The 57295-nt window shown below is 64.5% G+C and carries 49 protein-coding genes, 1 rRNA gene and 2 pseudogenes (1 of these 52 cut by a window edge); 18 read left to right on the top strand and 34 right to left on the bottom strand.

Annotated elements, in window-relative coordinates; genetic code table 11:
- Positions 1-669 carry the 5' portion of a 5-dehydro-4-deoxyglucarate dehydratase gene (kdgD, locus tag R2676_RS23805; RefSeq protein ID WP_206274372.1) on the bottom strand. Its footprint begins 270 nt before the window's first position, so 669 of the gene's 939 nt are visible here — the first part of the coding sequence; it begins with the start codon at positions 667-669; its stop codon lies off the left edge, out of view.
- A 307-nt stretch (positions 670-976) separates the two neighbouring features.
- On the opposite strand from kdgD, the gene R2676_RS23800 reads away from it, so the two are divergent.
- Complete coding sequence (locus tag R2676_RS23800) at positions 977-1873, top strand: LysR family transcriptional regulator (protein WP_206274371.1); 897 nt, start codon at positions 977-979, stop codon at positions 1871-1873.
- A gap of 55 nt (positions 1874-1928) precedes the next feature.
- Positions 1929-2294 carry a hypothetical protein gene (locus R2676_RS23795; protein WP_206274370.1) on the top strand — a complete coding sequence of 122 codons (366 nt, stop codon included), beginning with the start codon at positions 1929-1931 and terminating at the stop codon, positions 2292-2294.
- Here R2676_RS23795 and R2676_RS23790 read toward each other — a convergent pair.
- Genes R2676_RS23790 through R2676_RS23760 form a run of 7 tightly spaced genes read right to left on the bottom strand, consistent with a single transcriptional unit; the run spans position 2291 to position 9311 of the window.
- A complete protein-coding gene (locus tag R2676_RS23790; protein WP_206274369.1) occupies positions 2291-3232 on the bottom strand; it encodes an ABC transporter substrate-binding protein in 942 nt (313 codons plus the stop codon). The genes R2676_RS23795 and R2676_RS23790 overlap by 4 nt on opposite strands.
- Positions 3233-3257: 25 nt before the next feature.
- A complete protein-coding gene (locus R2676_RS23785; RefSeq protein WP_206274368.1) occupies positions 3258-4424 on the bottom strand; it encodes a c-type cytochrome in 1167 nt (388 codons plus the stop codon).
- A gap of 14 nt (positions 4425-4438) precedes the next feature.
- Positions 4439-5239: an ABC transporter ATP-binding protein gene (locus R2676_RS23780; protein ID WP_206274367.1), complete on the bottom strand. Its 801-nt coding sequence runs from the start codon at positions 5237-5239 to the stop codon at positions 4439-4441.
- Positions 5233-6270, bottom strand: a complete 1038-nt coding sequence (locus R2676_RS23775) for an ABC transporter permease (protein WP_206274366.1) — start codon at positions 6268-6270, stop codon at positions 5233-5235. The genes R2676_RS23780 and R2676_RS23775 overlap by 7 nt, the downstream gene beginning before the upstream one ends.
- Positions 6271-6313: 43 nt before the next feature.
- Positions 6314-7321, bottom strand: a complete 1008-nt coding sequence (locus tag R2676_RS23770) for an ABC transporter substrate-binding protein (protein WP_206274365.1) — start codon at positions 7319-7321, stop codon at positions 6314-6316.
- Between the two features lie 49 nt (positions 7322-7370).
- On the bottom strand, positions 7371-8210 hold the full coding sequence (locus R2676_RS23765) for a class II aldolase/adducin family protein (RefSeq protein WP_206274364.1): 840 nt from the start codon (positions 8208-8210) through the stop codon (positions 7371-7373).
- Positions 8211-8219: 9 nt separating this feature from the next.
- Positions 8220-9311, bottom strand: coding sequence for an LLM class flavin-dependent oxidoreductase (locus tag R2676_RS23760; protein ID WP_102067707.1), 1092 nt, complete (start codon positions 9309-9311; stop codon positions 8220-8222).
- Between the two features lie 197 nt (positions 9312-9508).
- On the opposite strand from R2676_RS23760, the gene R2676_RS23755 reads away from it, so the two are divergent.
- The 4 genes from R2676_RS23755 to R2676_RS23740 all read left to right on the top strand — a co-directional run bounded on the left by R2676_RS23755 (position 9509) and on the right by R2676_RS23740 (position 14366).
- The gene (locus R2676_RS23755) at positions 9509-10717 is read left to right on the top strand and encodes an acyl-CoA dehydrogenase family protein (RefSeq protein WP_206274363.1); all 1209 of its coding nucleotides are present in this window, start codon (positions 9509-9511) and stop codon (positions 10715-10717) included.
- A 60-nt stretch (positions 10718-10777) separates the two neighbouring features.
- Positions 10778-11446, top strand: a complete 669-nt coding sequence (locus R2676_RS23750; RefSeq protein ID WP_316857622.1) for a cysteine dioxygenase family protein — start codon at positions 10778-10780, stop codon at positions 11444-11446.
- Positions 11443-13083 (top strand): rhodanese-related sulfurtransferase, encoded by a 1641-nt coding sequence (locus tag R2676_RS23745; RefSeq protein WP_206274362.1) that lies wholly within the window; start codon positions 11443-11445, stop codon positions 13081-13083. The genes R2676_RS23750 and R2676_RS23745 overlap by 4 nt, the downstream gene beginning before the upstream one ends.
- Positions 13084-13478: 395 nt before the next feature.
- Entirely contained in the window at positions 13479-14366 is an 888-nt protein-coding gene (locus R2676_RS23740) for an EamA family transporter (protein ID WP_206274361.1), read from the top strand.
- 63 nt (positions 14367-14429) lie between these two features.
- Here the strand turns inward: R2676_RS23740 and R2676_RS23735 are convergent, their stop codons facing one another.
- The 6 genes from R2676_RS23735 to R2676_RS23710 form a co-directional block, all read right to left on the bottom strand.
- Positions 14430-14831, bottom strand: a complete 402-nt coding sequence (locus R2676_RS23735; protein ID WP_027678894.1) for a type II TA system antitoxin MqsA family protein — start codon at positions 14829-14831, stop codon at positions 14430-14432.
- A 2-nt stretch (positions 14832-14833) separates the two neighbouring features.
- Positions 14834-15133, bottom strand: coding sequence for a type II toxin-antitoxin system MqsR family toxin (locus R2676_RS23730; RefSeq protein WP_206274360.1), 300 nt, complete (start codon positions 15131-15133; stop codon positions 14834-14836).
- 70 nt (positions 15134-15203) lie between these two features.
- Positions 15204-17216 (bottom strand): putative bifunctional diguanylate cyclase/phosphodiesterase, encoded by a 2013-nt coding sequence (locus R2676_RS23725; RefSeq protein ID WP_206274359.1) that lies wholly within the window; start codon positions 17214-17216, stop codon positions 15204-15206.
- Positions 17213-17785, bottom strand: a complete 573-nt coding sequence (locus R2676_RS23720; protein ID WP_206274358.1) for a YfiR family protein — start codon at positions 17783-17785, stop codon at positions 17213-17215. Before R2676_RS23720 ends, R2676_RS23725 begins: the two co-directional genes overlap by 4 nt.
- The gene (locus R2676_RS23715; RefSeq protein ID WP_206274505.1) at positions 17782-19752 is read right to left on the bottom strand and encodes a TonB-dependent receptor plug domain-containing protein; all 1971 of its coding nucleotides are present in this window, start codon (positions 19750-19752) and stop codon (positions 17782-17784) included. The genes R2676_RS23720 and R2676_RS23715 overlap by 4 nt, the downstream gene beginning before the upstream one ends.
- Positions 19753-20021: 269 nt before the next feature.
- Positions 20022-20441: a F0F1 ATP synthase subunit epsilon gene (locus R2676_RS23710; RefSeq protein WP_027678890.1), complete on the bottom strand. Its 420-nt coding sequence runs from the start codon at positions 20439-20441 to the stop codon at positions 20022-20024.
- 238 nt (positions 20442-20679) lie between these two features.
- Here R2676_RS23710 and R2676_RS23705 point away from each other — a divergent pair, with 238 nt between their 5' ends.
- Positions 20680-21615 (top strand): LysR substrate-binding domain-containing protein, encoded by a 936-nt coding sequence (locus R2676_RS23705; RefSeq protein WP_206274357.1) that lies wholly within the window; start codon positions 20680-20682, stop codon positions 21613-21615.
- A 45-nt stretch (positions 21616-21660) separates the two neighbouring features.
- Positions 21661-22344, top strand: coding sequence for an HAD family hydrolase (locus R2676_RS23700; RefSeq protein ID WP_206274356.1), 684 nt, complete (start codon positions 21661-21663; stop codon positions 22342-22344).
- Positions 22345-22404: 60 nt separating this feature from the next.
- Here the strand turns inward: R2676_RS23700 and R2676_RS23695 are convergent, their stop codons facing one another.
- The 6 genes from R2676_RS23695 to R2676_RS23670 form a co-directional block, all read right to left on the bottom strand.
- Entirely contained in the window at positions 22405-23625 is a 1221-nt protein-coding gene (locus R2676_RS23695; RefSeq protein WP_206274355.1) for a TIGR03364 family FAD-dependent oxidoreductase, read from the bottom strand.
- A 3-nt stretch (positions 23626-23628) separates the two neighbouring features.
- On the bottom strand, positions 23629-24654 hold the full coding sequence (locus tag R2676_RS23690; protein ID WP_102067717.1) for a putative 2-aminoethylphosphonate ABC transporter substrate-binding protein: 1026 nt from the start codon (positions 24652-24654) through the stop codon (positions 23629-23631).
- Positions 24655-24709: 55 nt separating this feature from the next.
- Positions 24710-25588 carry a phosphonoacetaldehyde hydrolase gene (phnX, locus tag R2676_RS23685; protein ID WP_206274354.1) on the bottom strand — a complete coding sequence of 293 codons (879 nt, stop codon included), beginning with the start codon at positions 25586-25588 and terminating at the stop codon, positions 24710-24712.
- Between the two features lie 56 nt (positions 25589-25644).
- On the bottom strand, positions 25645-27408 hold the full coding sequence (locus R2676_RS23680; protein WP_027678884.1) for a putative 2-aminoethylphosphonate ABC transporter permease subunit: 1764 nt from the start codon (positions 27406-27408) through the stop codon (positions 25645-25647).
- 7 nt (positions 27409-27415) lie between these two features.
- Positions 27416-28525 carry a putative 2-aminoethylphosphonate ABC transporter ATP-binding protein gene (locus R2676_RS23675; protein WP_316857621.1) on the bottom strand — a complete coding sequence of 370 codons (1110 nt, stop codon included), beginning with the start codon at positions 28523-28525 and terminating at the stop codon, positions 27416-27418.
- A 111-nt stretch (positions 28526-28636) separates the two neighbouring features.
- A complete protein-coding gene (locus R2676_RS23670) occupies positions 28637-29503 on the bottom strand; it encodes a LysR family transcriptional regulator (protein ID WP_206274352.1) in 867 nt (288 codons plus the stop codon).
- A gap of 323 nt (positions 29504-29826) precedes the next feature.
- On the opposite strand from R2676_RS23670, the gene R2676_RS23665 reads away from it, so the two are divergent.
- Positions 29827-31530 (top strand): M30 family zinc metallopeptidase, encoded by a 1704-nt coding sequence (locus R2676_RS23665; RefSeq protein WP_206274351.1) that lies wholly within the window; start codon positions 29827-29829, stop codon positions 31528-31530.
- Between the two features lie 167 nt (positions 31531-31697).
- Here R2676_RS23665 and acnB read toward each other — a convergent pair whose 3' ends face one another.
- Positions 31698-34283, bottom strand: coding sequence for a bifunctional aconitate hydratase 2/2-methylisocitrate dehydratase (gene acnB / locus R2676_RS23660; protein ID WP_102067722.1), 2586 nt, complete (start codon positions 34281-34283; stop codon positions 31698-31700).
- 217 nt (positions 34284-34500) lie between these two features.
- Here acnB and R2676_RS23655 point away from each other — a divergent pair, with 217 nt between their 5' ends.
- On the top strand, positions 34501-35055 hold the full coding sequence (locus R2676_RS23655) for an isochorismatase family protein (protein WP_206274350.1): 555 nt from the start codon (positions 34501-34503) through the stop codon (positions 35053-35055).
- A 289-nt stretch (positions 35056-35344) separates the two neighbouring features.
- Positions 35345-35821 (top strand): GtrA family protein, encoded by a 477-nt coding sequence (locus tag R2676_RS23650; protein WP_206274349.1) that lies wholly within the window; start codon positions 35345-35347, stop codon positions 35819-35821.
- A 255-nt stretch (positions 35822-36076) separates the two neighbouring features.
- On the opposite strand, the pseudogene R2676_RS23645 reads toward R2676_RS23650, so the two are convergent.
- Positions 36077-36722, bottom strand: a pseudogene (locus tag R2676_RS23645) (RraA family protein).
- Between the two features lie 163 nt (positions 36723-36885).
- On the opposite strand from R2676_RS23645, the gene R2676_RS23640 reads away from it, so the two are divergent.
- Entirely contained in the window at positions 36886-37020 is a 135-nt protein-coding gene (locus R2676_RS23640; RefSeq protein ID WP_206274348.1) for a type II toxin-antitoxin system HicA family toxin, read from the top strand.
- Positions 37021-37123: 103 nt separating this feature from the next.
- Positions 37124-37582 (top strand): annotated as a pseudogene (locus R2676_RS23635) (type II toxin-antitoxin system HicB family antitoxin); the annotation flags it as partial.
- Here R2676_RS23635 and R2676_RS23630 read toward each other — a convergent pair.
- The 4 genes from R2676_RS23630 to dapF all read right to left on the bottom strand — a co-directional run bounded on the left by R2676_RS23630 (position 37507) and on the right by dapF (position 41676).
- Positions 37507-38496 (bottom strand): alpha/beta hydrolase, encoded by a 990-nt coding sequence (locus R2676_RS23630; RefSeq protein WP_206274347.1) that lies wholly within the window; start codon positions 38494-38496, stop codon positions 37507-37509. The pseudogene R2676_RS23635 and the gene R2676_RS23630 overlap by 76 nt on opposite strands.
- Before the next feature lie 366 nt (positions 38497-38862).
- A complete protein-coding gene (locus R2676_RS23625) occupies positions 38863-40017 on the bottom strand; it encodes a serine hydrolase domain-containing protein (RefSeq protein WP_206274346.1) in 1155 nt (384 codons plus the stop codon).
- 241 nt (positions 40018-40258) lie between these two features.
- Entirely contained in the window at positions 40259-40726 is a 468-nt protein-coding gene (locus tag R2676_RS23620) for a RidA family protein (protein WP_206274345.1), read from the bottom strand.
- 149 nt (positions 40727-40875) lie between these two features.
- Positions 40876-41676 (bottom strand): diaminopimelate epimerase, encoded by an 801-nt coding sequence (gene dapF, locus R2676_RS23615; RefSeq protein WP_206274344.1) that lies wholly within the window; start codon positions 41674-41676, stop codon positions 40876-40878.
- A gap of 335 nt (positions 41677-42011) precedes the next feature.
- Between dapF and fdxA the strand changes: the two genes are divergently transcribed.
- Both fdxA and R2676_RS23605 read left to right on the top strand, forming a co-directional pair.
- Positions 42012-42350: a ferredoxin FdxA gene (gene fdxA, locus R2676_RS23610; RefSeq protein WP_206274343.1), complete on the top strand. Its 339-nt coding sequence runs from the start codon at positions 42012-42014 to the stop codon at positions 42348-42350.
- A 32-nt stretch (positions 42351-42382) separates the two neighbouring features.
- On the top strand, positions 42383-43204 hold the full coding sequence (locus tag R2676_RS23605) for a crotonase/enoyl-CoA hydratase family protein (protein WP_206274342.1): 822 nt from the start codon (positions 42383-42385) through the stop codon (positions 43202-43204).
- A 28-nt stretch (positions 43205-43232) separates the two neighbouring features.
- Here the strand turns inward: R2676_RS23605 and R2676_RS23600 are convergent, their stop codons facing one another.
- Complete coding sequence (locus R2676_RS23600) at positions 43233-43766, bottom strand: Mpo1 family 2-hydroxy fatty acid dioxygenase (protein ID WP_206274341.1); 534 nt, start codon at positions 43764-43766, stop codon at positions 43233-43235.
- Between the two features lie 146 nt (positions 43767-43912).
- Here R2676_RS23600 and R2676_RS23595 point away from each other — a divergent pair, with 146 nt between their 5' ends.
- Both R2676_RS23595 and fusA read left to right on the top strand, forming a co-directional pair.
- Positions 43913-44644 (top strand): Crp/Fnr family transcriptional regulator, encoded by a 732-nt coding sequence (locus tag R2676_RS23595; RefSeq protein WP_206274340.1) that lies wholly within the window; start codon positions 43913-43915, stop codon positions 44642-44644.
- A gap of 128 nt (positions 44645-44772) precedes the next feature.
- The gene (gene fusA, locus R2676_RS23590) at positions 44773-46875 is read left to right on the top strand and encodes an elongation factor G (RefSeq protein WP_027678874.1); all 2103 of its coding nucleotides are present in this window, start codon (positions 44773-44775) and stop codon (positions 46873-46875) included.
- Between the two features lie 55 nt (positions 46876-46930).
- Here fusA and R2676_RS23585 read toward each other — a convergent pair whose 3' ends face one another.
- A complete protein-coding gene (locus R2676_RS23585; RefSeq protein WP_206274339.1) occupies positions 46931-47836 on the bottom strand; it encodes a LysR family transcriptional regulator in 906 nt (301 codons plus the stop codon).
- A 130-nt stretch (positions 47837-47966) separates the two neighbouring features.
- Here R2676_RS23585 and R2676_RS23580 point away from each other — a divergent pair, with 130 nt between their 5' ends.
- The gene (locus tag R2676_RS23580) at positions 47967-48800 is read left to right on the top strand and encodes an aldo/keto reductase (protein ID WP_206274338.1); all 834 of its coding nucleotides are present in this window, start codon (positions 47967-47969) and stop codon (positions 48798-48800) included.
- On the opposite strand, the gene R2676_RS23575 is transcribed toward R2676_RS23580, so the two are convergent.
- The 6 genes from R2676_RS23575 to rrf form a co-directional block, all read right to left on the bottom strand.
- Positions 48797-49954, bottom strand: coding sequence for an SLC13 family permease (locus tag R2676_RS23575; RefSeq protein WP_206274337.1), 1158 nt, complete (start codon positions 49952-49954; stop codon positions 48797-48799). The genes R2676_RS23580 and R2676_RS23575 overlap by 4 nt on opposite strands.
- Positions 49955-50100: 146 nt before the next feature.
- Positions 50101-50634 (bottom strand): helix-turn-helix domain-containing protein, encoded by a 534-nt coding sequence (locus R2676_RS23570; protein ID WP_206274336.1) that lies wholly within the window; start codon positions 50632-50634, stop codon positions 50101-50103.
- Positions 50635-51158: 524 nt separating this feature from the next.
- Positions 51159-54398: an error-prone DNA polymerase gene (locus R2676_RS23565; protein WP_206274335.1), complete on the bottom strand. Its 3240-nt coding sequence runs from the start codon at positions 54396-54398 to the stop codon at positions 51159-51161.
- Positions 54399-54404: 6 nt separating this feature from the next.
- Entirely contained in the window at positions 54405-55988 is a 1584-nt protein-coding gene (locus R2676_RS23560) for a Y-family DNA polymerase (protein WP_206274334.1), read from the bottom strand.
- Positions 55921-56877, bottom strand: coding sequence for a translesion DNA synthesis-associated protein ImuA (gene imuA / locus R2676_RS23555; RefSeq protein ID WP_206274333.1), 957 nt, complete (start codon positions 56875-56877; stop codon positions 55921-55923). Before imuA ends, R2676_RS23560 begins: the two co-directional genes overlap by 68 nt.
- Positions 56878-57208: 331 nt before the next feature.
- Positions 57209-57295: ribosomal RNA gene (rrf, locus tag R2676_RS26260) — 5S ribosomal RNA — on the bottom strand; the annotation flags it as partial.

The raw sequence follows: 57295 nt of genomic DNA, 5'->3' as shown, positions 1-57295 counted from the left end.
CACGAAGTTGAAGATGGCCGACGAATACGTCGTCACGCCCATCGTCAGGTACGGCAGTGCAAAGGTCTCGGCCGTCGGCAGGCCACCGACGTAGGTGAAGCGGTCGCCCAGGCGGGCGTAAATGCGGGTCATCAGTTCCAGGTCGCCCACGCCATCCTTGAAGCCGACGAGGTTCGGGCAGCGGTCGGCCAGGCGCTCGAGGTGGTTCTCGTCGAGGACCTGGTTGGCGCGGTTGTAGACGATCACGCCCAGCTTGGTGGATTTGCAGACCTGCTCCACGTGGGCGGCCACGCCGTCCGCCGACGCTTCGGTCAGGTACGGCGGCAGCAGCAGGATGCCGTCTGCGCCGGCAGCTTCAGCGGCCTTGCAGTATTCGACCGATTCGGCCGTACCGCGGCCCGCCGGGGCGATCACCGGAATCTTGCCGCCGGTTTCCGCCACGGCCGCGCGCACCACGCGATCGGTCTCGGCTGCCGTGAGCGAGAAGAACTCACCCGTGCCGCCCGCTGCAAACAGGCCAGCGGCATCGTGGCTGAACAGCCAGATCAGGTTGGCGCGATACGCTGCCTCGTCGAACGACAGGTCCGACGCCTTGAAATGCGTGATCGGGAAGGACAGCAGACCGGAGCCGATCTGTTGGGCAAATTCTTTAGGGCTGTATCGGGACATGTCTCGCTCGTGATGAATGCGTGTTGTTGGTGAGCGAATTCTTGCACCGGGATCGATTCAAGTCCAAGCCAACTACTAACTCGATCAATACAGAACTTGTATTGATACAGGGTCTTCCCTAGGTCGACGATGCCGATGCTGCGGGCGCACGTGACGGTGCGTCCGCGCCTGCTTAGCGCCGTGTCACCCGGTACCTTCGGCCTGCACGTAAACGGCATACGGAAGTGCGAACTCGGGCCGAGCCTTGCACCGGCGATCTTTCCGCTTCAAGATAAGCGCGCGCCCAATCCATACAGGTTTTGAATCGATGTTTGAACTCAGCCAACTCCGCTGCTTTGTCGCCGTGGCCGAAGAACTGCACTTTGGGCGGGCAGCAGAACGCCTGCACATGACGCAGCCGCCGCTGTCGCGCCAGGTGCGCCTGCTCGAACATCAGGTCGGCACCGAACTGCTGGAGCGCAACAGCCGCTCGGTCAAGCTGACGGCGGCTGGGCGCAGTTTTCTGCCCGACGCCTCGCGCATCCTGCGCCTGGCGGACGAGGCGGCGGCCACGGCCCGGCGTGTGGCGACGGGCGCGGCCGGACAGTTGGCGATCGGCTTTACCGCATCGGTCGGCTACGGGAAATTGCCTTCGCTCGTGAGCGCGGTGCGAGCGGCTTCACCGGGCGTGCGGCTGACGCTGAAGGAGATGGTGAGCGGCGCGCAGCTCGCGGCGCTGGATGCGCGTGAAATCGACGTCGGCCTGCTGCGCCCGCCCGTGGAGCATGGCGAGCTGATCGCCGTGCCGTGCTCGCAGGAAGCGCTTGTGATCGCCCTGCCGGAAGCGGTGGCCGACAGTTGGCCGCAACGCCCCAGCCTGCGCGACTGCGAGGGCCAGCCACTGCTGATGTATTCGCCATACGAGGCGCGCTATTTCCACCAGATGGTCAGCAGCCTGCTGGAGCGTGCGGAGGTGCTGCCCGACATCGTCGAATACGTCAGCCAGATCCACTCGATGCTGGCGCTGGTGCGTGCAGGCATCGGCGTGGCGCTTATCCCCGCAGCAGCGGCCATGCTGCACTTCGAGGGCGTGGTCTATCGCTCGGTGCGCACGACGCCGGCCAAGCCGGTGGAACTGTGGATGGCCTATCGCAAGGACAACGACAACCCCGTCTTCAACGTGCTCAAGACGGTGCTGCACAACGCGCTTGCCGAGCGGCGCTGAACTCACACGGCACCGCATTTGCTGCAGCCATGGCGATCCCGCCCCGGAGACCGCCATGCCGCAAACATCCCAGACCATTCCACGCACCGCCATCTGGCTCGCCGCGGCCGCCATCGGCCTGACCACGGTTGCCTTGCCGCATCCCGCTCACGGCAAACTGCCGCCGCCGACGCCGGTTGAGCAGGCCGCCGCCGCCCAGCAGGCCGAGACGGAGCGCGCCCAGAAAGCGCAGGAGCAGGCCCAACTGACCGAAGTGCAGGACCGTCTGGCGGCGCGCTTTGGCAAGGGCGGCAACAACGCGCCAGCCGCTGTCACGCCGGCCACCAACCTGCCCAAGAACGTCGCAGAAGCGCCGGGTACGGCGGGCCCGCATGGCGGCTCGCGGCCCAGTGCGGAATCCCATTCGGGCAACGCCCGCTAGGCGATCAGTGGAAACCCCGTGTCAAACGTGGTGGCCACCTCCAGCCGCTGTTTGAGCAGGCCCACCTTCACGTAGAAATCGGCCGTGCGCTGCTGCTCCGCAATGACCTGCGGATCGATGGCGCGCCACACCGTCTGTCGACGTGCGAACTGCAGCCGCGCAGCCTCCGGCGCGATGCCGATGATGCGGGCCAGCGTGGCCGAAAAGCTGTCGACATGCTGGTATGACCACACCTGCGCACGCACCACGCGCTGCAAAAAGTCGCGCAGTGCATCGCGCTTGGCCGCCAGCGCAGCGTCGGTGGCTGCCAGGTAGCTGAGGCCCGACCACAACCCGCGCCCGCTGACGAGCACGCGCGCATGCTTTGCCGTTTCGGCCATCGCCGTGTAGGGCTCCCACGTTGACCACGCATCGATCGACCCGTTGACCAGCGCAAGCTTGGCATCCGCCGGCGGCAGGAAGCGGAAGTTGGCATCGTCCGGACCCAGCCCCGCCGACTCCAACGCCTTGAGCGCCACGAAATGCCCGATCGACCCACGGTTGGTACCGATGGACTTGCCCTTCAGATCTGCCGCGGTCTTCAACGGAGAATCGGGCCGCACCAGCACCGCCGTGCCGTACGGGTCCGATCGGTTGGCGCCGATCAGCTTGATGCGCGTACCCGCCGCCAAGGCAAAGATGGCTGGCGCATCGCCAATCGGGCCCAGGTCGACGGCACCCGCGTTGAGCGCTTCGGCCAGCGGAGCAGCCGCCGGAAACTCGGTCCATTGGATGTCGTACTGCACGCCCTTGAGCGCATCGGCCGCTTCCAGCAGCGCGCGCAGGCCCCCCTTCTGGTCGCCCGCCTTGAGCACGAGGCGGGGTTGCGCGATGGACAAGGCAGGCGCGGCAGCGAGCACCAGCGTGGATTGCAGAAAACGTCGTCGATGTTGCGGCATGATGATGGAGCGATGCGATCGAGGGTCAGTGGATGAAGCCGCCTTTCACATAGCGCACCGGTTCGGCGTCCATGCGGGCGATCAAGGAATCGAGGCCGCTTGTGCTGCGGGCGGTTCCGCGTGCGGCCGAAGTGCACAGGAAATCGGCATCGGACCACGTCGTGCCCGGAGCGCCGCGTGCGCGCAACCAGCCGTTGCGATCGGCCAGCAACTGCGTGCCGGAGAATGCTTGCGGCGCAGCACCGGCGATGGCGGCGAAGACGCTCCAGGCGTCGGCGCCTGTCGCCACGCAACGCGCCTGGAACGCGCGCGTTGGCGGTGGCAACGTGCCATCCGGCGTAATGAGCAACGTCTGGAAACGCGGATCTTCCAGCGGGATGTCGGTGCTCGATGCCGCATCCACCGCCACCACCCGCACGCGTTGGCCATTGCGCCATGTCGCCAGGGATTGCGGCAGCGCGTCGCCGCAGCGCACGGACAACGCAGGCAGCGCCACCGGCAGCGGCCAGCCGCCGGCGCGCACGCCGCCACGCGCGGCCAGCACCTTCATGGCGTCGAGTACCGCCCAGACATCGGCATCGCTCAGTCGACCGGCAAATGCGGGCATGGTCGACGCACCTTGCGTGTCCTGCATGCCGTGGGCGATGTGCCAGAACAGCTCGCCATCGGCATGACGGCCAAGCAATGGGCCGACCACCGTGGGCGGCCAGCGCGTGAGCGTGGCGGCCAGCGGGCCTTCGCCCCGGCCGTCTGCGCCGTGGCAGCTTGCGCAGGCGGCGTTGTAGACGCGCGTGCCCTGCGTGATGGACGCCACCGAAAACGCCGTTGGGCTCACATGGAAACTCGTCGGCACGGCAGGCGCCACCACAACCGCCGACGGCCACGGCGCCACCACAAGCAGGCCCGCCGCGACGCCGGATGACACCGGCCGCCACCGCCGCACGAGCACGGCGATCACGACGGCCAGCAACGCCAGCATCAAGGCAATCAGCGTCAGGCCAAGCTGCCGCGCTTGCCCGAGATCGATCAACAGGGTTTCGCCCGCGATGCGCACGTCCCACGGCCATGCCGGCTGCCCGTGAGACTCGCCGGTCAGCCCAAGCGTGTGCAGCAGCACCAGCACGCTGTGCTGCGCCCATTGCAGAAAGCCAAGCAACGCGTTGAGCCAGACCGTCGCTTCCGGTCCGCTCATGATGGTGCCGCCATCTACCAGGTCTCGCCGAGGCCGAGATGACCGAGCGCCTCGTGCCGCAACGCGCTCAAGCGCGGGTCGCCGCGATGGCGCGGGTAAGGCAGATCCACCGTCAGTTCCGCCGTGATGCGCGCCGGGCGCGGGCTGAAGATGACCACCCGCTGCGCCAGGAACAGCGCCTCCTCCACATCGTGCGTCACCAGCACGGTTGAGAAGCGCGCGCGTTGCCACAGCGTCACCAGCTCGCTCTGCATGGCCAGCCGCGTGAGTGAATCCAGCTTGCCCAGGGGCTCGTCCAGCACCAGCAATTGCGGATCGTTGACCAGCGCACGCGCCAGCGCCACACGTTGCGCCATGCCGCCCGACAGCTCATGCGGAAACGCCCGATGAAAGCCGCCCAGGCCCACGCGTTCCAGCGCGTCGTCCACGCGGTCACGCTCTGCGTTGAGCACGCCGCGCGCTTGCAGGCCCAGCGCGACGTTGTCCCACACGCGCCGCCATGGGTAGAGCGTCGGATCCTGAAAGACCACCACACGCGACGGGTCCGGCGCGTTGATGGGGGCATCGTCCTGCAGGATACGGCCGCGCGTGGGCGGCTCCAGCCCCGCAATCAGGCGCAGCAGCGTGGACTTGCCGCAACCACTTGGGCCAAGCAGCGCAACGAACTCGCCCGGCTGGATGGTCAGGCTCACACCGTCGAGCACCTGCAGCGGATTGGCGCGGCTGCCAAACCAGTGGCTGACGCCCTGCACGTCGATACGCGCCCCGGCTGTGGCCGCAGATGGCGGTGCCTCGCGTTCCAGCACGGCTACCATTTCAGCGTCCCCTTCTGCCAGACCAGCGCGCGGTCACGCACCTTGAAGAGCAGCGTGATGATGCTGGAGAACAGCAGCGCCATGACAATCAGCGCGGCATACATGTTGACGTACGATGCCCAGCCTTGCGCCCAGGTCAGGTACCAGCCGAGGCCCGACTTCACGCCCATCATCTCCGCCGTCACCAGCACCGTGAACGATGCGCCCAGCCCCATGAACAGACCCACGAACACCTGGGGCAGCGCTGCAGGAATCGCCACACGCAGCACCAGGAATGCGTTGGATGCGCCCAGCGTGCGCGCAACGTCGTAGTAGCTTTTGCTTACGCCCGCCACGCCGGACCACGTGAGTACCGCCACCGGAAAACCGGCCGCCAGGGCGATCAGGAAAGCCGCCGCCGAATAGCTCGACGGGAAGAAGTAGAACGTGATCGGCAACAGCGCCGTCGCCGGCAACGGCCCGAGAATGCGCAGCACCGGATGCACCCAGTAGCCCACCCCGCGCGACCAACCGATCGACACGCCCACCAGAAAGCCCGTCAACGCGCCGAGCAGATAACCGATGCCGAGCAGCTTGAGCGTATTCAACACGCTGTCGCCCAGACGCGGCCAGTCTTCCGAATAGACCTCGATCAACGCCTGCGGCGGCGCAAAGAACGGTGTGGGCAATGCGCCGGACTTGGCCGTCAGCACCTCCCACAACGCCAGCACCGCAGGCACGGCGATCAGCCATGGCCCGGCCGGTTGCAGCGCTTCCTGCACGGGGCGCAACGGGGCCACATGGCCCGCCGCCAACGCCACCACGAACAGCGCAATGCCAACGATCAACGCGGCAACGCCCAGCTCCGCCGTGAACGCCCAGTCGCTGAAGCCGACCACGTGGTTGGGCCAGCGCCACGTCAGCAGCCCGAAGGCGGCCCAGGCCAATGCGGCCACAGCGCCGGTACGCCATGCCCCTCGGCGCTCTGCGGCATCGGCAAATGGGTTGGAGAGCGCGGCGGGCGCCTCCAGTGTTTGCGGGATGGTGCTCATGTCGATGTGTTCCTCATGTGCTCACGAGCTCACGCGCCGTGCGTCAGGCCAGCACATTCACGTATACGTGCTGCGCCAGGCGCTGCGGATCGGTGGTCTTCTTGATGACGCCGATGCGGCGGAAGTCTTCCGCGTAGAAGGCGATCTCGTCGCGCAGGTCGACGCCGGTCGGGTGATGCGTATACGTGAGCGTGGCGTAGAGCTTGCGCAAGTCGTCCAGCGCCACCTTGGGCGAATACTTGGCAAACACCTTGGCGGCCTCATTCGGGTTTTCGTTGACGAAATCCGTGGCCTGCACAATCGAACGCGCCAATGCCGATGCCGTCGGGCGGTCATTGCGGACCAGTTCGCCGCGTGCGCCGATCACGCAGCAGACCTTGCGCGCGTATTCACCGGAGAGGTTCGTGGCCAGTTCCACGTAGGCGCCGTTCGTGCGCTTCTCCAGCAGGTAGAGGTTCGGGTCGCCGTCGGCAATCGCCTGGATCTCGCCCTTGTCCACCGCCACGCCCAGCAGGTCAGCCGGGTACTGGCGCCAGGTGATGTCCTTGTCCGGGTCAATGCCGTTCTTGGCCAGCAAGATGGTGAAGAAGTGCTTGCCCGGCGCGGCAAGATCGCTCACGCCCACGGTCTTTCCCTTGAGCGCCGCCAGGTTCGTGACACCTGCCGCCTTGGAGCCGACAAGCCGCACACAGCCGCCATGCGAGCTGCCGATGATCTTCACATCGAAGCCCGCTTCCAGCGGCTTGAGCCAGCGGTGAATCATGCCGACTGCCGCATCGGCCTTGCCGGTGGCGATGGATTCGAGCAGTTGATCGGTCGAGCCGCTGTAGTTGATCAGGTCGACGTGCAGCCCGTTCTTTTCGAAGAAGCCGCGCTCCTGCGCCACCACGATGGGCGTCAGGCAAAACGAGTTATGGTTCCACGCAAATGTCAGCTTGCGCTGTTGCGAGTAGGCTTTGCGGCCCAGGATCAATGCCGGTGCGGCCAGCGCCGTGGCGGCCGCTGCGTGCAATATCTTGCGGCGCGAGATGCCCGCGGTCTCTTCGCTCATTGAATGCTCCCCGTGATGATGTGTTCGATGTGTTCTGTCAGGCGACGGCTTAATCGAGCACGTCCGGCTCGGCCGCGACCAGGCCGGCGTAAAGGCTCTCGAATGCGTGGAGCGCCCCCTCCTGCCCGCCCACCTGGCTGTGCGTGTGGCGCGCCGTGGCGGCATCGATGGGCTGCGGCGTGCCGGCGGCCTCGGCTAGCAATTGCGTGTGGGCAGCGTTGTCCAGCGCGATGTACCACCATGCCGCGGCTTCCACCGTCGGGCCGGCCGTGAGGATGCCGTGGCTCTTCAGGATCACGCCCTTGTGCGTGCCGCCGTCGGGCTTGGTGAGCGCATGCGCGATGCGCTCGCCCTCGCTGGAATCGACCACCATGCCGGTGAAGTCGTCGAACAGCGCATGGTCTTCATAGAACGAGCATGCATCCTGCGTGAGCGGATCCAGCGGCCGACCCAGCGTCGACCACGCCTTGCCGTAGGTCGAATGGGTGTGCGCCGCAGCCACGATGTGCGGATGCGCTTCGTGAATCGCCGCATGAATCGCAAACGCCGCCTTGTTGAGCGGCCGGTTGCCGATGACGGTCTCGCCACGCGCGTTCACGAGCAGGAGGTCCGACACCTTGATGCGCGAGAAATGCACCCCCAGCGGGTTGACCCAGAAGTGGTCCGTCAACTCCGGATCGCGTGCGGTGATGTGCCCCGCCAGCCCGAGGTCGAAGCCGTGCCGCGCAAACAGCCGGAACGCGCCCGCAAGGCGCTCCTGCCGATGGCGCCGCTCGGCCTCGAGCGTCGGCCGCGTGGCGGGCGGATCAAACCAGAACTTCTGCTGCGGCGTGCTGTTCAGCTTGAGCGTGGACGATGCCGGGCGCTCGATGGAAAGGACTGCGCTCATGCCCGTGCCTCACGCGGCCTTGCGCTGCGCATCACGCTGCGCGACCAGCTCGCGCACGCGCGGGATAAGCGTGCGACCGTAATCCACCACGTCTTCCAGCGGATCAAAACCGCGGATCAGGAAGGTGGTGACGCCCAGGTCGTAGTAGTCGAGCAGCGCATCGGCCACCTGCTCCGGCGTGCCGACCAGCGCGGTGGAATTGGAGCGTCCGCCGGTTTCCTTGGCGATGGCCGTCCACAAACGTTTGTCGACGCGCTCGCCTTGTTCGGCTGCCGCGAGCAGGCGGCGCGCACCCTCGCTCTGTTGCGGGCCGCCTCGGCTGTAGCCCTGCTGCACACGCAGCGCGCGCGTCCGCTCAAGGATGTTCTCTGCCCGTGCCCAGGCGGCGTCTTCCGTTTCCGCCAGGATCGGGCGGAACGACACAGAAAACCGGATGCTGCGCCCGTGCTTGGCGGCTTCGGCCCGCACGCGCGTCGTCAGATCGCGCACCTGGTCGAGCGATTCGCCCCACAGCGCATACACGTCGGCATGCTTGCCGGCCACCTCGACGGCCACATCCGAAGCACCACCGAAGTAGATCGGCACATGGGGCTTCTGCGCGGGCTTCACTTCAGAGAAACCTTGCTCGAAGCGATAGAACGTGCCCTCGTGGTCGAACGGCTTCGACTCTGTCCAGATGCGCCGCAGGATGCCCAGGTATTCGTCCGTGCGTGCATAGCGCTGGTCGTGGTCGAGGTAGTCGCCATCGCGACGCTGCTCGCTGTCGGAGCCGCCCGAGATGAAGTGCACGCCCAGGCGGCCACCGGTGAACTGATCCAGCGTGGCGATCTGGCGCGCGGCCAACGTCGGATTGGTAAACCCGGGCCGGTGCGCAAGCATGAAGTGGATGCGCTCCGTCAACGCGGCTGCATACGAAATCGTGAGCGTGGCCGACGGCCCCGTTGAATGGTGCGGCACGAGGATGCGATCAAAGCCGGCCTGCTCGTGCGCCTGTGCAAAGGCACGTACGTAATCGCGGTCGATCACGGGCCCGTTCGGATCGGGCGGGTGAATTTCCGACTGCTTCTGGCTTTGGATCATGCCGATGAAATCGACGCTCATGCTGGCTCCATTCCGCATATCGTTAGAAGACTGGCGAGGCAATGCGCCCCGCCATGAATGCGAATGAAGTTACGTCACCACCCGCATTGCACTAACGAATAATTTCAACGCTGCATATACGGCATAGGTCGTTCGCGGCGCGTGGCAACCCGGATACGCTGTGCGCCAATGTCACCTGCCTCGCACATTGCATCGCCATGTCGCCCGCTCCCTTGCATCGCCTGCCAACGCCGCCCGACCGGCTTGCCGAAGTGCTGGCCACCATTGCTCCGCAGCTGGCCGCGTCAGCCGCAGAGCATGATGTGCAGGGCAGCTTCCCGCACGACAACTTCGCGCTGCTGCACGCCTCGGGCCTGATTGCACAGGTCATCCCGCAAACGCATGGCGGTGGCGGCGCCGGCCTGCAGACGGCACGCCAGATCATTGCGTCCATCGCCCATGCCGATGCAGCCACCGCGTTGGTGCTGACCATGACATACCTGCAGCACCGCGCCATCGCGCGTGCCGATACACGCTGGCCGGCGCATGTCAGGCAACAGGTGTTTGCCACCGCCCTGAATGAAGGTGCGCTCATCAACGCGTTGCGCGTAGAGCCCGACCTGGGCACGCCCGCACGCGGTGGCTTGCCCGCCACCGTGGCAACGCGTGTGGGCAACAACTGGCGCATCCGGGGCCGCAAGCTCTACAGCACCGGAAGCCCTGCGCTGCGCTGGCTTGCCGTGTGGGGCCGCACCGATGAAGCCGAGCCGCGCGTGGGGATCTTTCTCGTGCCGCGCCCGTTGCCCGAAACACCTGGCATCCGCATTGAAGAAACCTGGAACCACCTCGGCCTGCGTGCCTCGGGCAGCCACGACGTCGTCCTGGAAGATGTGGAGATTCCGCTCGACCACGCCGTCGACATCCGCCCTGCTGCTGAATGGCCGGTACACGGTGCTGCACAAGCCGACACCAGCGCGCAGCTCGACCAGCAAGCCTGGATGAACGTGCTGCTCGGCAGCCTGTACGACGCCGTGGCCCAGGCCGCGCGCGACTGGCTTGTCGCGTTCCTGAACACGCGTGCGCCGGCCAACCTGGGCGGGCCGCTCGCCACGCTGCCGCGCATGCAGGAAGCCGTAGGCGAGATTGCGGCCGCGCTGCGCACTAACCGCGTCCTGCTCGATCACGCAGCCGAGGCCGCAGATGCAGGCTCGCCGCTTTCCATGACCGACAGCGGGCTGCTCAAGTACACCGTCACCAGCAACGCGATCCGCGCCGTGGAGCTGGCGCTGCAGCTGTCCGGCAACCATGGGCTGTCGCGCCACAACCCGCTCGAGCGCCACTATCGCGATGTGCTGTGCAGCCGCATCCACACGCCGCAGAACGATTCCATCCTGCTGGCAGCCGGCCGCACTGCGCTCGGGGTTTAGCTGGACGCCGCCCATCAAGTCCAGCAAGATGCATCGAAACCCCACATCAGGAACCCGCCGATGAGCACGCCCGCCCTCGCTGCCGCTTCCGCTGCTGTTTCCGCTGCCGCTTCCTCTGCGGCGCCCGCAACCCAGTCCATCGCACCGCTGCGTGATTTCGTGACCGCGCTGTCGCGCCTGCTGGATCAGCAACCGACCGAAGCCGAGATCCTCTCGCGTGCCGGCGCCCTGCTCGGCGCGCTTGTCGCCCGCGACGACTGGTTGCCCGCTGAATACGCGCAGCCGCACCCCGAGCACTTCCAGCAGTTCCTGCTGCATGCCGATTCGGGCGAGCGCTTTTCCATCGTCAGCTTTGTCTGGGGCCCCGGCCAGCGCACACCCATTCACGACCACACCACGTGGGGCCTGATCGGCATGCTGCGCGGCGCTGAATACTCGCAGCCGTTCAAGCTCGACGCGCAAGGCAAACCGCAACCCGACGGCCCGGCCATCCGCCTGGAGCCGGGCGCTGTAGAACACGTCTCACCGCGCGTGGGTGACATCCACCGCGTGCACAACGCCTTTGACGACCGCACGTCGATCAGCATCCACGTCTACGGCGGCAACATCGGCGGGATCCACCGCTCCGTCTATACGGAAGACGGCGAGCGCAAGCCTTTCGTCTCCGGCTATTCGAATACCCATCTGCCCAATCTCTGGGACCGTTCCAAGGACACGCCTGCATCATGAGCACCACCATCGACGCCATCGAATCGCCGGTCGCTGCACCGCTGGCCGAAACCCACGTCCCGACACTGGCGTATGCCGACGTGCGCGCCGCCCTGCTGGCCCGCAAAGAGATCGCGCTGGTCGACGTCCGCGAGGAAGACCCGTATGCCCAGGCGCATCCGCTGTGGGCAGCCAACCTCCCGCTCTCCCGGCTGGAGCTGGAAGCGTGGTCGCGCATTCCGCGCCGCGATACGTTGATCGTGCTGTACGGCGTGCACGATGGCGTGGACCTCGCCCCGCGCGCGGCGGCCAAGCTGGCTGAACTCGGCTATACGCGCGTGTACCTGCTCGAAGGCGGCCTCGATGGCTGGCGCGCAGCCGGCGGCGAAGTGTTCCAGGACGTGAACGTGCCGAGCAAGGCCTTTGGCGAATACGTGGAGGCGCAGCGCCACACGCCATCGCTCAGCGCGCAGGAGGTCAAGGCGCTGCTTGATGCCAAGCGCGACGTGGTGATCGTCGATTCGCGCCGCTATGAAGAGTTTCAGACCATGAGCATCCCCACGGCGACGAGCGTGCCGGGCGCCGAGCTGGTATTGCGCATTCGCGAGCTGGCGCCGGACCCGAGCACGCAGGTCATCGTCAATTGCGCAGGCCGCACGCGCAGCATCATCGGCACGCAATCGCTCGTGAATGCTGGCATCCCCAACCCGGTGGCGGCACTGCGCAACGGCACCATCGGCTGGCTGCTGGCCGATCAGGTGCTGGACCATGGCGCCAGCCGCCGTCACCCGCAGGACGTGTCTGCCGAAACGCGCGCGCAGGCCCAGGCCGATGCACGCGCCGTGGCCGAACGCGCCAACGTGCCGCGCATTGCGCTGGCTGAGGTTGCCAAACTCGAGACACCGGACCGCACGGTCTACAAGCTCGACGTACGCACGCCCGAGGAATATGCCGCCGGCCACCTGCCCGGCTTTGCCAGCGCGCCCGGCGGCCAGCTCGTGCAGGAAACCGACCACACGGCTGCCGTGCGCGGCGCCCGTATCGTCCTGGCCGATGACGACGGCGTGCGCGCCGACATGTCCGCCTCGTGGCTCGCACAGATGGGCTGGGAGGTCTATGTCGTAGACCCCGTCGACGCCAGCGAGCGCAGCGTCACCGGCACGTGGCAGACGCCCGCTCCACAACCTCCGGCCGTGCGCACGGTCGACGCCCGCGCCCTGGCCGGCTGGCTGGAAGCAGGCGACACCGCCGTCATCGACGTCACGCGCAGCGCCAACTACGTTGCGCGGCATATTCCGGGGGCGTGGTTTGCCGTGCGCTCGGACTTGCCCGCAGCGCTGGCGCGCATCCCGGCGGCCCGCCGCTACGTGCTCACATGCGGCTCCAGCCAGCTCGCCCGCTTTGCCGCCGCCGACCTTGCCAAGCTGACGCAGGCCGAGGTCTGGGTGCTCGACGGAGGCACCGCAGCATGGGTGGCCGCCGGCCTGCCCGTTGAAGCCGGCGAGACCCGCCTGGCCTCAGACCGCATCGACCGCTACCGCCGCCCGTATGAGGGCACGAGCGCGCCGCGCACCGCCATGCAGGCCTACCTCGACTGGGAGTTCGGTCTGGTGGAGCAGCTGCGGCGCGACGGAACGCACGGGTTCCGGGTCATCTGAGTGGCCGCCAAGGTTCGGAACGTCACGCTTGGCGTTCTGAACTCCACACTTGGGGTTCCAACACGCCACGCTTGAGGTTCCGGACGCCACGCTTGAGGTTCCGAACCCCACCGGTGGCGTTCGGAACGTGACCGGTGGCGTTCAGAACCTCGATATCTCGTAGTCCGAACGCCAGCATTGAGGTTCGGAACGCCATGCATGGGGTTCCAAACCCCGCACGCCGGGTCCATAACCCCAAACGTGAGGTCTGGAACCCCGTGATTGGGGTCTCAAACTCCACATACGCCTCCGCCTCACTTGCTTGCTAACGCCGCTCACAACGAGCGATAACAAAACTCGTTTTGCGCATAAGCCGGCGTTGAGTAGCATCGGGACTTCCTCGCAGAGGTTCCGTCATGTCCCCCTTCATTGCCCTGTGCCTGCTCATCACCTACGTGGTGTGGGGCACAACGTATCTCGCCATCCGCTTTGCGCTGACCGATCTGCCGCCCTTCCTGATGATGGGCTCGCGTTTTCTGGCTGCGGCGGTGCTGCTCGCCCCGCTCGTCATCCTGCGACAGCGCAAGCAGCCCGAAGAGCGGCCGAATGCGCGCCAAGTCCGCAACTGCGCATTGATCGGCGCGTTCATGCTGGTGGGCGGCATGGGCATGACGGCGGTGGCCGAGCAGACCATCTCGTCGGGTGCGACCACGGTGATGATCGCGTCGATGCCGCTGTTCTCCACGCTCTGGACGCTGCTGGCCGGCGGCCGCCTGCGTGCCTATGAGATTGGCGCCATCGCGCTGGGCAGCATCGGGATTGCGGTGCTGTTTCGTGGCGCAGAATTCCAGGCCAGCACGGTGGGCGTGCTGGCGCTGACTACCGCCATTGCGTCATGGTCGTTCGGCTCGCAGCTCTCCAAGCGCATCGACATGCCCAAGGGCATGACGGCGTTCGTCTTGGAGATGGCCTTTGGCGGCGTGGCACTCGTCGTGCTCAGCCTGCTCACCGGCGAAACGTGGCCCAGCCACATCGGCATGCATGCCGCGCTTGCGTGGGGCTACCTGGTGGTGTTCGGCTCGGCCATCGCATTCACGGCCTACATGGCGCTGGTGGAACGCGTGTCCACCGTCATGGCGACAAGCTACGTGTATGTGAACCCGCCCATCGCCCTGCTGATGGGCGCATGGCTGGCAGATGAAGTCGTCGCGCCGCAGACGCTGGGCGCAACGGGCATCATCCTCGCGGCCGTGGTGGTGCTGACGGCGGGGGCAACGCGCGCGGCGCGGCGGGCGGCTGCTTGAACGTGCCCGATGGTGGTCGAAAAAAAAGCCCGCACATTGGCGGGCTTTTTCTTTGGAGGGCGATCAAGCTGTCTTGATTTCAGCCAGCAGATCGGGGTGGTGGTCGAGAAGCTTCAAGAGTTTCACCAGCGCCAGAGACGGTTTCGTCTTCCCGGTCTCATAGCGCGAGAACGCATTGACGCCGCCGCCAAAAATCTCGGCGGCCTCGCGCTGGTCCAGATTCAGTTTGCGCCGCACCGCCGCAATGTAGGCCGGATCAACATAGCCGGCATTCACCTGGCGCTGAAACGCCGACACCAGTTCGCCATACCGGTCGCCCTGCCCGCGTTCGAGCACGATCTCGTCGCATGCAGGGCAGAACGCTCCAGTGACGGATGGGATGACAGTCGTCTCGCCTTTGTAGGCGTACGGCACATCGCGGGTGTCATGAACCAGCTCGGCGGCACCGCAGCTCGGGCATTTCATGGTCAAAGCTCCTTGAAGGAAACGATCAGCACGCCATCAACAACGGTCAGCTTCAGGTAGACGTCTTGGCCCTGCGCCTTGGCGTGATAGACGTCTTGCCACACGCGGTGGTCGGCATGGGTCGTCATGCTCTTGTAGAAGCAGTGCGGCGTCAGCGTCATGACGACTGCGCACATGCCCGCCAGATCCGTAATGCCGAGTTCGAGCGCCCCCTCGTATGCACTGCGTGTCGCCCGTACGCTGCCCGATCGGATCAGTTCACGAATAAGCGACAGCTTGGCGTGTGGCGTACGTTTTTCCATGCACGCCAAATTAACCTACTTGGTTAGTATACCAAATAGGTGAATTCTGAAAACGGTCTTTCGGGAGAAGTTATCCGGCCAACGACGACGGCAACGACGCGCGCGGCGCCGCTTCGCCGTCGGCAAACACGGCGCTGCCGTCGTCCTCTGGGCTGTCCAGCCGGTTGAGCCACGCCAGCAACGCGTCGGCTTGCTGCGGGCGCGAGAACAGGTAGCCCTGCCCCAGGTCGCAGCCGGCGTCGCGCAGCAACGCGAGCTGCTCGGGATCTTCCACGCCTTCGGCCACGACCTGCATGCGCAGGCTGTGGGCCATGGCGATCACCGCACCGGCAATGGCCTCGCCGTCGCCGGGCATGCGCTGCACGAAGCTGCGGTCGATCTTGAGCTTCTGGATCGGGAAACGCTGCAGATACGCGAGCGACGAATAGCCGGTGCCGAAATCGTCGATGGACAGGCTGATGCCGGCCGCGTGCAGGGATTCGAGCAGCGCGATGTTGGCCTCGATGTCTTCCATCAGCACGCTCTCGGTAATTTCGAGTTCCAACTGATGCGGCGGCAGGCCGGTTTCGCGCAGCACGTCCATGACGTTCTCGACGAGCGCCGGGTCGCGCGTCTGCCGGGCCGACAGGTTGACGGCCACCCGCAGCGTGATGCCGTCTTCGCGCATCCAGCGCACCGCCTGTTGGCACGCGGTACGCAGCACCCAGAGGCCAAGCGGCACGATCAGCCCGGTTTCTTCCGCCACGGCGATGAACTCGCCCGGGCCGATCAGCCCGATCTCCGGATGGCGCCAGCGCACGAGCGCTTCCACGCCGTAGACGTTCGCCTTCGAGATCGGTGCGTCGTGTGCGCCTTCGGTGCGCAGGCGCACCTGCGGCTGGTAGGCCAGCAGCAATTCTTCGCGGTCCAGCGCGCGCCTCAGGTCGGCTTCTACGCGCAGGCGGCGGCGCGCCTGCTGGTCCATCTCCGACGTGAAACTGGCGGCGGCATTCTTGCCGCGGTTCTTGGCGTGGTACATGGCCGTGTCGGCGTTGCGCGTCAGCACCTGCACGTCGCGCGCGTCATGCGGATACAGGCTCACGCCCACGCTGGCCGTCACGTAGATCTGGTGCAGGTCGAGTGCAAACGGCGCCGCCAGCGCAGCCAGAACGCGCTTGGCCAATCCCTCGGCCAGCGTTGCCGCTTCCGCCTCGGCAATCTGCGCGCGCCCCGACAGTTCTGCGATGACCGCAAACTCGTCCCCGCCGATGCGGCACAACACGGCACGCAGGTTGGCCTGGTCGATCACGTCGTTCAGCCGCCGCGCAACCTGGCGCAGCAGGCGGTCGCCGTTGTTGTGGCCCAGCGTGTCGTTGACGACCTTGAAGTTGTCCAGATCCAGCAGAAGCAGCCCCACCGCACCCGCCTGGCCTGCGCGCTTGAGCGAGACTTGCAGGCGTTCGTTGAAGGCGTGCCGGTTCGGCAGTTCCGTCACCGAATCGATGTGGGCGAGGTAGTCCAGATGCGCCTCCGCCTGCAGCACCGCGCGGCGCATGCGTGCGATCACCAGATACGCGAGGCCCATTGCGCCGATGCCCACCGATACGGTCAGCACCGCATAGCCGAGCAGTTGCATGTACAGCTCGCTGAGGCTCGAGCGCACCACGACATAGCCGATCACGCGGCGTTCCGACTCCACCGGCTCCACTACTTCCAGCGTGGTGAGCGTCGATACGTCCGACTCGCGCAGCATGGCGGCATCGGGGGCACGCACCGGTGCGGCGTCCCCATGCTGATACAGCGCCAACGGCTTGCGCAGTGCGCTGAAGATGCCGGCGGCACGCAGCGATGGCGATGCCTCCAGTGCGGCGAGTGTTTCCTCCGCCGCCCGGCGATCATTGAAGAGCAGCGCGGCCACGCTGTTGGCGCCAACGATGCGCGCCTGCACGTGCACGTCGCGCACCAGCGCCGCATGCAGCGCGATGAACTGGAACACGATCAGCAGGAAGCCGGCGATGGTCAGCGCCGCACCGGCACCGGCCATGTTGGCCCGCACCACGGAGTGGCCCAGCCGCGGCCGAGAGGTCGTGATGGACTCGCTCATTGCACGCTCCTCGCCAGGCGCAACAGCTGGGAGCTGAGCTGCAGACGCGCCTGCCGTGCGGCCACCGCATCAATGTCGAAGACCACGCGGTCTTCATGCAGCGCCAACGCGATCATCGGGTCGGGGTTGCCGGCGGCGTGCTGGCCTTTCGGGCTGTCGGATACCGTCAGCACGGGCGTGGCCGGATCGACGCGCACACCGTTCGAGGCGCGCGCGTCGAACACCAGGACATGGCAGCCGGCGACGGCGCCGTCGTTGATCTTTCGGATTTCCAGGCGGTGTCCGCGCACGGGTTTTCCTGTCAGTTTTTCCAAGGCCGCCTGCAACGGGTGCTGGGCGGTGACGCACACCACCATCGGGGCATCGGCCTGCATGACGTCGGCCGGCCAGTTGGTGAACAGCGCAAAGTTGTAGATGAACGCCGCCTTGACCTGCACTTCGCTGGCCTGCATCTGCGCCTGCGTGGCGCCCATGCATGCCACGCCCGCCAGCACGGCGCCGAGCACCGCGCAGAACCTGCGCGGGCCTGGTCTTCGTGCGCGTCGGACGCTGCCGTGCGGGGTGTTCATCGGAACGTGTAGGTGAATTTCAGGCGAAAGGCACGTCCATCCAGCTCGATGGCCGACTGCGGTTGCTCCGGTCCGGCCGGATCGGCGTAGCGTCGATCGAACAGGTTGTAGACGCTGGCCGACATCTCCAGATTCGGTGCCAGCCGCCCCGCCAGCAAGGTCAGGTTGGCGATCCAGTAGCCGCCGACCTGCCCAGTCGTCGTCAGCCGATTGCTGATGTACCGCGCCTCGACCCCGGCGCGCCAGTCGTCGCGCCAGACGGGGGCGGTGGCGTTGATCTTGAGCATGTGACGCGGCGAATTGGCCAGCGTCTGACCCGAGTCCATGTCTTCGGAACGCTGGAAGCTGTAGCTCGTGCGCAGGCGCGTGCCGCCCGGCCAGTTCTGCTCGTAGCCCAGTTCTGCGCCCCGCGTGCGCACGCGCGCCACGTTGCTGAAAAAGAGCAGCCCGGTGTTCGGGTCGTCGCTCTGGCTGATCAGGTTGGAAACGTTGTTCTGAAACACCGACAACGTGGCCTTGCCGCCCGCGGCAACTTGCTGTTCGACAACTGTTTCATACGTCCGGATGCGTTCGGCCGACAGCCCATGCGCAACCTGCTGGCCCCCGGGCGCCGTGGTCTGGTAGTTCAGTTCGTAATCGTTCGGCGCACGATAGGCCATGCCATAGATCGCCTTGACGGTGGTCGTGGGAGCGGCATGCCAGATCAGGCCCACGCGCGGGCTGAAGATGCCCGGCGTGAAGCTCGTGTGGTCGTAGCGCAGGCCCGTATCCAGCAGCCAATCCGGATGGAGCATGAATTGGTCCTGCACATACACGCCCACGCGATTGTTGGTGCGATGGTCGTCCAGGTAACTGACGTACGGCGCCGTATCGAAATTGCGCATTGCATCACGGTAGTCGCGCTGCAGCTCGGTGCCCATGACCAGCGTGTGGCGCTCGATGCGGCGCGTCACCAGCTTCAGTTCCGTGCCGTACCACGCGGTATCGAACACATCGCGGTTGATGCCGGCCGGGGGCGGGTTGTATGTGTAATCGCCCAGCGACGCATACCGCCCCCAGAACAGCCGGGCCGACACGTCGGTGGTGTCGTCCACGGCGTGTTGCCAAGTGCCGTTGAACATGTGCCGTGTATCGACGGCGCGCGAGCGCGGGTCGTTGAAGCTCTGGTCGTACGGGGCCGTCGGCACGCCCTTGGTGCGATCGACGTAGCCGAACGTCATCCCGAACTCGCCGAAGCTGCCCTTGGCGAACAGGCGCTTGGCGCGGTCGAAATCCATGCCGCGGGCCACACCGTCGCTCACGCCCGGCTGGTTGAACTCGGGAAAGTAGAGGTCACGGCCGGGGGCGTCGTTCACGCTGGCCGACAGCAGCCATTCGGCACCGTTCTCGGACCGCTTGCCCCACGTCACGCGGGCGTCGCGCGCATTGGCGCTGCCCGTCGATGCACTGGCCTGCACGCCGTCGATGTCACGGCCGCGCTTGGTGATGATGTTGATCACACCAAACAGCGCGTTCGATCCGTACACCGCCGAGCCCGCTCCCGGCACGTACTCGACGCGCTCGATCAGGTCGACGTTGAGGATGGCTTCGGTGCCGACGGCCGCCTGGTCGAAGATCGGGTCGTTGGTGCGATGGCCGTCGATCAGCAGCAGGAAGCGGGTGTCGTAGTCGCCCGCACGCAAAAAGCCGCGCGCCCCCAGCGTGTTGTAACTGCGATCGTAGTTGGTGTAGAGGCCCGGCAGGCTGCCGAGGATGTCGGCCAGGGTGCGCCAGCCATAGGCTTTGATGTCCGCCGCGGTGACGACCGAAACGTTGGCCGGCGCCTCATTGGCCGCCTGTGCGTACTTGGATGCGCTCGTGACGACCTGCACCTGCATGAGCTGCTCGATGGGCAACGCAGTGAGGTCGGCCACGTCCGTCTGTGCGAGCGCGCCCGTGGAAAGCAACGTACCCGCCACCGCAAACATTTGCGCGATTCGCTTCGACTCCGTCAGCGTGCGGGGCAAGTGCCTGGGCGACGCGCATGAGAGCTCGGCACTCGGGTGTCTCCGGCAGCCCGGCGCAAGCGCACGGGCAATCACAACAAAGGGCGGCATCAGCAGAACCGGCAGAACCGATCACGTCTCTGGGGACGCTCAGCGGGATTTCGATAGTTCTGCTTTAAAACGGAGGCGCGGCGCGGTTCTTTACCCCTCCGAGGACGGGACGACGCTCTAGCGCGGATGTGATGGCAAATTCAGCGGCGGCGCTTGCGCAATCGCTCGATGGCGGCCAGCTGCGCAACGGCTTCCGCCAGTTCGGCCTGGGCGCGGGCGTAGTCGAATTTGCTGCTGCTGTTTTGCATGTGCTCTTCTGCCGCCTTGCGGGCCTGCTCGGCTTTGGCCTCGTCCAGGTCGTGCGCGCGCACAGCGGTGTCGGCCAGGACGATCACCTGTTCGGGTTGCACGTCGACAAAGCCACCGGCCACAAACAGGATCACCTCTTCATCGTTTTCCTGCGTGACGCGCACGGTGCCGGGGCGCAAGCGCGTGAGCAGACGCTCATGGCCGGGCAGGATGCCCAGTTCACCCTCGGTGCCGGGGATCACCACGAACTTGGCGTTGCCTTCGTACAGCCGTTCTTCTGCTGTGACGACATCGACCTTCAGCACCGGCATGGCCTCTCCTCTGTTACGCGCATAGGTCAACACGGTAGCACGATGTGCGCCCGCGCCGTCCTCGCGCACGCCGCCTTTTCAATGCCGCCCGGGCCACGTCGACCTGCACGCGGCAGTGGCCGCCCGCCCGCGCATCGGCCCATGGCTGACCGTAAGGTTTCACCGCATGTAGCGTCACAAACGCTGCCTAGACTGAGCGGCCTGACGATCAAAAAAGACATATCAGGGAAACACAACCATGCTGGGCGATCTATTGATGTCATTCTTCGAGGTGGCGCGCCAGGGCAGCGTCACGTCTGCCGCCAAGCGCCTGCGCCTGTCGCAGCCCACCGTGACCGGGCGCATCCGCCAGCTCGAAGAGATGTACGGCGTGGAGCTGTTCCACCGCCGCGGCAGCCGGCTGGACCTGTCCGATCTGGGTGTGAGCCTCATGCCCATCGTCGAACGCCTCGCCCAGCAGGAAGGCGACGTCGATTTTCTCCTGCGCAATGCCGGCGATCTGCGCACCGGCAACCTGCGCGTGGGCGCCACGGGCCCTTACTACATCCTGCCCAGCGTGGCGGCATTTCGCACGCGCCATCCGACCATCGAAATCACCATCGAATTCGGCAACTCGCAGCAGATGCTGGAGGCGCTTTCGGAGGTGCGCATCGACCTGGCGGTGTCGTCTCACGCGGTGGACGACGAACGCCTGCATCGCATCACGCTGGCCGAGGACACGATGGTGCTGGTCGTGCCGTTGGACCACGCGCTCGGTCGGCGCCCGAGCATTACGCTGGGCGACATTACCGGCTGCCAGCTGCTGATGCGCGAGCCGGGTTCCGTCACGCGCCGCGTTACCGAAGACGCGTTCGCTGCGGCCGGCATCGAGCCCGCCAGCACGAGCATCATCGGCAGCCGCGAAGCCATTTACGAGGCGATCAGCCTGGGGCTGGGCTGCAGCATCGTGCCCGCCCGTGAAGCCCCGCGCCGGCCCGACGTGCGCGTGCTGCCGTTTGCCGACCACGCGCCGATCATCCACGAATACCTGTACTTTCTGAAGGAGCGCAAGGATGCACGGCTGGTGCGGGCGTTCCTCGACTGCCTGAACCCGCAGCTTGCGCAAACACCCAATAAAAAGGCCGATGCGTTCATCGCCAAAGTTATGGCGATGGACACAGCCGCGACGCGCTAGGGACGTAACCTCGCGGTTTTTCAACCGCCCCCGCCCGCCTGCTGTATGCAATCGCTTGCCCTGTTCGACCTGGACCACACCCTGCTGCCCATTGACAGCGAATACGAATGGGGCCGCTTTCTGGTCGCCCAGGGCGCGGTGGACCGAAGCGTCTTCGAGCAAGCCAACGAACGGTGGATGCGGGAATACCGCGACGGCACGCTGGACTTTGCGCGACACGCGCGTTTCTCGCTCGGCCTGCTGGCCCAGCATCCGCGCACGCGGCTCGACGCCTGGCGTGCCACGTTCCTGCGCGACATCATCACGCCGGCCATGCTGCCGCGCGCGCGGCAACTGGTCGACACACACCTGCGCGCCGGCGACCTGTGCTGCATCGTCACCGCCACGCACCGCTACCTGACCGAGCCGATCGCTGCGGCATTCAACGTGCCGCATCTGCTGGCGGTGGAGGGCGAGACCGTCAACGGCCACAGCGATGGCGCCTTCACGGGCAATCCGCTCGGCACGGCCACGTTTGGTGCCGGCAAGATCGTGCGCGTGACGGAGTGGCTCGCACAGCGCGGCCAGCGCATGACGGACTTCTCGCGCACCGTGTTCTACAGCGATTCGCGCAACGACCTGCCGTTGCTCGAGGCGGTTTCACACCCGGTGGCCGTGAGCCCCGACAACACCTTGCGTGCCGTGGCCGAATCGCGCGGCTGGCCGATCGTCGAACTCTTTGCCGCCTGAAAACAAAAACGCCCGCGCGGGGTGAACCGTGCGGGCGATCCTGCACTGAACGACGCTCCGTCAGGCAGCCATTGTTGCGGGCGTGCTGGCCGGCGGCGTCCACTGCGGCAGCGCGGTGTCGTCGACGAGCGCATCCATATGCCGATGCGCCAGCGCCGGTCCGACGCTCATGCCAATGCCGCTGTGCATCAGTGCGACCGTGGTGCGGTCGTCGACGCGGGTGATGGAGAATGCGCCGCTGCCCGGCACATGGCACTTGGCGCCATACACGCCCTGCCAACGCTCCACCACGCGCAGCTTGCTGCCGAAGGTGTCGCGAGCGAGATCCAGCATGAGGTTGTCGACCGACTCGGCATTGAACGGGCGGGCGTCCTGGCCGTAATCGTGCGAATCGCCAACGATCCAGTCGCCATATGGCGTGGGGCTCACCAGCAGGTGGATGCCGTGACGCGCCAGCTCGGGGCGCTGATGCTCGATCTGCATGGCCAGCGCGCGCGCGGTCGGCAGATCCGCAAATGCACCGTAGTGTGTGCATGACAGGCCGGTCAGCACAGCGTGCTCCAGGCGGAAGCCGTCTTCGGGCGTGACGCGCAGCATCTGAAGGCGGCACACCTGCGGTTGCAGAACACGAAGCTGATCGGCGCACAGCGTCTGGTAATCGTGACCGCTGCAGACGACGACGCGCTGGGCGTTGCATACGCCGGCGGTGGTCTCCAGCCGGCCGCCTTCCACATGGCGCACGAGCGTACCGAAATGGAAACGCACGCCTTGTGTGGCGAGCCACGAGGCCAACGCAGGAATCGCTTCCCGCGAATAGAGCTGCAAGTCGTCGAAGCCCTGGAGCGCCGCGCGGTGGCGCAGGAAGCGGCCATCGTAGAGGTTCGCCAGGTCTGCGCTGCGCAACAGCTTGACGTTGTAGCCGAAGCCCGGTGCGCGCGTTGCCATGAACTCGTCGAGCACGGCTTCTTCTGCGGCATTGCGGGCAAACAGCAACGCACCGTTCGCGCGCGCAAAGATGCCGGCCTTGTCGGCCCAATCGAGATAGAGGGCGCGGCTTTCGCGCGCAAGGTCCAGCATGATGCCGGGCGGCTGGCCGGTCACCAGCATCTGCCCAAAATTGCGGATGGACGCGCCGACGGCAATGTCGCTGCGCTCGAACACCGTCACGCGCAGGCCGCGTTTGACGGCCGCGGCTGCGTGCGCCAAGCCCAGAATGCCAGCCCCGACGATGGCGACGTCGGTGCTGGCATCCAGGCTCCCTTGAGATACGGGAGCTTGCATCGCTTACTTCTTCTCCGACTTGCCGTCGTAACGCTTCGTCCACTCGGCGAGGATGCGGTCACGGTTGGCGCTGGCCCATGCAAAGTCGTTCTTGATCAGGCGCTTTTCGTAGTCGGCCGGCAGCAGCGGATCCGGCTTGGAGAAACCGGGCGTGGCCACCACGGCAAAATTCTTCTCGTACAGCGCCATGGCAGCGGGGCTTGCCGAGAAGTCAGCCAGCTTCTTGGCCGCTTCCAGGTTCTTCGTGCCCTTCATGATGCCGGTCGCTTCCACGTCCCAGCCCAGGCCTTCCGACGGCAGCACGATATCGATCGGGGCGCCTTCCTTCTTCGACTTCACCGCGCGGTATTCGAACGCGATACCGATCGGGAATTCACCCGACGCCGCCATCTTGCAAGGCTTCGAACCCGAGTGCGTGTACTGGCCGATGTTCTGGTGCAGCGCGTCCATGTAGGCCCAGCCCTTCTGCTCGCCCATCGTCTGCAGCCAGGCGCTCACGTCGAGGTAGCCCGTGCCGGACGACGCCGGGTTCGGCATGACGATCTTGCCGGCATAGACGGGCTTCGTCAGGTCGGCCCACGACGTCGGCTTCGGCAGGTTCTGCTTCTGTGCTTCGACGGTGTTGAAGCAGATGGCGGCGCCCCAAGCGTCCATGCCGACCCAGGCCGGCGGGTTGGCCTTGTCGCGGTAGGTTGCACCGATCTTCGCCAGATCGGCCGGCGCGTACGGCGTCAGCATGCCTTCCTTGTCCAGGATGGCCAGACTCGATGCAGCCAGACCCCACACCACGTCGGCGCGCGGGTTGTTCTTCTCGGCCAGCAGCTTGGCGGTGACGACGCCGGTGGAGTCACGCACCCATTTGATTTCGATGTCCGGATTGGCCTTCTCGAAGGCATCCTGATACGCCTTCACTTGGTCGGCTTCCAGCGCCGTGTACACGGTCAGCGTGGTCTTGGCGAACGCCGACGTGGCAAACGCCATCGTTGCCGACGTGATTGCAGCGGCCAGCAGGGAAAGACGTGCGGTCATGGTTTCCTCGGTAGGGTGTGATGCAGCGGAAAAGACAACAAACAGAACAGCAAACTCAGATGCACTGCGGGCGCTCACCGCGCGCGAGGCGGCGGTTGATATCGGCCACGACTTCAGGCAGATCGGCAATCGTGTCGATCTCGTAGTGCGGTCGGCAGGCGGCAAAGCCGGCCGAGATGGCAACGCGATGCCGCGCGCGCTCATCCGCAGACAGCGCGGCGTATTGCGCGTACGGCAGACCCAGCGCGTTGCCCGACATCAGCAGCGCAACGGTCCACATGCCGGCGCGGCGGCCTTCTTCGATGCCGGGCACGGTGTCGTCGACCTTTACGCAGGCAGCCACATCGCCAATCGCAAGATCGACCACGCAACGCAGGGCCTGCGCGGGCCACGGGCGGGCGCGGGGCACTTCGTCGCAAGCGACCACGCAGTCGGGCGTGTAGCCGGCCTTGGCAGCCAGGTCGACCACGCGGTCCATCACCACGCGCGGGTAACCCGAGCACGTGCCGATCTTCAAACCCGCTTCGCGCAGTGCAGCGACGGTGTCCAGGGCGCCCGGAATCAGTGCGGAATGCGCGCCGACCTTTTCGATCTGCAGCGGCATGAAGCGGTTGTAGATGGCGGTGACATCGTCATCGGTCGGCATGCGGCCATGCGCGAGCGAGAAGCGCGCGGCAATTGCGCCGTCGTTGCACAGCGTGCGGATGTGGTCCCACTTGCCCAGGCCCATCGGGCCGCGCGCTTCGTCCAGCGTGATGGCAACGCCAAATTCCGCGAACGCTTCCACGAAGATCTGCGTGGGCGCAAACGAGCCAAAGTCGACCACGGTGCCGGCCCAGTCGAGCACCGCAGCTTCCAGCCGCAATGGCGTGCTGCCGGGATTGGGGCGGTCTGCGCCCGCCTGGCGCGCCGTGATTGGCGAGGAATCACCCATGTTCTTGCTTCCTTTCTGCTGTTGCGATGACGGACTACGAATGACGGACTGCGACCTCAATGCGCCGCCGTGCGCCAGGCCTGCGTGCGGCGCACGATGCCGCGCATGGCCAGCTCCAGCAGCAGCGATACGACGATCGACGTGACGAGAATGAGCGTGGACATGGCCGCAGCGGGGCCGATGTCGCCGGCGTCGTCCATGTTCAACACGGCCACGGACGCGAGCACGGTGTCCGGGCTGTAGAGGAAGATCACCGCCGACACGGTCGTCATGGCCGACACGAACAAGTAGCGCGCGCACGACAGGACGGCGGGCAGGCACATCGGCAGCGTTACGCGCCAGTACGTGCGCAGCGCCGACACCTTGAGCGAGGCCGACACCGCCTCGAACACCGGATCGAGCTGCCCGAGCGAGGCCACCGACGTAAGGTGCGCTGCCGTGGCGCAATGCATGATCGTGCAGAGCACCATCAGCGCCATGCCGCCATACAGGCCGTTGAGCGGATTGGCGGGATGGTTGAAGAAGAACACGTAGCCCAGACCCAGCACGAGGCCGGGCACCGCCATCGGCAACAACACCGCAAAGCGGATGGCCGAATGCAGCCACGATTGCAGCCACCCTGCGGCGCGCGTTTTTTCGACCAGCCATGCGCCGGTGAAGATCAGCGCGGTCCCGAACACGGTGGTGAGCGCGGCCAGCTTCAGGCTGTTGCGATATGCGAGCCAGCCGCCGCCGTCCATGTTGTCGAAGTCGTAGTTGCGCAGCGACAGCTCGAGGTTGTACGGCCAGAGTTTCACCAGCGACGCGCCAACGGCGGTAGCCAGCATCAGCAGAATCCCCCCAACCACCAACGCGCTCAGCAACAGGAAAAGCCCGTCACGCAGGCGATCCGGCTGTGGGTGATAGGGTTGTGCGCGGCTGGCCAGCGCGGCGTGCTGGCGACGCTGCACGAGGCGCTCTACCGCAAAGGTCAGCAGCGCAGGCAGCAGCAACATCAAGCCGATGACGGCGCCGCGCGCAAACTGCTGCTGCCCCACCACCGCCTTGTAGGCCTCAACGGCCAGCACCTGGTAGCTGCCACCCACCACGGTCGGCACGCCAAAGTCAGTCGCGACCAGCGTGAAGACCAGCGCAAAGGCACCGAACAAGCCGTAGCGCGCGCCGGGCAGCGTGACCGTGCGGAACGTGCGCCAAGGGCTTGCGCCCATGGCACGTGCGGCGTCATACAAGCGACCGTCTGCCAGCGTAAGCGTCGCCAGCAGCAGCATCAGTGCATACGGGAAGGTGTAGAACACCTCGCCCAGCACGATGCCCCAGAAGCCGTAGATGTTGCCGCCGTTCATCCACGCCTTGAACAGGCCCTGGTTGCCGAACAGGTAGACGAGCGCAATGCCGGGCAACAGCGACGGCGCAAACAGCGGCAGCATGGCCAGCGTGCGCATCGTGCCGCGCAACGGCATGCGCGTGCGTTGCACCGCATAGGCAAGGGCAAACGCCAGCGGCACCACAATCGCGGCCACGGCGCTCGATACGGCCAGCGTACGCCCCACCATGGCCAGGAAATTCGGCCCCTGCACCACGTGCGCGACCAGCGCGAAGCCATGCTCGTCCGTGCTCCGGGCACTGGCAACGAGGCCCGTGGCCTGCAAGAGCATCATCGCCGTGGGCAGCAGCAGACCGAGGGTCAGCAACAGCAACCAGCCGAGCTTCATGCCGGTCAGCACCGGCGCATCGGTACGCCAGAATGGCCGGCTCGCAGCGCGAACCGGTTCGGATTGCGTGGCCGCAACCACGTTGGTCTCGGGAGGCAGCATCGACATCGTGGCCTCAGGCATACACGCGCAGGCCGTCGCGCTCCAGCGCGATCCACAGCTTGCTGTCGCCCAGGCCGCTGCGGCCGGCTTGCAGCGCGCTCGATGCCACTTCGGCCACCAGCGGTGCATCAGCCAGGCCATCGATCGACAGCGTCACGCGCGTGCGGCTGCCCAGGTAGATCTGATCGACTACGCGGGCCAGATGGCGGTTAGGGGCGTCGTCGTCGGGATGCAGCGTGACGGCCTCGGGGCGGCAGAAGAGCCGGCCTGGCGTCGAAGCACTGTCTGCGAAAGCGGGATCGAGCAGCAGCGGTTGGCCGGCCAGCGTGGGGGTGCCGTCTTCGGCGCGCTCCAGCGGCAGCCAGTTGGCCTGGCCGACAAACCCGGCGACAAACCCGGTCGCGGGCCGCGAATAGATCTCCGCCGGCGAGCCGGTCTGCTCGATGCGGCCGTTGGACATGACCGCGATGCGGTCGGCCATCGCCATGGCCTCGTCCTGGTCGTGCGTGACCATCAGCGTGGTGACATTCAGCTTGCGTTGCAGACGGCGCAGCTCGATGCGCAAGTGTTCGCGCACCTGCGCGTCCAGCGCCGACATCGGCTCGTCCAGCAGCAACAGTGACGGCGCGGGCGCCAGCGCGCGGGCCAGTGCCACGCGCTGCTGCTGGCCGCCCGACAGCTGCGACGGATATTTCGCCTCGCTGCCGGCAAGGCCGACCAGCGCGAGCATCTCCGAGACACGCGTCTGCATGCGGGCACGGTTGCCGTTGCTGGTGTCCAGCCCGTAACCGACATTCTGCGCAACGGTCAGGTTGGGGAACAGCGCGTACGACTGGAAGACGATGCCGTAGTCACGCTCGCGCGGCGGCAGGTGGGAAATATCGCGGCCACCGGCGACGATCTGGCCGCCGTCGTGCGCCTCCAGCCCGGCAATGATGCGCAGCAAGGTCGTCTTGCCGCAGCCCGAGGGGCCCAGCAGGCAGACGAATTCGCCCTGCGCGACATCCAGCGATACACCATCGAGCGCCGTGAACGCGCCAAAGCGGCGCGAGACGTGTCGCACGGACAGGAACGGCGCGGCGGAACCCGAGGCGGGATTGGTAACAGGCTGAGGTAGGGGCACGGGGGCGCAGACAGTGGCAAAAACGGTCGCCACTGTAGCCAGCCGACATGTACCCCTTGTGGCAGTTACCCCAAAAACGCCAATGCGCGCATTTCCGGATTTTGGTTCGGTCTATGACGCGACGGGCCGGACTTCGCTCAGGAAGGCGGCAATCAATCGCGCATCGCGCCGATCCTGCAGGCAGTACAGGTATTCGCTCAGCTCCGGCGCGCCGCCTTCGAACGGCAGCACACGCAGATCGGCGTGGCTTGGTACTTCCTGGCGGGCGATGACGCTCACGCCCAGGTTGCGCGTGATGGCCTCGCGGATGGATTCGCGGCTGCCGATCTCCACCGTGGAAGCCGGCGTGACGCCTGCCTGGGCCATCATTGTTTCCATCATGGCGCGGGTGGTCGACCCGACTTCGCGCACCAGCAGCCGGCATTGCGACAGCACGCTCACAGGCACGCTCGTCCGGTCGGCCAGCGCATGGTTGCGATGCACCACCAGCACCAGCGGATCGCGCGCCAGTTCAATGCGCAGAAAGCGCGCGTCGTCCACACGCTGCGACGACGACGCCACGTCCACCCGGTACTCCTGCAGCGCTTCGAGCATCTGCACCGAGTTGCCGGCTTCGATGCTGACGTCGATGCCGGGATGGCTCTTGCAGAAGCGATCCACGATGTCGAGCACGTAATACGGCGCCGTGGCACCGATGCGCAGGTGGCCCGAACCCATGTCGCCGGAGTTGCGCAGGAAGAAGTCGATCTCGGTTTCCTGGCGCACGAGCTGGTCCACCAGCGGCATGAGCCGCACGCCCGCGTCCGACAGCGCCAGCCGGCGCCCGCCGCGGTAGAACAGCTCGACGCCGTAGGCCTCTTCCAGGGCGCGGATCTGCGAAGTCACGGTCGGCTGCGACAGGCCAAGCTGCTTGGCGGCCAGCGTGATGCTGCCCAGGCGGGCGACCATGAAGAACGATTTGAGCTGCGCGACGAGCATCGGCGGGTGACGTATGGAGCGCCTATGCGGCGCTGTGAATGAGCGGGCGGCCCATTCTAGCGGACGGCCCCGCCGCCAAAGTGGCTTCGGGCGCCCTCCTCCGTTTTCTGCTTCTACATCCCGCAGCTACGACTTTTTCAACCTTTTCGACAACGCAAACTTTGCGTACCCCCACATCGGGGGGAATTGAGGGCTGTGAAGCCGTCATTTCCACGGATCGAATCCGCCACTTCGCCTTGAGAATCCGTCCGCGTGTTGCGTCTGGGCGGTCACGAGCCGCGCTCGCGCAGGCATTCGGTATTTGCGGATTTGGAGAGAAGTGGATGGAACGCAGCAGCAACAACGTACGCGGCACTAAACAATGGACCATCGCGATGATGGTGGCAGCAGCAGGCGCCCTGGCCGCATGTGGCGGTGGCGGCGGTGGCGGCGGTTCGGGGGCCACCCCGGCGGCGACGCAAAGCTCATCCGCCAATATCACCGTGGCACCGGCATGCAGCGGGTCGAACTGCGGCGCGCTGGGCAATACCTACGCCGGCTCGGGCGTGGGCGTGTGGCAAGCGACCAATACGGGCGGATCGGCCGGCACGGTGCCGGTGTCGATCGCGGGGCTGACGGGCCAGAGCGTAACGCTCGTCTACACCAACCAGAGTGCGGCGGCGCAGCCGATGCCGTCCGTCTCCCTCTCGGGCCTGGGGCTGCTCAGCACCACCGGCACGCCGATCCCCAAGACTGCCGCCGACGTGGCAGGCAATGACGCGAACGCGGCGTTCGACCGGCAGCTTTCCGATTTCAACATCCATGCGCTGGACGGCTACGCCACCGGCGCCGGCCCGCTCAAGACGCAAGGCGCCTCCAACGATACGGTGCTGCGTCCGCAGTCTGTCGCCAGCGTCGGCACACAGCGCACGTGGAATCACCAGCAGCCGGACGGCAGCGCGACGGTGCGCACGGCCACGCTGCGCCAGCAAGCCACCGCCACCGACGGCCGCATCGTCAACCTGTGGGTGGAAAACACCGAATACGGCTCCAGCAAGATCAGCGACGGCATCATCAACACGCTCATCACCAAGTTTGCTTCGGGCACGCAGTCGGTCTATACGCTGGCCACTTCGCTGGTTGGCCAGCCGTGGGGCAGCTACTCCAGCTCGGCCAGCCTGATCGATCCGAACCAGGCGCTCGACATCGTGGTGCTGAACATCCAGCCCGATGGCCAGGCCTATGGCCGCGTGGGGTACTTCTGGGCGCGCAACAACTTCACCACCAGCTCGCAGCCGCTGTCGAACCAGTCGCTGTCGCTCTACGTGGATTCGGAAACCATCTACCTGGGCGGCACCAACGGGTTGAACACCGTCATCTCGACGCTCGGTCATGAGTTCACGCACATGGCCAACTTCTATCAGCGCGGCGTGCTGCACGGCTCGCAGTACATGTACGGCACGTGGCTGGAAGAAATGACGGCGATGACGATGGAGGATGTGCTCTCCAGCCAGATCGACCCGAGCTTCAACAACGTGCGCGACAGCCGCTTCCCGGCCTGGCTGCAAAGCGCGTACGACTGCTCGCTGACGGCGTTCGATCCGTCGCTGTCGTCGTCGTGCCCCGGGTATCCGATTTCGGGCAGCCTGGGCGGCTTCCTGCTGCGCCAATACGGCATTGCGTACTACACGAATCTGCTGCAAAACTTCTCGTCGACGGATTCGACTGCGGTCCTGAACAACGCCATCCAGGCCGGCGGTGGTGCGGGCCTGGGCGATGCAACGGGCCGCTGGGGCACGGCGGTCGCGCTGCTGCCGGTGCCGGGCAGCCCGTCGGGCTTCGCGTATCCGGCGCGCACGGACAGCGGCTTCTCGATCCCGGCGCTGAATGGCCCGAGCTACAGCAGCCAGCGCACGATGCCGACCTCCGTGCCGGCCACGCTGCAAGGCTTCGGCCAGTTCCCGGTGGCGCGCGGCACGAAGGCCGGCACGTACAGCGAGACGATCACGGTGCCGGCGTATTCCACGGTGTCGATCATCATCCACTGACGGCGCGCAGGCTCTGGGAGCCTGCTCCCCTTTCGGGTTCTGCCGAGCAGCGGAATCCAGCGACGCATCCAAAAGAAAAAGGCGCCGTGGGCATTCAACCCACGGCGCCTTTTTCACATCACACGTCAGCGCGTCAGGAACGACCCGACGCAGCTGCGACAACGCATTTACATCTGCACGGTGTCGGCGACTTCCTTGAAGTCTTCGATCTGGTCGAAGTTCATGTACTGGTAGATCTTGTCGCCGTTGGCGGTGAGCACGCCCATGTCGGCCATGTACTCTTCCTTGGTCGGGATCTTGCCCAGACGCGAGCAGATCGCCGCCAGTTCCGCCGAGCCCAGATACACGTTCGTGTTCTTGCCCAGACGGTTCGGGAAGTTACGCGTGGACGTCGACATGACCGTCGCGCCTTCGCGCACCTGTGCCTGGTTGCCCATGCACAGCGAGCAGCCCGGCATTTCGGTGCGTGCACCCGCCGTGCCGAACACGCCGTAGTGGCCTTCTTCGGTCAGCTGCTTCTGGTCCATCTTGGTCGGCGGCGCCACCCACAGCTTGACCGGGATGTCGCGCTTGCCTTCGAGCAGCTTCGACGCGGCACGGAAGTGACCGATGTTGGTCATGCACGAGCCGATGAACACTTCGTCGATGGTCGCGCCGGCCACGTCGGACAGCGTCTTCACGTCGTCCGGGTCGTTCGGGCAGGCCACGATCGGCTCGTGGATGTCGGCCAGGTCGATCTCGATGACGGCAGCGTATTCAGCGTCGGCATCCGGTTGCAGCAGTTGCGGATCAGCCAACCATGCTTCCATCGCCTTGATGCGGCGCTGCAGGCTGCGGGCGTCCTGGTAGCCCTGCGCGATCATCCACTTGAGCAGCGTGATGTTGCTGTTCAGGTATTCGATGATCGGTTCCTTGTTCAGGTGCACCGTGCAACCGGCGGCCGAACGCTCGGCAGAGGCATCCGACAGTTCGAACGCTTGCTCGACCTTCAGGTCAGGCAGGCCTTCGATTTCGAGAATGCGGCCCGAGAAGATGTTCTTCTTGCCCTGCTTGGCAACCGTCAGCATGCCTTGCTTGATCGCGTACAGCGGAATCGCGTTGACGAGGTCACGCAGCGTGACGCCCGGCTGCATCTTGCCCTTGAAGCGGACCAGCACCGATTCCGGCATGTCCAGCGGCATCGTGCCGGTGGCGGCCGCGAAGGCGACCAGGCCCGAGCCTGCGGGGAAGCTGATGCCGATCGGGAAGCGCGTGTGCGAATCGCCGCCGGTGCCGACGGTGTCGGGCAGCAGCATGCGGTTCAGCCACGAGTGGATCACGCCGTCGCCCGGGCGCAGCGCAATGCCGCCACGGGTGCTGATGAAGTTCGGCAGCGTCTGGTGCGTCTTCACGTCCACCGGCTTCGGATACGCGGCGGTGTGGCAGAACGACTGCATCACGAGGTCGGCCGAGAAGCCGAGGCACGCCAGGTCCTTCAGTTCGTCGCGGGTCATCGGGCCCGTGGTGTCCTGCGAGCCGACCGAGGTCATCTTCGGTTCGCAGTACGTGCCCGGACGGATGCCCTGGCCTTCCGGCAGACCGCACGCGCGACCAACCATCTTCTGCGCCAGCGAGAAGCCCTTGCCGCTGTCGGCCGGCTGGTGCGGCAGGCGGAACAGCGTCGACGGTGCGAGGCCCAGCGCTTCACGCGCCTTGGCGGTCAGGCCGCGGCCGATGATCAGCGGAATGCGGCCGCCGGCGCGCACTTCGTCGAACAGCACGTCGGACTTGACCTGGAATTCGGCGATGACCTTGCCGTCCTTCAGCGCCTTGCCTTCGTACGGGCGCAGCTCGACCACGTCGCCCATTTCCATCTGCGACACGTCGAGTTCGATCGGCAACGCGCCGGCATCTTCCATCGTGTTGTAGAAGATCGGGGCAATCTTGCCACCGAGGCACACGCCGCCAAAACGCTTGTTCGGAACGAACGGGATGTCTTCACCCGTGAACCACAGCACCGAGTTGGTGGCCGACTTGCGCGAGGAGCCGGTGCCGACCACGTCGCCCACGTACGCGACCAGGTGGCCTTTTTCCTTCAGCGATTCGATGAACTTGACCGGGCCGCGCTTGCCGTCTTCTTCCGGCGTGATGCCCGGGCGTGCGTTCTTCAGCATCGCCAGCGCGTGCATCGGGATGTCCGGGCGGGTGGTGGCGTCCGGTGCCGGCGACAGGTCGTCGGTGTTGGTTTCGCCCGTGACCTTGAACACGGTGATGGTCAGGCTTTCCGGCACTTCCGGACGGCTCGTGAACCATTCGGCGTCGGCCCAGCTTTGCAGCACGGCGCGCGCGTTCGCGTTGCCCTTGTCGGCGAGTTCCTTCACGTCATGGAACTGGTCGAACATCAGCAGCGTCTTCTTCAGCGCTTCAGCGGCCGTCGCGCCGACGTCGGCGTCGGACAGCAGTTCGATCAGCGGCTGGATGTTGTAGCCGCCGAGCATCGTGCCGAGCAGCTCGGTGGCGTGGGCACGCGAAATCAGCGCGCAGGCGGTCTCGCCCTTGGCCACGGCGGCCAGGAAGCCGGCCTTCACGCGAGCGGCTTCATCCACGCCTGCGGGCACGCGATGGGTGATCAGGTCGACCAGCGTCTGTTCTTCGCCAGCGGGCGGATTGGTCAGCAGTTCGACCAGTTCGGCGGTCTGTTGAGCCGTCAGCGGCAACGGGGGAATACCGAGCGCGGCGCGAGCGGCCACGTGAGCGCGATAGTTTTCAAGCATGGAAGACCTGCTGAGATGACGTTACAGGGGAATCTTTTCGGGCACCCCGAGGCTGTTCCGGGCGCCGCTTGGGCGCGATTCTAATCGCAATACCCTTCACGGTCAAATGTCTTATATCTTATATAAGAGTCAGGCTTCCGAACCGGCCCTCCCCGGCTTGCCGCTCCGCAGGCGCCAATGGGTCTAACATGCCGTTTTACTCGCGAGGGCCTTGCCGATGACTACGTTGGCCAACCGTCCCAACACTGCGCTGCTGGTGATCGATCTCCAGAACGACGTCGTCGCTGGCGCGTATCAACGTGATGAAATACTCGCCGCCGTCAGCACACTCATCATGCGGGCGCGCAGTGCCCGCGTCCCGGTCGTCTGGGTTCGCCACGCCGATGAATCGCTGAAGGCTGGAAGCCAAGCGTGGCAGATCGTTGCTGAACTGAAACCGGCGCCTGAAGAGATCATTGTCGAAAAATGCTATCGCGACGCCTTCGAGGACACCAACCTGGAGCAGGTGTTATCGAGCCTCGGCGTTGGCAAACTCATCGTGACAGGCGCCCAGACGGACATGTGCATTCGGTCTACGCTGCATGGCGCCTTGGTGCGCGGCTATGACGCGACGCTCGTCAGCGATGCGCATACGACAGAGGATCAGACTCGCAACGGTGCACCCCCACCGGATGCTGTAATACGACACACCAACTTTTACTGGGCCAACCAGAAGGCGCCCGGCCGTTCGGGCGGGATCGTCAAGAGTGGCGATGTCGATTTTGCGCTTTAGCCCCGCCCAGTAAAGAACGCGCACGGCACGAGCCGCGCAAGAGTTGGAGGTGCCTCGTTGTCGTGAGGGCGTGCGAAATATGTGCGAACGCGAGGCGGCACAAGGTCGAGATCAATGCACAGAAACCGGGCGCTCCAGCCAACGCGATGCATCGCCAACGTGCATGGTGCATCGCTTGCGAGCACCGTCCTAGCGTCGTTGCACGGCTGGCGCCGTCTCGGGCCGTCTCCTTTCACTGGTATGGGAATTGCAAGTTGCGAGCACCGAATCCGGAAACAGGAGCGCGCGCATGAACACCCCTCGGCAGCATCCTTTTGCCATGGTGGAGCAGTTTGTCCGCTATGTCGGATTCGGCAGCGGTGCGACGCTGGCGCACTACGCCAGCCTGTTCGCGCTCGTGCATGCCGGTGTGCCCGCCTGGCGCGCTTCGGTCATCAGTAACGCGCTCGGTGCAGGGCTCTACTACGTGATCAGCCGGCGCGCGGTTTTTCAGACCAGCCGCGGCCACGCGAACGCCATGACGCGCTTCGCCGTGGTGGCAGTCATGGCCGTCGGATGCAATGCCGCCATCATGGCAGTCGCACTGCGGTTAGGGCTGTACTACTTGGTTGCCCAGATGTGTGCTTCCGCCCTGTCTGCTACGCTCGCCTTCCTGGCGCACCGGTACTGGACTTTCCGCGATGACGTGGTGCTCAGCACGCTGCCTTCCTCACCGATTTCGGCGCTCAGCGACCCTCTCGAGCACTTTGAAGCTCTGTCACTATGATTCGGGCGATGCTGCCGAGCGTTGCTCGTTACGTTATTGGATGACGATGAAAAGCGTCTGCATTCAATGCAGCCCCTTGGCGGGACGCAATCCATAGCCGTCATCAGCGGGTCCGGCATGTAGACCCTCGTCGCCGGTCGTCCGCACGACCGGTGAGGCTCCCATCGCGGGCCGGGTTGGCGGCGGTACGGGAGGCGGGGGCAGAAGCGCAGTTTGTCGACGCTGCGTCAAAACACGCTTTCAAGCACTCGCCCGTTACAGCGCCTCCCCTTCAGCCAGCATGCCCACCGCGCGCAGGTCCTTGTCGAGGCCGCCCCGTCGCAGGCCGCCCTGATGGATCTCTGCGATGCGCGCCGTTTCGGCGTCGAGCTTCTTCTGCGCAAGTTCGACGATGCGCGGGACATCCGCACGCGGAATCACGACGACGCCATCAGCATCGCCGACCACGAGATCGCCGGGATTGACCGCTGCGCCGCCGGCGGAAATCGGATGGTTGACGCGACCGGCCACGCTTTTCGTGGGGCCGCACGGGTTCAGACCGGCCGAGAAAATCGGATAGTCGCCGTTGGCGAGTTCGTGCGAATCGCGCACGGCGGCGTCGATCACGATGCCTGCGATACCGCTGACCTTCGCTTGCGTCGCCATGATCTCGCCGAGCAGCGCGCAGGTCATGTCGCCCTTGCCGTCCACGACGATAACGTCGCCCGGCATGGCGATGGCCAACGCGGCATGAATCGCCAGGTTGTCACCGGGACGGACCTCCACCGTAACCGCCGACCCCGCCACCTTCATCTTGGACGACAGCGGCTTCACGCGGCCGTGACTTCGCAGCCGCTTCAACGAGATGAGGCGGTACGCGGTCGATGTCGCGGATGATCGGTTGATTCGTGTCGGCTTGCATGGCTTGGCCCCTTTTCATTAGTTTTACTCTGTACACCAATGGTGTATCTAACGAAACAACTCTATCGCGGTGAGGCGGCGCCATGCCAGTAGCGTTAACCCGTTGTACTTTGCAAACTGTTGTTTTATTGGGTACAACGCGCTGCAGCACGCATTGAGCGGCAGTGGTGCGCATCACTGAGAGCCCTCATCACTACAAACGTCGGAAAAAGCGGGGCCTTGTGGCGGTGCCACACCCGAAGGAAGACCTGCCAATCGGAACAGTCCGAAGCATTCAGAAAGCCACCGGTCCGAAGTGAAGCCGGCGGTTTTTCGCAGAGGTACCAAACCGGTCGCGTGACAGCCTAGGAAGAAGAGCCATGCACTCCCCAATCGCGATTCACAAAGACGAGGGGCGATACCGTCGATGAAGCCATCCGCAACACGCGGGAGGCCATCGCGGGTCATCTGCAGACACTGGCAGCGCTCGGCGAAGACGTAGACGTAACCTGCTCGACCATTGAAGACCTGACCAAGCAAGACGAGTACGCGGGTGCCATCTGGGCGTTCGTTGAAATCGACGACGAGGAGCTTGACCGCACCCCGGAGCGCATCAACGTGTCACTCCCCCGCTTCGTGCTCAGAAAGCTGAATCGGTTTGCCGAGAAACGGCATGAAACACGCAGCGGGCTTCTGGCTCGCGCGGCCATGGAGCTGATGGCGCATGGGCAGGACTGGTTGGCCTGTTGGTCGCCCTTTTTGCATCCCAACGTTGAGCCGCCGACAACTACGCCTCACCGATGTGATCATTCCGATGCTGAGTCGCAACCCGCCTTGTCGAACAGAGCCGCTTGCCCGCACACCGACGAGAACAAAAGATAGCTGGAATGCCCGATACCATGGGCTCGGTAAACTCTGTGCGTTGTACGAGGATCAAGTAGGTGCACGTAGGCGTCAAAGGCTTGTCCACGAGCATAGCGCGTTGCCCCTTGTGCCTCTGCCGCGCATGACCGATCCTGCCCATCCCCGTCTAGGGCGTTGTCTGCGGTGCCAAGAAGATAGATGACGTCGCGTTGAAGGTAACGAGCCTTCAATTCGTCGACCGAACGGGCCCGTGACGAGTAATTGGGGACACCAGCTTGCAGACCGTAGGTCCAGTGATTGAATGTTGGACAGGAGGGCGAGTCGAAGGGCGCAAAATTGCCGTTGGAGTCGGGGCGCTCGTCCGTCAGGTATAGGTAGGTCGCGGGATTTGCGACTACATATCGGATATGAACCTGAGCACCCCGCACATCAGCTTCGCCTCTTCCCAGCACTGCATAGCGCTGAACAAACTGTCCGCCTGCGGAATGCCCAGCCAGTACGATGGTTTTGAGATTGGGAAAGATAGAGCGATTCGCCAACCGGTGGAGAATCTCGTCCACAACTTCAAATGCGCTTGTGGCCGCAGCGTCCTTTGACGGTTTCCCGACTTTCCAGTCGTCTTCGCCCCACCTGAGAATGTTGCTAGGTAAGTTATGCGCGACAACATCTCCTGCCGTCAGAAACTGCGGGGTAACTATGAGCGTGGTGCGTGCCACGGTTCCCGCCTCTTCTGCCGCGTGCTCGCCTGAACGAAGATCACGCCTCGGCCACCCGTGAATCACAATGACTGCACGGGTAACATCCTCTTGCGGCTTCGTCCAGTCGCGCGACACAGCGATCGGTACTTCAAACTCGCCTAATTGCGTCTCGATACCCAGCCGCCCCTTTTGTACTACCGGCACGGGCGTATGAACAAGTTCCCGCTCGGGCATTTTCGTGACGCCTGAAGCGAGCGAACTGGACCGTAGATCGTGTGCCTCCACCGATCCGCCCAGTGCAGCTATTGCAACTGACAAGACGATTTGATTGCGTAGTGACCGGTACATGCGGCATTTCTCATTCAAACGTGATCGGACTGCACGGTGCAAAGCGGGCGAAAAACACGCTTCGAGACGCTGTGGAAGCTATAGCTGCGCCGTTCACTTGCACACCGGCAGGAAGTGCTAACGCATCATTGCCTTTCTGGTGATTCACGATCCAGAAGGCAAACGCAGAAACGCCTATGCAGGCTGAAGCTAGACGCCGCATATTCAAGTAAAGAGGACGGCTGCCTCGATGCCAGCCGCAACGCGCCGGCATTAGCGACCGCCTGCCATTAAAGGATCAGGACCAATGCCCGAGGCGTTTTGCGCGGCCTCGGTCAGCCACATCAATCGTTCCATTTTTGATTGCCCCATGCGCTTCGAGGTCAAGCGGGAATCCACAAGACTTACCACCACAAGGTCTAGCGATGGCACAACGACGGCGTACTGGCCAAGATAGCCATCGGCCCAAAACGTGGGACGCAGCAATATCGCCGTAGAAGACCGTCGACCACTTGCCGGCACACTCGTCCACCACATATATCCGTAACCGCCGGTGGCCGTGTTGGAGTATGAGCGCGTCGACTCCGCCACCCATTCGCTCGGAATGATCTGCTTGTCCCGCCACTTGCCATTGCGTAGATAGAGCAATGCAAAACGCGCAAGGTCGCGCGCGCTCATGTCCAGCGGATACGCCGGATACTTCGTTACCGCACCGTCCCGTATGTAGCGGCCATCTGACGGCGAATAGTCCTGCATACCGATCGGCCCAGCGATCTCCTGCTGCAGGGCGTTGAAGATGCTCTGCCCTGTGGCGTTTTCGTAGAGCGCGCCGACTGTATTGAAATCCCAGTTGTTGTAGTACCAGAACGTGCCGGGCAGGTGGCTATACCGCTCAGGCTTGTGGGCTAGCATCCCTGGCGTTTCATACACAGTCGGGTGATAGACACCGGACCGTGCCTCCAGCAGCATGCGCACCGTTGCCTGCCTTTCTGTGGCAGAAAGCGCGGGCGCGTTGTCGTCAACGCCAAGCTGCTCCAGCGTGTCGTCCAAATGGATCTGACCGCGTTCCACCGAGATTCCAATCAGCGCACTCATCAGGCTCTTTCGCGCCGAATGAAGGTTGGATTTTCTTGTGACATCACCCCACTCTGCCAGGACGACTCCGTCGTGAACGATCATGCCGGACGTCGATCCTTCCTGCTTTGCGTACGCGACGGCACGATCGATGCCTTCCTGCGAAAAACCGTGTGAGGTCGGTTCAGCGTGTGTCCAGCCCTGTGCGGGAAAGGTGGGCTGACGCTCGCCGTCGACCTGGGCGACGACGGGACCCAGTTGCCACGCATGCGCGCCGCATGTGAGCGCACATGCGCCGATCACCATAAGCCGGAGTGCGATCTGCGCCGTGCGAGTTTCACGATGACACGTCATATTGGGGAGCTCCCGCAGTCGTTGTGGAAGTACTGGAGGTAGGGCGCGTTCAACACTCTAAGGTTCCAGGCGCACGGAAACTGCGGTTGCCGTAGCGACCTCGTGCATCTGTGTGCGAAAACGTGCGAAGCGCTTTGCCGTTGACCACACCACAACAGCCAAATGTGACGACAAATTACAGCGGTGAGCCTGGTAGCTCGCGGCGGCCCTTGTCTTCGAGGAAAGCAGCATCGGGCAGCGCCTACTGACCGTCGCGTATCTCCACCATTGCTTCAATTTCGACGGCAAAGCCCTTGGGCAATGACTTGACCCCCACAGCAGACCGAGTGTGCTGGCCTCGTGCGCCGAACACTTCCACCAGCAGATCAGAACAGCCGTTAATGACTTCGGTGTGCTCGGTAAAGTCATCCACCGCATTGACCATCCCCAGCACTTTGACGACCTGCTCCACACGATCCAGGCTGCCCAGTGCATCCTTCATCAACGCGAGGAGATAGATGCCGATTTCCCGGGCGTGCGCAGTTGCCTCCTCGGTGCTGACTTCCCTACCAACTTTGGGCACTGCTTGCCCCGGTTGCAACTGCCTGCGCGGTGCTCCTTTCCCCGACAGATACAGGTAGTTGCCACGGATCATGTAAGGAAGGAAAGTCCCGGGTGACGGGAGAACGGGTGGAAGAACGATGCCCAATTCACGTAGTTTGGAGTCCATGATGTCGATGTTTGTGGATGTGGAATTTTCGAGTACCTCGAGTACTGACGCCCGTTACGACGGTTCCTGTTGAATCATCATTCGATGCCCATCCAGCGCCCCTACAAGAGCTCGCGCATGCCAGCTTCGTCTGCCACCGCCGCAGAGAATTAGACAGCGACCGTTCCGCAGAAGACCGCTTCGACGGGACCCGTCAAGAAAACGCTACCGACCCCATCCCAGTGGACTTTGACGGGGCCACCGTCGCATTGCACTTCGACGGTGTCATCCAAAAGGCCACGTCGGATCCCACCGACAACCGCTCCACACGAACAGGAACCGGATCCGAGCGGGATACCGCCTCCGCGCTCCCAGATGCGCAAGCGAATGTGACTGCGGTCTACAACTTCGACGAAGTGCACATTCGTTTTGTTGCCGAAGAGCGGATGGTTTTCGATCTTGGGGCCGATTGTCGCTACGTCGACGGATGCCAGCTCTTCCACGAAGAACGTGCAATGCGGATTGCCCATGCTGCACGCAGTAGGACTGCCCGGCAGAGACAACGCGTTCGTGTCAACCTCCTCGGTGAGAGGAATATCTTGCCAATGGAGCAGCGGCCTCCCCATATCAACCGATACACATTGCTCCGACTCCCGGGTGCAGGTCAGTAAGCCCCGATTGGTTCTCAACACGATCGTGGATGAATTCGCTTCGCGCATGAGCATGTCCGCAACGCCGCGGGTGGCGCTTCCACAGGTATCGAGCACGGAGCCGTTTGGATTCCAGAACCGCAGGCGCGCCGCTGCGTCGTCACAGTCCAATATGACAGCAAGCTGGTTAAACCCGATGCCTCGATTTCGATCCCCGAGCCGACGGGCGACCTCGCTCGTTATCAGGTCGATCTTGCCGCGCATGTCGATGACGACGAAATCATCGCCATGTGCATGCATCTTTACGAAATGGGCATTCATAATCTTGGTATGTTGGACAAGTCAAGCGGCCGCCGCCGACTACGGACGCTCGCGCCAAGGGGCGACGTTTCCTGGTCGTTCGAATGTGGGAATGGGACGGTGACTCTTATGGCGCCCACATGTACCTCACGACCGAGCAGCGCGACGGCCGTTTGCACGACACAGTGCTGAAGAGTCGCTTTCAGGTAACCCGACGAAAACCCTGCTGGGTCACACCTCCGACGAAACGGCCGCCCTCTATGCAAACTCACGCGGCCTGAACCCTGTCAGAGTTCAGATTGATGCTGCATAATTTTGAACGAATTTTGAACAGGTTTTGAACACCCCGCGTAGTTATGCCATATGTAGTCACCGAATCCTGCATCCAATGCAAATACACCGACTGCGTCGCCGTCTGCCCCATGGACTGCTTCCACGCCGGTCCCAATTTCCTAGTCATCGACCCGGATGAATGCATCGATTGCTCGATCTGCGTGCCGGAATGCCCGGTGGGCGCCATCTATCCGGCAGCCGAGGTGCCGGCCGATCAGCGGGACTTCATCGCGCTGAATGCACAGCTCTCGCGCCGCGCCGACTGGCCCCGCCTGACCAAGGTGCAACCGCCGCTGCCCGATCATGCGCACTGGGCGCAGGTGAAGGACAAGCGCGATGCATTGGTCGTTGCTCCCGATTGATTCGACGTTGACCTCACACAGAACACCTCTCCATGACTGACCGCATCCTGCTCAGCATCGACGCCGGCGTGGCTGAAGTCCGGCTCAACCGCCCCGAGAAAATGAACGCCATCGACCCGGCCATGTTCGAAGCGCTCGTCACCGTCGGGGAACGCCTGATGAGCGAGCAGGATCTGCGTGCCGTGGTGTTGTCAGGCGAGGGTCGTGCCTTCTGCGCGGGGTTGGACATGGGCAGCATGGCGAGCCTGGGCAGCAGCGATGCAGGTTCCGACATCAGCGCTGGCCGTCTTGCCAAGCGCACGCATGGCGTGGCCAATCTGCCGCAGTACGCCTGCACGGTGTGGCGTGATCTGCCGGTGCCGGTGTTGGCTGCGGTGCATGGTGTCGCGTACGGCGGCGGCTTGCAAATCGCGCTGGGCGCCGATGTACGGTACGTGACCGCCGACACACGCCTCTCGATCATGGAAATCAAATGGGGCCTGGTGCCCGACATGGGCGGCATGGCGCTGATGCGCGGTCTGGTCCGTCCGGATCGGCTGCGCGAGCTGATCTACAGCGGCCGCATCGTCCACGGCGAAGAAGCCTGCGCCCTGGGGTTGGCGACGCACGTGGTGGACGATCCGCGCGCGGCGGCGCTGGCGGCGGCGCGCGACATTGCCCAGAAGAGTCCCGACGCCATCCGCGCGGGCAAGCGCTTGATGCGCGTTGCGGAAGACGGCGACACCGCTGCCATTCTGCTGGCCGAGTCGGTCGAGCAGGACCGGCTGATCGGCACGGCCAATCAGCGCGAGGCGGTGCTGGCCGGCATGCAGAATCGCGCACCGGTTTTTCAGCCGGCCGCGAAGTCTGAATAGAAATGAGAAATAGCCTGACGCTGGCAGCTCAGGCGGTGGCGTGCTTGACGCCCATGGCGGCGCGCATGGCGTGCGAGCGGCTGACCACCTCGTCACGCAGCTTCGCGCGCAAACCCAATGCAAACGCCGTCTCGGCCACGAGGAAGAGCGGGCCGATCACCAGACCGGCGAGGTCATCGACAAACGCCGGCTTGCGCCCCTCGTAATAGTGGCCGACGAACTGGATGATCCAGCCGATCACGAACAGGCCGATGCCCACTGACAACCAGGCCGCCGTCGAATGCGCGGCGACATGGTTTCCCACCCAAACGCAGGCGGCAATCAACGCGAACATCACCACGCCGAACATCGCGTCCAAGCGCAGGTAGAACAGCGTCGTCAGTGCCAGCACGATCAGCGCGGGTGTCACGGGCACGCCAGACAGGTCTGCCAGCACAGGCCGCGAAAGCAACACCGCAACCGCCAGCACGATCGCCGGGATGCCGACAAAGTGCGTGGCGATATTACGGCCGTCCTGGTGGTAGGCAGCGTAGTTGGAAAGATAGTCAGACAGGTTGCGCATGGGGGCCTCCGGTTTTGTGCGTTTGCAGCATGGACGCTCCAGCCGCACGCTCGTTATGATCGTTTCATCCTAGTCAGTGAACGGCACGCCGCTCTGTCGCGTAGCCGACACATTCGACGTTTCCGAAGCGCCCTTCAGCCGCCCCCATGGACCACCCCGTCGCCCCATCCGGCACGCTGGACGCCCGCTCCTACCGCAAACGCCTGCACGCCAGCAGTTGGTTTGGCACGCTGGACGCGACCTTGCAGGACGCATTGATCGACATTGCCGCCGTGCGGCGCCTGGGGGCGGGGGAGATCCTCTTCCAGCGTGGCGACGCGCCCGACGGTCTGTACTGTGTGGTGGAAGGCACGATCCGGATCGGCGCCACCAGCGCAGACGGGCGCGAAGCCTTGCTGGCCGTGCTGGAGCCGGTCAACTGGTTTGGCGAGATCGGCGTGTTCGACCGCCAGCCCCGCACGCATGACGCCCGCGCCGACGGCCCTACGACATTGCTGCATATGCCGCAGGCGGCGCTGATCGCCCTGCTGGAGGGCTCGCCCGCGCTGCTGCATGCGTTTGCCCTGCTGCTGACTCACAAGCTGCGCCTGACCTTCATCGTGCTGGAAGAAACCGCCCTCCTGCCCGCCCCCGTGCGGGTGGCGCGGCGCCTGCTACTGATGGCGGACGGCTACGGCGACCTGCGCCTCGGCACGCGGCGTGTGCTTCACGTGCCACAGGAGCAGCTTGCGCAGTTGCTCTCCCTGTCCCGTCAGACCGTGAACCACGTTTTGAAGGATTTCGAAGCGCGCGGCATCCTTAGGCTGGCCTACGGAGAAATCGAACTGCTGGACTTTGCGCGCCTCCACCAGCTCGGATATGAGATGGGCAGGGGATGAAATTTCATCCAATACCCCTACATGCGATGGGTTAGGACCGATCCTATAATGTGTTCCCACTCGCACATTCGCCCTTCGCATGGTGCGGAGTCGGCGATGCGAGTGTCCTTCAACGGAAGAGAAACATCATGCCCCGCCAGACCCCCATCGAGCGCTATCGCAACATCGGCATCTCGGCGCACATCGACGCCGGCAAAACCACCACGACCGAGCGCATCCTGTTCTACACCGGGGTCAATCACAAGATAGGCGAGGTGCATGACGGCGCGGCCACGATGGACTGGATGGAGCAGGAGCAGGAGCGCGGCATCACCATCACGTCCGCCGCGACGCACTGCATGTGGCGCGGCATGGCGGGGGACCGCCCGGAATACCGCATCAACATCATCGACACCCCCGGCCACGTCGATTTCACCATCGAGGTGGAGCGCTCCATGCGCGTGCTCGACGGCGCGTGCATGGTCTACGACTCCGTGGGCGGCGTGCAGCCGCAGTCGGAAACCGTCTGGCGCCAGGCCAACAAGTACAAGGTGCCGCGCATCGCGTTCGTCAACAAGATGGACCGCATCGGTGCGGACTTTTTCCGCGTCGAGCGCCAGATGCGCGATCGCCTGAAGGGCAACCCGGTACCGATCCAGATTCCCGTTGGCGCGGAAGACGGTTTCCGCGGCGTGGTGGACCTCGTCAAGATGAAGGCCATCGTGTGGGATGACGCCAGCCAGGGCGTCAAGTTCGAGTACACCGACATTCCCGAAGAGCTGAAGGCCACCGCGCAGGAATGGCACGACAAGATGGTCGAAGCCGCTGCCGAGGCCGATGAGGCCCTGCTCGACAAATACCTTGGCGGCGAGACGCTCTCCGAGGCCGAGATCAAGCGGGCCCTGCGCCAGCGCACCATCGCCGGCGAGATCGTGCCCATGCTCTGTGGCTCCGCGTTCAAGAACAAGGGCGTGCAGGCGATGCTCGATGCGGTGGTCGACTACCTGCCGTCTCCGGTGGACATTCCGTCCATCCAGGGCCACGGCGAGAAGGACGAACCCCTCGAGCGCCATGCCAGCGACACCGAACCCTTCGCCGCCCTGGCCTTCAAGATCATGACCGACCCGTTCGTCGGGCAGCTCGCGTTCTTCCGCGTGTACTCGGGCAAGATCAACTCGGGCGACACGGTCTACAACTCGGTCAAGGGCAAGCGCGAGCGCCTGGGCCGGATCCTGCAGATGCACGCCAACCAGCGCGAAGAGATCAAGGAAGTGCTGGCTGGCGACATCGCGGCTGCGGTCGGCCTGAAGGACGTGACGACCGGCGAAACGCTGTGCGATCCGGAACACGTCATCGTGCTGGAGCGCATGGAATTTCCTGAGCCCGTCATCAGCCAGGCTGTCGAGCCCAAGACCAAGGCCGACCAGGAAAAGATGGGCATCGCCCTGAACCGACTGGCGCAGGAAGACCCGTCGTTCCGCGTGAAGACGGACGAGGAATCCGGCCAGACCATCATTTCGGGCATGGGCGAACTGCACCTGGAAATCCTGGTCGACCGCATGAAGCGCGAGTTTGGCGTGGAAGCGACCGTCGGCAAGCCGCAGGTGGCCTACCGCGAAACCATCAAGAAGGCCGCGGAAGACGTCGAAGGCAAATTCGTCAAGCAGTCGGGCGGACGCGGCCAGTACGGCCACGCGGTCATCACGCTGGAGCCCAACGACGGCAAGGGCTACGAGTTCGTCGACGAGATCAAGGGCGGCGTGATCCCGCGCGAGTTCATCCCGGCGGTGGACAAGGGCATCCGTGACACGCTCAACACGGGCGTGCTGGCGGGCTATCCGGTGGTGGACGTGAAGGTGCGTCTGACTTTCGGCTCGTACCACGATGTGGATTCGAACGAAAACGCGTTTCGCATGGCTGGCTCGATGGCCTTCAAAGAGGCCATGCGCAAGGCCGGTCCCATCCTGCTGGAACCGATGATGGCCGTGGAAGTGGAAACGCCGGAAGACTACATGGGCAACGTAATCGGCGACCTGTCGTCACGGCGCGGCATGGTGCAAGGCACCGAAGACATTCCGGGCGGCGGCGGCAAGGTCGTGCACGCCGAGGTGCCGCTCGCCGAGATGTTCGGCTACTCCACCAACCTGCGGTCGCTCAGCCAGGGCCGCGCGACGTACACGATGGAGTTCAAGCACTACGCTGAAGCACCGCGCAACGTGTCGGAAGCCGTGATGGCAGCCAAGAAGGTCTGACGTTTTTTTGCTTGATCCGCTGCGGCCGCCTAGCGCGGCCGCAGTGCTTTGTGCGTTAGCCCGGAGGCAGGTTCTCGATGCAGAAATCGATAAACGCATGCACCTTGGCCGGCAGGTAACGGCGCGACGGATACAGCGCGTACAACGCAAAGCGCTCGTCCGGCCAATCCGGGAACAGGTCGACCAGCTGACCGCTGCGCCGCAACGCTTCCGTACCGAGCGCCATCACCTGGGCGATGCCGGCGCCGGCAACGCATGCTGCGTGCATCGTGCGCACGTCGGACACCATCAACCGCCCGGCGGGCCGGATCTCGATGCGTTCATTCTGGCGCCAGAACTCCCACTCGTAGGGGCGCCCCGTCACCGGGTTGTAGAACAGGATGCGCTCGTGTGAGGGCACATCGCGCGGGTGCGCGGGCTTGCCGCGCCGTGCGATGTAATCCGGCGATGCCACTGTCACGATGCGCGTCTCGACCAGCTTGCGCGCCACGAAGGAACCCACGGGCGGCGGCCCGAAGCGAATCGCCAGATCAAACCCGTCGGCAACCAGATCGCCGACGTCGTCCCGCATGATGAGTTCCAGCGACAAGTCCGGATGGCGCTCCAGAAAACCGGCCACCGGCGTCGCGAGCGCCATCCGCGAGAAAAACGGATCGACATTCACCCGCAAGCGCCCCTGCACCGCCCCCACCGCACCGGAGGCCATTGCCGCGGCGTCGGCGATGCCCGTCAGGTGTGGGCTGACCTGTTCGTAGAGGCGGCGGCCTTCGTCGGTGAGCGTGAGCGAACGCGTCGTCCGCTCAATCAGCCGCACGCCGATGCGCGCTTCCAACCGGCTGACGGCGCGACTCACTCCGGACGGTGACAACCCGAGCGCATCGGCCGCGCGCACGAAGCTGCCGCTTTCCACGACGGCCGCCAGCAGCGTAATGCCGGAGAACAATTGCCCATCGAACGTCATGCAATCCCTTCCCTTCCGCGGTTATTGCGGGAATTTTTTCACGAATGATTTGCATGGTACGCACTTTATTCAAAGATCGGCAATCGGCACCATGGCCGTCCATCGTTCATGACAACCGCAGGAGCTGCATATGCAACACGCATTGAAGACGCAAGGTGTTTCCATTCCCCGGCTGGGGCTCGGCACATTCCGCATGGCAAGCAACGTGTGCCAACCCGCCGTCGAGAGCGCGCTCGCGCTCGGTTATCGGCACATCGACACCGCCGCGATGTATGCCAACGAAGACGCTGTCGGCGCGGCCATCGCTGCCTCGGGCCTGCCGCGGGAAAAGGTGTTCGTCACCACCAAGGTCTGGCATGACCAACTTGCGCCGCGCGCCGTTCCTCTGGCGTTGGAGCAGAGCCTTGCCAAGCTGAAACTCGATTACGTCGACTTGTATCTCGTCCACTGGCCCGCGCCCGGCATGGACATGGCGGCAACGATGGAAGCGATGATGGCGCTGCGTGAAAGCGGCCGCGTGCGGGCCATTGGCGTGTGTAATTTCAACCTGCCGATGCTCAAAACCGCCATCGACACGATCGGCGCGCCCCTCGCGTGCGTGCAGGTGGAATACCACCCGTTTTTGGACCAATCGGCGCTGCTGGGCTACCTGCGCGGCAAGGGCATTCCGCTGACCGCCTACGCGCCGCTGGCGCAGGGACGCGCGGCCGAAGATGCCACGCTGCAGGCGATTGGCCGCAAGCATGGCGCGTCGGCATCACAGGTGGCCATTGCATGGTTGCTGGACCAGCCGGATGTGATCGCCATCCCAAAGGCCCAGCGGCGTGAAAGCCAGCAGGCGAACCTCGACGCACTGCGGCTGCGCCTGGACGACGCAGATCGTGCCGCCATTGCCGCCTTGCCAAAGACGCTGCGTTACGTCCAACCGGCCTTTGCGCCCGATTGGGATGCCGTGCCGGCCTAACGCAGCCAGATCAGCCACGCGTACACGATGCCCGCCGCAGCCAGTAGAAACGGCATCGAGTACGCGTGAAACACCCACCACGCACGGCGGTCGCCCAGCATGCGCAACGCAATGAGGTTGGCGAGCGACCCGATGAGCGTGCCGAAGCCGCCCACGCTCACCGCAAAGGCAATCATCGGCCACTCGTGCGAATACTCGGCCAGCAGGATCGCCGCCGGCACGTTGCTGATGATCTGCGATACGCCAATGCCGGCCCAATACAGATGCATCGGATTGCTCAACGCCAGTGCATCCAGCGCCTGCCGCACGATGCCAAGCTGCGCCACCAGCCGCAGGTCGATGAACATCAGCATGAACACGAGCAGCAGGCCCCAGTCCACCCGCGCCAGCACATAGCGCGCGCCGATGAGGTACAGGACGATCAACCCGGCTGCCGCCACCAACGGGTGGCCCAGATCGGTCAGCACCAGAAACGGCACGTACAACAAGAGCGCAGGCACCAGCAGGCGTTTGTGCAATTCCACGTCGGCGGTTTCGGCATGCAGGTGGATTTCGTGCGAGGCAAAGGCCAGCCACGTCACCGCCAGCAGCAAGGCCATCAGCAGTACGACCATCGGCGTCATCTGCCAGACGAACGCACCAAACGACAGGCCCGATTGATGCCACAGAAAGAGGTTTTGCGGGTTGCCGATCGGCGTAAGCGCCGAGCCCGCGTTGACCGCCAGCGCTTCGAATATCACCAGCCGCGCCACCGGCAGACTGGCCACCTGCCGCAAGCCGACGGTGAGTGGCACGATCACGAACAACGCCACATCGTTGGTCAACACGGTCGACAGCGCTGCCGAAGCTGCGACCAGGCTGAGGGCCAGCACACGCTGGCTGCTGACCACTTCGACGAGGCGGCGACCGAGCAACTGCAGCATGCCGCTGGCCTCAACCGCTTTGGTCAGGATGAGCAAGCCGGCCAACGCAGCAATGGTGTGCCAGTCAATCAGCGTCGGATAGTCAACGATGCGCTTGGGCGCTACGAGGGTCAGCGCGCCGCAGATGACGAGCAGCGCCCAAAAGAAAACGTCTTGCTTGAGGTTGTGCCAGAACGGCGGGTGTTGGGGCACGGCTTGCGCCATGTGCTTGCGTGGCGGATCGCCGTGCATACCAGAAGAAAAAGGAAACGTTGGCGCGGGCGCGCACAAACCAGCGGAGCGCAGTTTGCAGGCCGATTGTAGAGCGGCTGCCTCTTGCGCTCAATCGCGGGCCGGGCGCGCTAACGTGCCCGGCCGCTTACCAAAGGAGACTTCGCTTACGATTCGCGCGAACCCGAGCCGCCCGGACGGTCTGAGCCACCCGACGAACCGCCTGCACCTGGCCGGTCCGAGGACGTCATGCGAGAGCGGTCCTCTGCGCTGCCGCCGGCATGCGGTGCGCCTTGCTGGCCAGCCTGGCTATGCGAGGCGCCCGGGTGATACGCCGCCTGCGGATGGCGCTCCGGCCCGCGATATTGGCCGGCCAGGCCATGACCGCCGCCCGTGCCGCCCACCGAGCCGTGCTCCGATCGCTCGTGGCCGGCATCCGCCCCGCCGCCGCCTTGCGTCGGCTGAGCCGGGTGATTGGCGATCACGCGCTCAATTTCGGCGACGGCTTCGCGCGGAGCCAGAACGACCTCCAGCCCCAGCGCACCGGCCACGGCCATCAGCGTCGACAGGCGGGGATCGGCCCGACCGGATTCCGCGCGCAGATACGCTTCGCGTGAGATACCGGCCATCTTGGCGACATCTTCCTGTTTGAGCTTGCGCGACTTGCGCAGACTGTGTAACTGCTTGAAAGGCTGTTCCATCTGTTCGCTCCTGCACCTGAGATGGGAAACACCGCCGGGTCTGGACCCGAACGATGGGCTGAAAATATGCGGATTGGGTTGAACTGCACCTTCATCCGCCGTCATACACAGCGCGACGACGGCATGCGTCTGATCTATGCACGCCGTTGCACACGTTTTTGGGGGTGGCCTCCGTGATGTGTTTTCTACAGAGTAGACGTAATTTCGACTGCACCCAATATCGACGCGTGATGAAAGCGCATCTCATCCACCATGTTTATGGTGACAAGGCGGCTTGAGGGTCAGTTCCCTCGTAGATGCCGCTTTCTTCGCTTGGCAGACCATTTTTGTGATCCCTCAAGCGCAAATCCTTGCACCCGCACCACGTTTCGTCGATCCGCGCTTGCCCTCTCCACCAATCGGAGGGGCTCGGCGGGAGAGAACCGCTCGAGCCTCCTGCGTCACGGTCAGGCGACGGCGCGTGCCTCTCATCACGCAATTGCCGTGCCGGAGGTGATGCGACGGGCAGTTGTGGAGGGGCCGGATTAATGGAAATCGCGGCTGGAAGTGGCGAGCCGCCCCAAAAGTGGGGTCAGATCCACCAGATGCTGGGCGACAAGGTGTCGGGTTTCGCGCTCACATTGCCACTTGCCGTAGACACCCAGCAATTGAGCGTTCAACACTTCGCGTCGCTGACGCTCGATCAAGTGAGGCCAGAGGATGACGTTGATGGCGCCTGTTTCGTCTTCAATGGAAACGAAGATCGTGCCGTTGGCTGTGCCTGGTCGCTGCCGCACCGTGACAATGCCGCAAGCGCGCGCCAATTGTCCGTTGCGATAACCGGCCAGCGTGGCAGCAGTGGCAAAACGCATACGCTCGAGCCGTGCGCGCAGCAGCCTTAGCGGATGGCTCTGCAGTGACAAACCAAGGCTGCCGTAATCGGCCATCACCTCTTCACCAATGGGCGGCGCGGGTAGCTCGAGCGGCGCCTCCACCGGACGGGCCTGGCGCAGCAGCGCGTGATCGTGGCCGGGCTCCTGCAGGGCGAGCGTTTGCCAGAGCGCCTGACGACGGTGGCCGGCCAGCGACTTCAGCGCATTGGCTGCGGCCAGCACGTTCAGGTCGTGACGGTCGAGCGCGGCGCGATGGGCGAGATCCTCCACACTGGTAAATGGTGCCTGGGCGCGAGCCGCTTCGATGCGCTCGGCAGCCGGCTTGCGCATGCCTCGAATGCGATTCAACCCGAGGCGGATATCGGGCTGCACCAGGCCATTCTCGCCGACCTCGCCATCGGCGCGGAGATGCAGCGTGCTGTCCCAAACGCTGGCCGTCACGTCAGCCGGCAGCACGCGCACATGGCTGCGCCGCGCCTCCTGCACCAGTTGCGACGGTGAATAGAACCCCATCGGCTGACTGTTGAGCAACGCCGCAAAAAACGCCGCCGGCTCGTGGCATTTCAGGAAACTGCTGACGTAAGCCAGCTTGGCAAAGCCTGCCGCATGGCTTTCGGGGAAGCCGTATTCGGCAAAACCTTCCATCTGACTACACAAGGCCTCGACAAAAGCACGGTCATAGCTCTTTTCTTCGACCATCACCCTTAACAACCGCTCCTGATGCTCTGTGAGGTTCCCCTTGCGATTCCAGTTAGCCATGTCGCGACGCAGGCGGTCGGCATCATCCGGAGTAAAGTCGCCCGCCTCCATGGCAATCTCCATGACCTGCTCTTGAAAAATCGGCACGCCAAGCGTGCGCTCGAGCACGGCTTTTACCTCGGGGCCGGGGTACGTCACGCAATCGGTATCGCCATTACGCACCGCCTCACGCCGCTGCAAATACGGATGCACCATGCCGCCCTGGATTGGTCCCGGACGAACAATGGCTACCTGGATCACTAGGTCGTAATACTCGCGCGGACGCAGGCGCGGCAACATCGATTGCTGCGCACGCGATTCGATCTGGAACACGCCGATGGTCTCGGCGCGGCAGATCATGTTGTAGGTTTCCTCGTCTTCTTTGGGCAGGTCCTGCATGACGAGTTTGTTGGTCGTTTTGTAATGCGCTCGGCGGCCAGGCAACGCATCCACCATATCGAGCGTGCGACGGATAGCCGTCAGCATGCCCAATGCCAGCACGTCAACCTTCAGCAAGCGCAGCGACTCAAGATCATTCTTGTCCCACTGGATGACGCGGCGGTTTTCCATCGCGGCGTTCTCGATCGGCACCAGGCGCGAAAGCTTGCCCTGCGCAATCACGAACCCGCCCACGTGCTGCGACAGATGGCGCGGAAAACCACGCAACTGATCCACCAACTGCGCCCAGCGCAGCACCAGCGGCGATTCCGGATCCAGCCCCTGCTGGCCTGCGCGCTGCGCAAATTCCTTGCGGCTGTCCCACCATGCCTGCCCCTTGGCCACCTGCTCGATGATGCCCAGATCGATGCCCAACGCACGACCGACGTCACGCAATGCGCTACGCGTGCGGTAGGTGATGAGCGCAGCTGCCAGCGCGGTGCGTGTCACACCGTATTTTTTGTAGATGTACTGGATGACCTCTTCGCGACGCTGATGCTCGAAATCGACGTCGATGTCGGGCGGCTCATTGCGCGCCCGCGAAAGAAAGCGCGCGAACAGCGTGTTGCCATCGCTCGGATCCACCTCGGTAATCCCCAGGCAATAGCACACCGCCGAGTTGGCCGCCGAGCCGCGTCCCTGGCAGAGGATCCTTTCGTTGCGCGCGAACTTCACCACGTCATAGACGGTCAGGAAGAACGGCTCGTAGCCCAGTTCGGCAATCAGTCCGAGTTCCTCCTGAATCTGCTCGCGCACCTTCTTCGACACGCCTTTTGGATAGCGTCGCGCGGCACCGGCCAATGTTTCAGCACGCAGGTATTCGGCCGGCGTCATGCCTTCCGGCACGACTTCGCTCGGATATTCGTATTCGATCTCGTCGAGGGAAAAATTGCATAACGCCGCCAGCTCCACCGTCCGACGCAGGATCTTCTTCCCACGCTCGCCTTGATAGAGGTACGAGAGTTGCACGCGCGTGCGCATCGCCTGTTCAGCGCTGGGCGCAAGTTCCAAACCGCACTCGGACAGCGGTTTGGACAACCGGATGGCGGTCAGCACGTCGTGCAGCGGTTTGCGTTGGCGCGTGTGCATCTGCACGCCGCCGGTCGCAACCATGGGCACATCGGCCTGTTCCGACACCGCCGCGACCGTGCCGCGATGGCGATCATCCGCGTGTCGTAGCGGCAGCTCCAGCGCAATCGATAACCGGTCACCGAACACGCGCTGGCACCACCACGCCTGCGCCAGCAATTGCTGCGGATCAGGATCGTAATCGGGCAATAGAATCGCCAGGCAATCGGGCACGCCACGCAGGTGGGCAAGGTCCCCTTTAGGCGCGGCCAAATCGTCAGCCAGCAAGCGGTACTGGCCTTTGGGTGCGGCCAGCCGCGCATGCGTGATGATCTCGCTCAGGTTGCCGTAACCCTCGATGTTCTGCGCCAGCAGCACCAGCCGCAGCCAGGGTTCGCCATCGGCGTTGCGCACCGTAAAGCGGCTGCCGATGATGAGCTTCAGCTCATACTCCTTGGAGGCCACAAGCGCTCGCGCGGTGCCGGCTACAGAGCATTCGTCGGTCAAGGCCAGCGCTTCATAACCGTAAAGCTTGGCACGCTCCACCAGTTCGTGCGGATGCGACGCGCCAGTCAGGAACGTGAAATTGCTGATGCAATGCAGCTCGGCATAGTCAGGCAGCGTGGGAAATGGCGTGGCCGAAGTCATGACTGCTTAGCCGAACAAACCGTGCAGATACCAGCGGGCGTCTTCGTCTCCCGTGTTGGCCTGGCTTGCAGAAACGCGCTCGCGATACACCCAGTAACGCTCGCCTTTTCCTCCTTCGGCGATGAAGTAATCGCGCTTGATGAGATCGTCGTCCCACCAGCCGGATTCAATACGCTCAGGCATCGACACCAGCCGCAACCGCCCGCGGTAATACGGATAATGCTGACGTGTCAGCAACGGGATCGGCTTCTCCAGCAGCCACAGCGGCCGCTCCGGCTGCTGCGCATGCCATTGCGCCAATGCCTGACGCGCGGCGGCACGGCTCTGCGCGGTCGTCGCGGCATTCACCTCGACCCAGTGGTTGGCACGCTCGGGGCGATGGTCGGCACACGGCTGCGGGTGAAGTACGTTCTCGGCACCCAGCCGAGCGATCAGCGTGTCGATCAGGCGTGCAGCGTCTTCAGCGCGACCACCGGGCTCGGGAAACAGCGATTCCGTAGGCGGCGCGAGCGGCGTAGCGTCGGTCACCGTCAGACGCAGTTCGACCACCGGAGCGATCAGCGTGAGCCGATGCATGCGCTCGTGCAGCACCCGCGACAAGTGCGCCAGCGTGCGAACCGGCTGCGCCAGCGCGATCTCCACCGGCGTGGAGGAGGCGGCATCTTCACTGCTCCGGCCACGCCGGCGTTCGTGCTCCAGCGTGAGTCGGTACGTCTTGGCGCCCAGTTGAAGCGCCGACAGCCAGCCGACCAGCTGCAACAACAACTGCTCCGTGGCGGCCAGCACACCTTCCGCGTTATCGATGCGGCCAGACAATTCCAACGGCACATCAAAGCGCAACGGCGCGGTAAACCAGGTGAAGCTTTCGTGCCCGTTGCCATACGCCGCGTCGAGCGTATCTACGAGCAACGGCCCGCAGCGCCGCCGCAGGCCGCTACGTGGTAACTCCCGCAAATCGGCCAGCGTGCGGCAGCCGAGGCCTTCAAGCCAATCGGGCCGCGTGAGTCGCGCCACCGCATCGATCGGCAATTGATCAAGCAACGCCGACAGCCGCTTCTGCCGAACCGCCCTCCTCGCGCGCCCCTGACGCCCTGCCGTGCGACGACGGCCACGCATCGGCGCCGGCCGCGCACTGGCAAGCCATGCCGCGCCGCGTGCCGTCGGCCCGGTGCCAAGCTGCGGCATGGCGCCCAACCGAACCGCGCAATACTTCACTGCCCGACACAGGGCGCGATGTCCACCGAACAGGCGCAAGCTGGCTTCCACCTCCAACAACACGGTCGCCTCATCCGCCACGTCCAACGTGACATGCGGCGTGAATGCCAGCAGCGCCAGCGCCAGCGATTGCAGCAACCGCGTCTCGGCCGCCATGTCACGATCAAGCTGTATAGCGTGCGGCACCAGCGCCTGGGCACCCGCTCGACGCAGGCCCGCGTGTACGCCTTCGCGCATCGCCAAACGGTTGGCCGACACCACGCGCTCCTGCTCCAGCACCACCACCGGCAACGGCAGCGTGGCTGGATCAGACCACCGGGGTCGAAGCGCGTCGAGAGGGAGACGGGGCAGATGCACCGCGATCCAGAACGGCATGATCGGGAGTGTTTGGATCGGAAACGTCCGACAAAGCGTCGAACGCCACAGAAGACGAAGGAGACGAAAGCGCGGCCAGCAATTTCGCCGTGGCCGGATCCATGATGAATGGCTCGACGGGCGGAACAGGCAACGGACGCACGGAGGCGCGACCGGCCCGAAGCGGATCCGCCAATGGCAACAGCAACGGAGATTCACGCAACGGCCCGCGCCGCTTATGAAAAAGGATGGACAGGGCATCGGCGCCAGCCGGCTCCAGCCCCAGCCGCAGCACCGCCGGCGACGACTCTCGTTGCGCATGAGTCGGCCGAAACACCCAGATGGCGCTCTCACCGCCCTGTGCCAACACTTGCAGCCTGCGCAACGCTCCTGGACGTGCCCGGCTCAGCCAGATCAGCACACCATCGAAAGCCTTGCTGCGTAGAAGCTGCTCGGCGGCCCATAGAAGATCAGCCGACTCGCCAGCACGCACCCAGACGATTTGTTCAGGAGAAAAATCCCAGCCCACCAGCCTCACTGCATTCGGCAGATGCGGCGGCGCGACCAGCGCGATGCGGCGGGCGTTCATGCTGAGCGTAGACAGCGCCGGACGCAGCAATCGGCATTCACCAATACCGGATTGCGGGCACAGCAGCTCGGTCAATCCACCGAGAGGCCAACCACCGCCAGGCAGCTCGGCATCCAACGCGTCATACCCAGTGGTCAGAACACGTCCGTCGCCTCGCGCCAGATGGCCTGCATTCCACAACGCCGGATGCAACGTTTCTGGAGATAACACCGCCGGAGCTTTTCGCGCAGCCGGACGAGAGACAGGCGCCGTGTGTGCAGCGGCGACGGGATATTCCGCCACACCTTCGGCGATGGAAAGAGACGGGGACAACGCAAACATGGAAACGCCAAGGCAAGCCGATGAATACTGTATAAATATACAGTATCACAACTTTCCTTCAACGCAGCCTAGTTTTGCGAATGTATCGCGAGACAGCGATAGCCCACCTCAAGCATTGGCGTTGAGGTGATTTAAGACGAACCTCGCGAAAAGTGATGGTCTTTCCTTGCCAATAAAACCGGCGTAAAGGTCACTTTTTAAAGGGGATTTGGCAGGGAGGTTTGGGCTCTGACTCCGGGACTAGGATGGCCAGGAGGAGCTGGGTATCGAAGCAGAGCGCCCAAAGGCAAACACCCCAGCTCTTGTGAGAGCTGGGGTGTTTAGATGGAGAGCCTGGCGATGACCTACTTTCACACGGGAATCCGCACTATCATCGGCGCGGAGTCGTTTCACGGTCCTGTTCGGGATGGGAAGGGGT

Origin of the sequence: Ralstonia flatus, from assembly GCF_958439105.1 — a bacterium.
In the GTDB taxonomy this organism is placed as follows: domain Bacteria; phylum Pseudomonadota; class Gammaproteobacteria; order Burkholderiales; family Burkholderiaceae; genus Ralstonia; species Ralstonia flatus.
Note: the sequence above shows the minus strand (reverse complement) of the source record. Positions and strands in the feature narration are given on the sequence as shown.

Bases quoted from the DNA above. Each gene is read 5' to 3' on its own strand.
- R2676_RS23800 (WP_206274371.1), top strand. From the start codon at position 977: ATGTTTGAACTCAGCCAACTCCGCTGCTTTGTCGCCGTGGCCGAAGAA.
- R2676_RS23795 (WP_206274370.1), top strand. From the start codon at position 1,929: ATGCCGCAAACATCCCAGACCATTCCACGCACCGCCATCTGGCTCGCC.
- R2676_RS23790 (WP_206274369.1), bottom strand. From the start codon at position 3,232: ATGCCGCAACATCGACGACGTTTTCTGCAATCCACGCTGGTGCTCGCT.
- R2676_RS23785 (WP_206274368.1), bottom strand. From the start codon at position 4,424: ATGAGCGGACCGGAAGCGACGGTCTGGCTCAACGCGTTGCTTGGCTTT.
- R2676_RS23780 (WP_206274367.1), bottom strand. From the start codon at position 5,239: ATGGTAGCCGTGCTGGAACGCGAGGCACCGCCATCTGCGGCCACAGCC.
- R2676_RS23775 (WP_206274366.1), bottom strand. From the start codon at position 6,270: ATGAGCACCATCCCGCAAACACTGGAGGCGCCCGCCGCGCTCTCCAAC.
- R2676_RS23770 (WP_206274365.1), bottom strand. From the start codon at position 7,321: ATGAGCGAAGAGACCGCGGGCATCTCGCGCCGCAAGATATTGCACGCA.
- R2676_RS23765 (WP_206274364.1), bottom strand. From the start codon at position 8,210: ATGAGCGCAGTCCTTTCCATCGAGCGCCCGGCATCGTCCACGCTCAAG.
- R2676_RS23760 (WP_102067707.1), bottom strand. From the start codon at position 9,311: ATGAGCGTCGATTTCATCGGCATGATCCAAAGCCAGAAGCAGTCGGAA.
- R2676_RS23755 (WP_206274363.1), top strand. From the start codon at position 9,509: ATGTCGCCCGCTCCCTTGCATCGCCTGCCAACGCCGCCCGACCGGCTT.
- R2676_RS23750 (WP_316857622.1), top strand. From the start codon at position 10,778: ATGAGCACGCCCGCCCTCGCTGCCGCTTCCGCTGCTGTTTCCGCTGCC.
- R2676_RS23745 (WP_206274362.1), top strand. From the start codon at position 11,443: ATGAGCACCACCATCGACGCCATCGAATCGCCGGTCGCTGCACCGCTG.
- R2676_RS23740 (WP_206274361.1), top strand. From the start codon at position 13,479: ATGTCCCCCTTCATTGCCCTGTGCCTGCTCATCACCTACGTGGTGTGG.
- R2676_RS23735 (WP_027678894.1), bottom strand. From the start codon at position 14,831: ATGAAATGCCCGAGCTGCGGTGCCGCCGAGCTGGTTCATGACACCCGC.
- R2676_RS23730 (WP_206274360.1), bottom strand. From the start codon at position 15,133: ATGGAAAAACGTACGCCACACGCCAAGCTGTCGCTTATTCGTGAACTG.
- R2676_RS23725 (WP_206274359.1), bottom strand. From the start codon at position 17,216: ATGAGCGAGTCCATCACGACCTCTCGGCCGCGGCTGGGCCACTCCGTG.
- R2676_RS23720 (WP_206274358.1), bottom strand. From the start codon at position 17,785: ATGAACACCCCGCACGGCAGCGTCCGACGCGCACGAAGACCAGGCCCG.
- R2676_RS23715 (WP_206274505.1), bottom strand. From the start codon at position 19,752: ATGTTTGCGGTGGCGGGTACGTTGCTTTCCACGGGCGCGCTCGCACAG.
- R2676_RS23710 (WP_027678890.1), bottom strand. From the start codon at position 20,441: ATGCCGGTGCTGAAGGTCGATGTCGTCACAGCAGAAGAACGGCTGTAC.
- R2676_RS23705 (WP_206274357.1), top strand. From the start codon at position 20,680: ATGCTGGGCGATCTATTGATGTCATTCTTCGAGGTGGCGCGCCAGGGC.
- R2676_RS23700 (WP_206274356.1), top strand. From the start codon at position 21,661: ATGCAATCGCTTGCCCTGTTCGACCTGGACCACACCCTGCTGCCCATT.
- R2676_RS23695 (WP_206274355.1), bottom strand. From the start codon at position 23,625: ATGCAAGCTCCCGTATCTCAAGGGAGCCTGGATGCCAGCACCGACGTC.
- R2676_RS23690 (WP_102067717.1), bottom strand. From the start codon at position 24,654: ATGACCGCACGTCTTTCCCTGCTGGCCGCTGCAATCACGTCGGCAACG.
- phnX (WP_206274354.1), bottom strand. From the start codon at position 25,588: ATGGGTGATTCCTCGCCAATCACGGCGCGCCAGGCGGGCGCAGACCGC.
- R2676_RS23680 (WP_027678884.1), bottom strand. From the start codon at position 27,408: ATGTCGATGCTGCCTCCCGAGACCAACGTGGTTGCGGCCACGCAATCC.
- R2676_RS23670 (WP_206274352.1), bottom strand. From the start codon at position 29,503: ATGCTCGTCGCGCAGCTCAAATCGTTCTTCATGGTCGCCCGCCTGGGC.
- R2676_RS23665 (WP_206274351.1), top strand. From the start codon at position 29,827: ATGGAACGCAGCAGCAACAACGTACGCGGCACTAAACAATGGACCATC.
- acnB (WP_102067722.1), bottom strand. From the start codon at position 34,283: ATGCTTGAAAACTATCGCGCTCACGTGGCCGCTCGCGCCGCGCTCGGT.
- R2676_RS23655 (WP_206274350.1), top strand. From the start codon at position 34,501: ATGACTACGTTGGCCAACCGTCCCAACACTGCGCTGCTGGTGATCGAT.
- R2676_RS23650 (WP_206274349.1), top strand. From the start codon at position 35,345: ATGAACACCCCTCGGCAGCATCCTTTTGCCATGGTGGAGCAGTTTGTC.
- R2676_RS23630 (WP_206274347.1), bottom strand. From the start codon at position 38,496: ATGCCCGAGCGGGAACTTGTTCATACGCCCGTGCCGGTAGTACAAAAG.
- R2676_RS23625 (WP_206274346.1), bottom strand. From the start codon at position 40,017: ATGACGTGTCATCGTGAAACTCGCACGGCGCAGATCGCACTCCGGCTT.
- R2676_RS23620 (WP_206274345.1), bottom strand. From the start codon at position 40,726: ATGGACTCCAAACTACGTGAATTGGGCATCGTTCTTCCACCCGTTCTC.
- dapF (WP_206274344.1), bottom strand. From the start codon at position 41,676: ATGAATGCCCATTTCGTAAAGATGCATGCACATGGCGATGATTTCGTC.
- fdxA (WP_206274343.1), top strand. From the start codon at position 42,012: ATGCCATATGTAGTCACCGAATCCTGCATCCAATGCAAATACACCGAC.
- R2676_RS23605 (WP_206274342.1), top strand. From the start codon at position 42,383: ATGACTGACCGCATCCTGCTCAGCATCGACGCCGGCGTGGCTGAAGTC.
- R2676_RS23600 (WP_206274341.1), bottom strand. From the start codon at position 43,766: ATGCGCAACCTGTCTGACTATCTTTCCAACTACGCTGCCTACCACCAG.
- R2676_RS23595 (WP_206274340.1), top strand. From the start codon at position 43,913: ATGGACCACCCCGTCGCCCCATCCGGCACGCTGGACGCCCGCTCCTAC.
- fusA (WP_027678874.1), top strand. From the start codon at position 44,773: ATGCCCCGCCAGACCCCCATCGAGCGCTATCGCAACATCGGCATCTCG.
- R2676_RS23585 (WP_206274339.1), bottom strand. From the start codon at position 47,836: ATGACGTTCGATGGGCAATTGTTCTCCGGCATTACGCTGCTGGCGGCC.
- R2676_RS23580 (WP_206274338.1), top strand. From the start codon at position 47,967: ATGCAACACGCATTGAAGACGCAAGGTGTTTCCATTCCCCGGCTGGGG.
- R2676_RS23575 (WP_206274337.1), bottom strand. From the start codon at position 49,954: ATGCACGGCGATCCGCCACGCAAGCACATGGCGCAAGCCGTGCCCCAA.
- R2676_RS23570 (WP_206274336.1), bottom strand. From the start codon at position 50,634: ATGGAACAGCCTTTCAAGCAGTTACACAGTCTGCGCAAGTCGCGCAAG.
- R2676_RS23565 (WP_206274335.1), bottom strand. From the start codon at position 54,398: ATGACTTCGGCCACGCCATTTCCCACGCTGCCTGACTATGCCGAGCTG.
- R2676_RS23560 (WP_206274334.1), bottom strand. From the start codon at position 55,988: ATGCCGTTCTGGATCGCGGTGCATCTGCCCCGTCTCCCTCTCGACGCG.
- imuA (WP_206274333.1), bottom strand. From the start codon at position 56,877: ATGTTTGCGTTGTCCCCGTCTCTTTCCATCGCCGAAGGTGTGGCGGAA.